Source organism: bacterium, from assembly GCA_026708055.1.
Taxonomy (GTDB): Bacteria; Actinomycetota; Acidimicrobiia; order Acidimicrobiales; family CATQHL01; genus VXNF01.
This window is the reverse complement of sequence record JAPOVS010000040.1, coordinates 79,650-137,320: the sequence shown is the minus strand read 5'-3', so window position 1 is coordinate 137,320 and position 57,671 is coordinate 79,650. Positions and strand designations below refer to the sequence as shown.

General features: G+C 70.4%; 47 protein-coding genes (2 of these 47 cut by a window edge). 25 read left to right on the top strand and 22 right to left on the bottom strand.

All coding sequences use genetic code 11. From position 1 onward, the window contains the following. A protein-coding gene (locus OXG55_08605; GenBank protein MCY4103304.1) for a class I SAM-dependent DNA methyltransferase crosses the window boundary here: on the bottom strand, positions 1-1,518 show its 5' portion. Its footprint begins 57 nt before the window's first position; the window shows 1,518 of its 1,575 coding nt (coding positions 1-1,518); its start codon is at positions 1,516-1,518; its stop codon lies beyond the left edge, outside the window. 198 nt (positions 1,519-1,716) lie between these two features. Between OXG55_08605 and OXG55_08600 the strand changes: the two genes are divergently transcribed. Continuing rightward, positions 1,717-2,031: a helix-turn-helix domain-containing protein gene (locus OXG55_08600; GenBank protein ID MCY4103303.1), complete on the top strand. Its 315-nt coding sequence runs from the start codon at positions 1,717-1,719 to the stop codon at positions 2,029-2,031. Here OXG55_08600 and OXG55_08595 read toward each other — a convergent pair. Beyond that, complete coding sequence (locus OXG55_08595) at positions 2,024-2,374, bottom strand: hypothetical protein (protein MCY4103302.1); 351 nt, start codon at positions 2,372-2,374, stop codon at positions 2,024-2,026. The genes OXG55_08600 and OXG55_08595 overlap by 8 nt on opposite strands. 80 nt (positions 2,375-2,454) lie before the next feature. After that, complete coding sequence (locus OXG55_08590; GenBank protein MCY4103301.1) at positions 2,455-3,021, bottom strand: hypothetical protein; 567 nt, start codon at positions 3,019-3,021, stop codon at positions 2,455-2,457. A 187-nt stretch (positions 3,022-3,208) separates the two neighbouring features. Between OXG55_08590 and OXG55_08585 the strand changes: the two genes are divergently transcribed. The 9 genes from OXG55_08585 (at position 3,209) to OXG55_08545 (ending at position 15,606) form a co-directional block, all read left to right on the top strand. Next, complete coding sequence (locus tag OXG55_08585; GenBank protein MCY4103300.1) at positions 3,209-4,018, top strand: SURF1 family protein; 810 nt, start codon at positions 3,209-3,211, stop codon at positions 4,016-4,018. A gap of 477 nt (positions 4,019-4,495) precedes the next feature. Beyond that, the gene (locus OXG55_08580) at positions 4,496-5,881 is read left to right on the top strand and encodes an HNH endonuclease (GenBank protein MCY4103299.1); all 1,386 of its coding nucleotides are present in this window, start codon (positions 4,496-4,498) and stop codon (positions 5,879-5,881) included. A gap of 66 nt (positions 5,882-5,947) precedes the next feature. Further along, positions 5,948-6,187, top strand: a complete 240-nt coding sequence (locus tag OXG55_08575) for a ribbon-helix-helix protein, CopG family (GenBank protein MCY4103298.1) — start codon at positions 5,948-5,950, stop codon at positions 6,185-6,187. Beyond that, positions 6,181-6,492: a type II toxin-antitoxin system PemK/MazF family toxin gene (locus OXG55_08570; protein MCY4103297.1), complete on the top strand. Its 312-nt coding sequence runs from the start codon at positions 6,181-6,183 to the stop codon at positions 6,490-6,492. Before OXG55_08575 ends, OXG55_08570 begins: the two co-directional genes overlap by 7 nt. 269 nt (positions 6,493-6,761) lie before the next feature. After that, on the top strand, positions 6,762-7,631 hold the full coding sequence (locus OXG55_08565; GenBank protein MCY4103296.1) for a hypothetical protein: 870 nt from the start codon (positions 6,762-6,764) through the stop codon (positions 7,629-7,631). A 127-nt stretch (positions 7,632-7,758) separates the two neighbouring features. Beyond that, on the top strand, positions 7,759-9,351 hold the full coding sequence (locus OXG55_08560; protein ID MCY4103295.1) for a DNA polymerase Y family protein: 1,593 nt from the start codon (positions 7,759-7,761) through the stop codon (positions 9,349-9,351). 194 nt (positions 9,352-9,545) lie between these two features. After that, on the top strand, positions 9,546-12,968 hold the full coding sequence (locus tag OXG55_08555; GenBank protein MCY4103294.1) for an error-prone DNA polymerase: 3,423 nt from the start codon (positions 9,546-9,548) through the stop codon (positions 12,966-12,968). A gap of 51 nt (positions 12,969-13,019) precedes the next feature. Then, positions 13,020-13,943 carry a 4-hydroxy-tetrahydrodipicolinate synthase gene (gene dapA / locus OXG55_08550; GenBank protein MCY4103293.1) on the top strand — a complete coding sequence of 308 codons (924 nt, stop codon included), beginning with the start codon at positions 13,020-13,022 and terminating at the stop codon, positions 13,941-13,943. Further along, entirely contained in the window at positions 13,936-15,606 is a 1,671-nt protein-coding gene (locus tag OXG55_08545; protein ID MCY4103292.1) for a ribonuclease J, read from the top strand. The genes dapA and OXG55_08545 overlap by 8 nt, the downstream gene beginning before the upstream one ends. 16 nt (positions 15,607-15,622) lie before the next feature. On the opposite strand, the gene OXG55_08540 is transcribed toward OXG55_08545, so the two are convergent. From OXG55_08540 to OXG55_08505, 8 genes are all read right to left on the bottom strand, one after another. Then, positions 15,623-16,453, bottom strand: coding sequence for an SDR family NAD(P)-dependent oxidoreductase (locus tag OXG55_08540; GenBank protein MCY4103291.1), 831 nt, complete (start codon positions 16,451-16,453; stop codon positions 15,623-15,625). A 9-nt stretch (positions 16,454-16,462) separates the two neighbouring features. After that, complete coding sequence (locus OXG55_08535) at positions 16,463-17,662, bottom strand: MFS transporter (GenBank protein ID MCY4103290.1); 1,200 nt, start codon at positions 17,660-17,662, stop codon at positions 16,463-16,465. Between the two features lie 26 nt (positions 17,663-17,688). Then, on the bottom strand, positions 17,689-18,747 hold the full coding sequence (locus tag OXG55_08530) for an ATP-binding cassette domain-containing protein (GenBank protein ID MCY4103289.1): 1,059 nt from the start codon (positions 18,745-18,747) through the stop codon (positions 17,689-17,691). Next, positions 18,747-19,823, bottom strand: coding sequence for an ABC transporter ATP-binding protein (locus OXG55_08525; GenBank protein ID MCY4103288.1), 1,077 nt, complete (start codon positions 19,821-19,823; stop codon positions 18,747-18,749). Before OXG55_08525 ends, OXG55_08530 begins: the two co-directional genes overlap by 1 nt. Positions 19,824-19,881: 58 nt before the next feature. Continuing rightward, on the bottom strand, positions 19,882-20,169 hold the full coding sequence (locus OXG55_08520; GenBank protein ID MCY4103287.1) for an arsenate reductase: 288 nt from the start codon (positions 20,167-20,169) through the stop codon (positions 19,882-19,884). Between the two features lie 114 nt (positions 20,170-20,283). Continuing rightward, positions 20,284-21,876 carry a DUF459 domain-containing protein gene (locus OXG55_08515; protein ID MCY4103286.1) on the bottom strand — a complete coding sequence of 531 codons (1,593 nt, stop codon included), beginning with the start codon at positions 21,874-21,876 and terminating at the stop codon, positions 20,284-20,286. A gap of 3 nt (positions 21,877-21,879) precedes the next feature. Then, a complete protein-coding gene (locus OXG55_08510) occupies positions 21,880-23,268 on the bottom strand; it encodes an MBOAT family protein (GenBank protein ID MCY4103285.1) in 1,389 nt (462 codons plus the stop codon). A 128-nt stretch (positions 23,269-23,396) separates the two neighbouring features. Next, positions 23,397-24,332, bottom strand: coding sequence for a TIGR03560 family F420-dependent LLM class oxidoreductase (locus tag OXG55_08505; protein MCY4103284.1), 936 nt, complete (start codon positions 24,330-24,332; stop codon positions 23,397-23,399). Positions 24,333-24,394: 62 nt separating this feature from the next. Here OXG55_08505 and OXG55_08500 point away from each other — a divergent pair, with 62 nt between their 5' ends. Then, positions 24,395-24,880: a nuclear transport factor 2 family protein gene (locus tag OXG55_08500; GenBank protein ID MCY4103283.1), complete on the top strand. Its 486-nt coding sequence runs from the start codon at positions 24,395-24,397 to the stop codon at positions 24,878-24,880. 6 nt (positions 24,881-24,886) lie between these two features. Here the strand turns inward: OXG55_08500 and OXG55_08495 are convergent, their stop codons facing one another. The 3 genes from OXG55_08495 to OXG55_08485 all read right to left on the bottom strand — a co-directional run bounded on the left by OXG55_08495 (position 24,887) and on the right by OXG55_08485 (position 27,010). After that, on the bottom strand, positions 24,887-25,285 hold the full coding sequence (locus OXG55_08495; GenBank protein MCY4103282.1) for a type II toxin-antitoxin system VapC family toxin: 399 nt from the start codon (positions 25,283-25,285) through the stop codon (positions 24,887-24,889). Continuing rightward, entirely contained in the window at positions 25,282-25,512 is a 231-nt protein-coding gene (locus tag OXG55_08490) for a hypothetical protein (GenBank protein ID MCY4103281.1), read from the bottom strand. Before OXG55_08490 ends, OXG55_08495 begins: the two co-directional genes overlap by 4 nt. A 436-nt stretch (positions 25,513-25,948) precedes the next feature. Then, on the bottom strand, positions 25,949-27,010 hold the full coding sequence (locus OXG55_08485) for an SNF2-related protein (protein MCY4103280.1): 1,062 nt from the start codon (positions 27,008-27,010) through the stop codon (positions 25,949-25,951). Between the two features lie 473 nt (positions 27,011-27,483). Between OXG55_08485 and OXG55_08480 the strand changes: the two genes are divergently transcribed. The 3 genes from OXG55_08480 to OXG55_08470 all read left to right on the top strand — a co-directional run bounded on the left by OXG55_08480 (position 27,484) and on the right by OXG55_08470 (position 29,951). Then, positions 27,484-27,720, top strand: a complete 237-nt coding sequence (locus OXG55_08480; protein ID MCY4103279.1) for a type II toxin-antitoxin system HicB family antitoxin — start codon at positions 27,484-27,486, stop codon at positions 27,718-27,720. Then, positions 27,717-27,926, top strand: a complete 210-nt coding sequence (locus tag OXG55_08475) for a type II toxin-antitoxin system HicA family toxin (protein ID MCY4103278.1) — start codon at positions 27,717-27,719, stop codon at positions 27,924-27,926. The genes OXG55_08480 and OXG55_08475 overlap by 4 nt, the downstream gene beginning before the upstream one ends. A gap of 255 nt (positions 27,927-28,181) precedes the next feature. Beyond that, positions 28,182-29,951, top strand: a complete 1,770-nt coding sequence (locus tag OXG55_08470; GenBank protein MCY4103277.1) for a hypothetical protein — start codon at positions 28,182-28,184, stop codon at positions 29,949-29,951. A gap of 65 nt (positions 29,952-30,016) precedes the next feature. Here the strand turns inward: OXG55_08470 and OXG55_08465 are convergent, their stop codons facing one another. Then, a complete protein-coding gene (locus OXG55_08465; protein MCY4103276.1) occupies positions 30,017-30,874 on the bottom strand; it encodes an MBL fold metallo-hydrolase in 858 nt (285 codons plus the stop codon). 176 nt (positions 30,875-31,050) lie between these two features. Here OXG55_08465 and OXG55_08460 point away from each other — a divergent pair, with 176 nt between their 5' ends. Further along, on the top strand, positions 31,051-31,845 hold the full coding sequence (locus OXG55_08460; GenBank protein MCY4103275.1) for a fumarylacetoacetate hydrolase family protein: 795 nt from the start codon (positions 31,051-31,053) through the stop codon (positions 31,843-31,845). 77 nt (positions 31,846-31,922) lie between these two features. On the opposite strand, the gene OXG55_08455 is transcribed toward OXG55_08460, so the two are convergent. Continuing rightward, positions 31,923-33,269 (bottom strand): FGGY-family carbohydrate kinase, encoded by a 1,347-nt coding sequence (locus OXG55_08455; protein ID MCY4103274.1) that lies wholly within the window; start codon positions 33,267-33,269, stop codon positions 31,923-31,925. 112 nt (positions 33,270-33,381) lie between these two features. Further along, entirely contained in the window at positions 33,382-37,731 is a 4,350-nt protein-coding gene (locus tag OXG55_08450; GenBank protein MCY4103273.1) for a DEAD/DEAH box helicase, read from the bottom strand. Between the two features lie 208 nt (positions 37,732-37,939). Between OXG55_08450 and OXG55_08445 the strand changes: the two genes are divergently transcribed. The 5 genes from OXG55_08445 to OXG55_08425 all read left to right on the top strand — a co-directional run bounded on the left by OXG55_08445 (position 37,940) and on the right by OXG55_08425 (position 43,411). Next, positions 37,940-38,692: an ABC transporter ATP-binding protein gene (locus OXG55_08445; GenBank protein MCY4103272.1), complete on the top strand. Its 753-nt coding sequence runs from the start codon at positions 37,940-37,942 to the stop codon at positions 38,690-38,692. An 88-nt stretch (positions 38,693-38,780) separates the two neighbouring features. After that, the gene (locus OXG55_08440) at positions 38,781-39,563 is read left to right on the top strand and encodes an ABC transporter ATP-binding protein (GenBank protein MCY4103271.1); all 783 of its coding nucleotides are present in this window, start codon (positions 38,781-38,783) and stop codon (positions 39,561-39,563) included. Further along, positions 39,563-40,456, top strand: coding sequence for a branched-chain amino acid ABC transporter permease (locus OXG55_08435; GenBank protein ID MCY4103270.1), 894 nt, complete (start codon positions 39,563-39,565; stop codon positions 40,454-40,456). The genes OXG55_08440 and OXG55_08435 overlap by 1 nt, the downstream gene beginning before the upstream one ends. Next, complete coding sequence (locus OXG55_08430) at positions 40,453-41,652, top strand: branched-chain amino acid ABC transporter permease (GenBank protein MCY4103269.1); 1,200 nt, start codon at positions 40,453-40,455, stop codon at positions 41,650-41,652. Before OXG55_08435 ends, OXG55_08430 begins: the two co-directional genes overlap by 4 nt. 178 nt (positions 41,653-41,830) lie before the next feature. Beyond that, complete coding sequence (locus OXG55_08425; GenBank protein MCY4103268.1) at positions 41,831-43,411, top strand: ABC transporter substrate-binding protein; 1,581 nt, start codon at positions 41,831-41,833, stop codon at positions 43,409-43,411. A gap of 198 nt (positions 43,412-43,609) precedes the next feature. Here the strand turns inward: OXG55_08425 and OXG55_08420 are convergent, their stop codons facing one another. The 4 genes from OXG55_08420 to OXG55_08405 are packed head-to-tail and all read right to left on the bottom strand — an operon-like array spanning position 43,610 to position 48,966. Continuing rightward, a complete protein-coding gene (locus OXG55_08420; GenBank protein MCY4103267.1) occupies positions 43,610-45,703 on the bottom strand; it encodes a DEAD/DEAH box helicase in 2,094 nt (697 codons plus the stop codon). 8 nt (positions 45,704-45,711) lie between these two features. Continuing rightward, positions 45,712-47,190 (bottom strand): DUF2791 family P-loop domain-containing protein, encoded by a 1,479-nt coding sequence (locus OXG55_08415; protein ID MCY4103266.1) that lies wholly within the window; start codon positions 47,188-47,190, stop codon positions 45,712-45,714. Continuing rightward, complete coding sequence (locus OXG55_08410) at positions 47,180-48,157, bottom strand: DUF2791 family P-loop domain-containing protein (GenBank protein ID MCY4103265.1); 978 nt, start codon at positions 48,155-48,157, stop codon at positions 47,180-47,182. The genes OXG55_08415 and OXG55_08410 overlap by 11 nt, the downstream gene beginning before the upstream one ends. After that, on the bottom strand, positions 48,157-48,966 hold the full coding sequence (locus OXG55_08405; protein MCY4103264.1) for a hypothetical protein: 810 nt from the start codon (positions 48,964-48,966) through the stop codon (positions 48,157-48,159). The genes OXG55_08410 and OXG55_08405 overlap by 1 nt, the downstream gene beginning before the upstream one ends. A 356-nt stretch (positions 48,967-49,322) precedes the next feature. Here OXG55_08405 and OXG55_08400 point away from each other — a divergent pair, with 356 nt between their 5' ends. Beyond that, on the top strand, positions 49,323-50,924 hold the full coding sequence (locus OXG55_08400; protein ID MCY4103263.1) for a putative DNA binding domain-containing protein: 1,602 nt from the start codon (positions 49,323-49,325) through the stop codon (positions 50,922-50,924). A 107-nt stretch (positions 50,925-51,031) separates the two neighbouring features. Here the strand turns inward: OXG55_08400 and OXG55_08395 are convergent, their stop codons facing one another. Beyond that, entirely contained in the window at positions 51,032-52,504 is a 1,473-nt protein-coding gene (locus tag OXG55_08395) for an XRE family transcriptional regulator (protein ID MCY4103262.1), read from the bottom strand. Positions 52,505-52,748: 244 nt separating this feature from the next. On the opposite strand from OXG55_08395, the gene OXG55_08390 reads away from it, so the two are divergent. The 4 genes in view from OXG55_08390 to OXG55_08375 are tightly spaced (at most 31 nt apart) and all read left to right on the top strand, a layout consistent with a single transcriptional unit that may run on beyond the window. After that, entirely contained in the window at positions 52,749-53,528 is a 780-nt protein-coding gene (locus OXG55_08390) for an SDR family NAD(P)-dependent oxidoreductase (GenBank protein ID MCY4103261.1), read from the top strand. Positions 53,529-53,559: 31 nt separating this feature from the next. Continuing rightward, positions 53,560-55,680, top strand: a complete 2,121-nt coding sequence (locus tag OXG55_08385) for a hydantoinase/oxoprolinase family protein (protein MCY4103260.1) — start codon at positions 53,560-53,562, stop codon at positions 55,678-55,680. After that, positions 55,677-57,497 carry a hydantoinase B/oxoprolinase family protein gene (locus tag OXG55_08380; GenBank protein ID MCY4103259.1) on the top strand — a complete coding sequence of 607 codons (1,821 nt, stop codon included), beginning with the start codon at positions 55,677-55,679 and terminating at the stop codon, positions 57,495-57,497. Before OXG55_08385 ends, OXG55_08380 begins: the two co-directional genes overlap by 4 nt. After that, on the top strand, positions 57,484-57,671 hold the 5' portion of the coding sequence (locus tag OXG55_08375; GenBank protein MCY4103258.1) for a hypothetical protein. It continues 10 nt past the right edge of the window; only the first 188 of its 198 coding nucleotides appear in the window; its start codon is at positions 57,484-57,486; its stop codon lies beyond the right edge, outside the window. Before OXG55_08380 ends, OXG55_08375 begins: the two co-directional genes overlap by 14 nt.

Sequence of the window (57,671 nt, the reverse complement as noted above, 5' to 3'; positions counted from 1 at the left end):
GGCTGTGTCGAGGCGGGCGGCCTCGGCCTGTTGTTCGCGCCATTGGGCGCTGAGGCGGGCCATTTTCTCCTCGAAGGGTTCGCTGTCGTCGGGAGTGGGTTCGGCGCCGACGTAGCGGCCGGGGGTGAGCACGTGGCCGTGGTGGCGTACCTCCTCGAGGTCCGCCGACTTGCAGAAGCCCGGAACGTCGCTGTAGGCGTCGGACCCATCCTCGCTACGCCAGGCGTGGTAGGTGTCGGCGATGCGGGCGATGTCCTCGTCGGTCAGTTCGCGGTGTGTGCGGTCGACCATGCGTCCTAGCTGGCGGGCGTCGATGAACAGCACTTCGCCTCGGCGGTCGCGGAAGGCGCCGTCGCGGCGGTCGCGGGCGAGGAACCACAGGCAGGCCGGGATCTGCGTGGAGTAGAAGAGCTGCCCCGGCAGGGCGACCATGCAATCGACCAGTTCCGCCTCCACGAGGCGCTCGCGGATCTCGCCCTCGCTCGAGCGGGTGGAGGACATGGAGCCGTTGGCCAGCACGAACCCGGCTATTCCCGTCGGGGCGAGGTGGTGGACGATGTGCTGCACCCAGGCGAAGTTGGCGTTGCCCGGCGGCGGGGCGCCGTACTGCCAGCGCTGGTCGTCGGCGAGTCGCTCGCCGCCCCAGTCCGAGACGTTGAACGGCGGGTTGGCGAGGATGTAGTCGGCCCGTAGGTCGGGATGCCGGTCGTTGTGGAAGCTGTCGCCGTGGGCGATCTGGCCCTCGATGCCCCGGATCGCCAGGTTCATCCTCGCCAGCCGCCAAGTGGTGTAGTTGGACTCCTGGCCCCAGATCGAGATCGGGGCGGCGGCCCGCCCGCCGTTGCCGTTGCCCGAGGTGTGGGCACGAATGAACTCGAGGGACTGCACGAACATCCCCGAAGAGCCGCAGCACGGGTCGTAGACGCGCCCCTCGTAGGGCTCCAACATCTCCACCAGCAGTCGCACCACGCAGCGCGGCGTGTAGAACTCGCCGCCGCGCTTGCCCTCGGCGCCGGCGAAGCCGGAGAGGAAGTACTCGTAGACCCGCCCGAGTACGTCCCGCGAGCGGGCCTCGGCGTCGCCGACGGTGATGTTGCCGATGACGTCGATCAGCCGGCCCAGCCGCTGCTTGTCGAGAGCCGGCAGCCCGTAGATCTTCGGCAGCACGTCGTCGAGCGCGGGGTTCGCCTCCTCGACGGCCTCCATGGCGTCGTCGGTGGCTTGGCCGATGGTCGGTTGGCGGGCTTGCGCCTGCAGCCGTTCCCAGCGCGCCTCGCGCGGCACCCAGAGGACGTTCCTGGCGCGGTACTCGTCGGGCTGTTCGGGGTCGGCGCCCTCGTCGATCTCGGCGGTGAGTTGGGCGCGGGTCTCCTCGAAGGCGTCCGAGACGTACTTCAAGAAGATGAGGCCGAGCACGACGTGCTTGTACTCGGCGGCGTCCATGTTGCCGCGCAGCGCGTCGGCCATCTCCCAAAGCTCGGCCTCATATCCGGTGGTAGCGCTGTTGGTGGTGCTCATCGACGCGTCCGCCTCAGACCGTTGCCCACTCCGCCATCCGCGCAGGCTAGCCCCGCAGCCTCCGCCGATGGTCCACCGCCCCGACCTCGCGCCCCGGATTGGAGATACTCAGACAGGTTGCGCCGGGGACGCGGGACGGCGCTACGAGGTCGCGTATCGGTACAGGCCGTAACTCTTATGTCACGCTATCCTGAAGCAATGTCCGAACTCACCGGGGCTGAGCGATACCTCAGGGACCGACGAGCGGATCCGGCCTACGACCGCGCGTATACGGCGGCCCGACGAAACATCGACCAGATCGATGCCATCATTCGCGCGCTGGACCAGCGTCGATGCAACTTGAAGCTGAGTAAGGCGGAACTCGCTCGTCGGGCAGATCTTCGCCCGGAGGTGATTCGGCGGCTGTTCTCCGCGGAAACCCCCAATCCGACCTTGTCGACCGTTGTTGCCCTTGCCGGGGCATTGGAACTTGAACTGACAGCCGAGCCATTTGAGGACAGCCGCGCTAGCTGAGGACCTCGCGGTGCCTCTCGAACTCTTCGCGGTACATCTTGATTCTTCTGCAGTCCCGCGGGTTTGCCCGTTCTCCGCGTGGCTTGGACAGCCCGCCCAGGCAGACGATCGAGGAACCGCCCAAGTCCTCGGCGTGACGGATCAACAGGCAGAAGAGGCGATGGTTCATTCCGCCGCCTCGGACCCGCACCTCGTAGAAGCCAGCCATTTCGCCGTGCATGGCCTCCCACTTCCCACCGCCAGCGAACGCCGGTGGCGGCGCGTCGGCGACTGCGTCGAGGACAGCGTGGATCTCGGCGGCGACCTTGGGGGGTAGCCCGTCCAAGAATTGGACAGTCGGCACCGATTCGCTTGCATCGTCGGCGGAGGCGCGCCTGAAGAAGTGGATGAGCCACGGACGGCGAGTAGGCGAAGTAGCCACGGCTACGATTCACCGCCCCCCTCAGCGGCTTCTGAGCCTTCAGGCCGGCTCAGAGACGAAGATAATTCCTCGAGCTTCATCACCACCTCGCCGATGGCGACGAAGACCGTCGCGGGTAGGGCCTCCTCGGACCGGACCTCCAGAATGATCTCACCTCCGGCTATCGGCCACGACTGCCGAATCGTTGGACGCAGCGCACTGGGTGGCTCGCGGTCGATCGGACGCCCCGTCTGTGTGGGCGGAGCGTCGTCTGCCTCCGCGATGATCGGCACTTGGTGTGGCAGATCACCATCCTCAGGTTGCGCGTCGTTGCCAGCCCCCAGGAGAATCAACCTTCCCTCATCATCAGTCTTGGCCAACTGCGCAGCGATGGCGCTCGCCGCGAAGGATCGGGCGAACAGCCTTGCTCTGTTCGGAGCAACGCCGAACCCGTGCACCGCCTGATTTCCAATACGGACATGGTCGAGGGGTTGATCCTTCGCCATCTGGTCGTGCAACTCAGCGAAGGCCTCGCAGTTCCCGAATGCCTGTCGAAGTGCTTCGCGTTCCGTGACTTCATCGGGTGGCATCGCGACAACAATCTTCGGCTACCCGTTACTGCCCTACGGATTCCGGTATGAAATCCGGCCTCAAGGCGGCACACCGCGCTAGGTGGGGGGTCCGGCGCTGGTCGAGGCGGACATTGCGGCGGCGGGTGACGACTGCGGTCATCAACTTGACCGGAGTGACGTCGGACGCTCCGGCATACTGGCGGGCATGCGGCGGTTTCTTCGGCCCTGGTGGGTTGTGTCGCATGTGCTGGTGCTGGCGTTGATCGTGGTGATGCTCAACCTGGGGTTCTGGCAGTTGCGGCGGTTGGAGGAGCGGCGTGATCTGAACACCCTTCAGGCCGAGCGCACGGCTGCGGCGGCGGTGGTGGCCGGTGCGCTGAGTTCTGAGGTCGCTGCCGGCGGCGTGGAGGCTGTCGAGTACCGGGTGGTGGAAGTGACCGGGCGTTACCGCGCCGCCGACGAGGTGGCGGTGCGCAACCGCACCCTGGGTGGTCTCCCCGGTGTTTGGTTGCTGACCCCTTTGGTGCCCGCCGAGGGTCCCGCCGTCGTCGTCAACCGGGGGTGGGTTCCGCAGTCCTCCAGCGATCCGGCAGCGCGCCCACCCGCGCCCGTGCCCGACGGTGAGGTGACCGTTCGGGGACATGTGCGCCTCAGCGAGCGGCGGGCGGGCCTGGGTGTGGCCGATCCGGCCGAGGGGCGCCTGGCGAGCCTGGCGCGGCCCGACATCGAGCGGTACGCCGCCCAACTGGACTACGCCGTGCACCCCTTCTACGTGCAGATGACCAGCCAGGATCCGCCGCCGGGCGACTATCCGGTGATGGTGGCGCTGCCGGCTCCCGGCGACGGCCCGCATCTGGGCTACGCGGTGCAGTGGTTCATCTTCACCGCCATTGCCGTGGTGGGCTACCCGCTGGTGCTGCGGCACGTCTCCCGCCGCCCCGACCGTGCCGCCCTCCCCGACGACGAGACCGCGCTCGAGGGCGACGCCGACCCGGTGCCCGGCGAGGCCTCCTGAGAAGCAGCCGCTGACGGGCACCGCTGCGCTCCAGGGGCCGCCCTCCTCGTCGACGAGACCGCCCTTGAGGGGGAGGTGGACCCGGTCTCCGGCGAGATTCCCTGAGGAGCAGCCGCCGTCGCTCGCCGCTCCAACCGCGCCGGATTGAGCCCGTCTCGCCGCCGAGTCGCCCGGCGTAGTACGTCGTTCCTGCGCAGAGCCGGTCCCCAACTCGATCGCGGGCAGGAATCCAGAGCCGGCACGGTAGCCCGGCCGTCGCCCCGGCGGCTGCCGACTATTGCCGGGTCCCGAACCCGTCACCGGTATCGGGGGGGGGGGGGTCACGCGGGCGGGTCTCTGGAGAATTCCGAATATTCGGGCACACAAATGTTTGCTTTTGCTGAGAATATCCGTATAATAGAGACCATGAAGTCCGGGATCGAAACATCCGTCCGAGACCACGAAGTCCTGCAAGCTCCTGTCGAGGGACCTGGGGTCGTGAAGCCTCCGGTTGGGGAGAATCGGGTTGTTGATCCGGCGGCTCTGGAGTTGCAGCAGCGAGCCCGGGCTGTGGCGGTGGTGGATCCCCAGACCCGGACGGTGGCGGAGTCGGCGGCGTGCGGCGAGTTGGGCATCGTGGGCTCGTCTGCGTCGGTGGGCGACAGCGGCTATGTGGGCTGCGGCGATTGTGGCTGCGGCCTCCCGGTGTGTGTCGGGTCCCTGGACGTGGGCTCGGTGCGGGTGGGGGAGTTGCTGGACCTGATGGTGGATTTGGGCGAGGCGCGTGCCCGCCTCGAGGGCATGTTGATGACCGTGGCGGCGGAGGTGGGGCGGCGCAATGGCTGGGAGGCCGCTGCTTGGTTGATGCGTGAGTACAACCGTGTGCCGGCGATTCAGGCACGCGCCGAGGCGGGCATGGCGTACACGCTGGTCGCCGAGGGGCGTGATGAGACGCTGGCGGCACTGTCGGCGGGAGAGATCACCCTGTCCCACGCCCGTGTGGTTGCCCGCGCCGCGTACAAGGAGCACGCCCGCTCGGAAGCGGATCTGCTGGAGTTGGGCCGGGTGTACCCCTCCGACGTGGTGGCGCGCCACATGGTGATCCACGACAGGCCGGCGACGGGTTCCGCGGAAGGCTCGGAAGGCGAGGACGACCGCTACGGCACCGGCCCGGTGGCCGAGGAACTACGCGCCCAGCGTGACGAGCGGCGGGCACGCATGTTCCAGGGCGAGGACGGCATGTGGCACCTGTCGGCGCAGTTCGACTCGATCACCGGCAAGCGTCTGCACCAGATCTACCAGTCCGCCATGCGCGCTATGCGCAACCGCCCCGGCTCCGCCGAGCACAGCTACCCCCAGCGGGCAGCCGACGTGGTCGCTGAACTCTTCGGCACTCACAGCGACTGCAACCGCCAGCAGACCAGCCTGCTGGTGCTCACCGACTACGACCACGCCAGCGGCCACTTGCTCAACCCGCGGCTCGACGACGGCACCCCGATCCCTGTCGAGGTGGCCGCAGAGTTGGCGGTGAACGCCAGGGTGATGCCGGTGCTGTTCGACGCCAACTGGCAGAACATCGCCATCGGCACCAGCCGCAATCCCAACGAGGCCCAACGCATGCTGCTGGCGGCCCGCGACGGCGGTTGCATCGGCTGCCGGGCGACGGTGGAGGAATCCGAGGGGCATCACATCAAGTTCTGGCGTAACGGCGGCCTCACCCTCGTCCCCAACCTGGCCTTGTTGTGCTACTCCTGCCACGACCTCGTGCACGAACACGACTACGAGGTCCACACACCGGCCGCCGGGCGACCCGAACTCCGACCTCCTGAGCACCTCCGCCGGGCCCACCCCCCGCCGTCCACCAACCCCATCCAACGGAACTGAGACGTGGCGTTGACATGATTCTGGAGAGTCCGGCCATGTCCGTATACTGTTTGTATAACAACTGCGGTGCCGACACGATTCAGTTCCCGGCAGATCGAGACCATCGACCGTCTCGTCGCTGCGGGCGTCGGCGACACGCGCTCGGCGGTGATCCGCCGGGCGGTCGAGCATCTCGCCGAGTCGGTCGAGCGAGCGCGCATCGGCAAGGCCATCGCCGACTCGTACCGGGCGCAGCCGCAAACAGTCGATGACGACGCCCAGGCGATGGCCAACGCGATCGCCATGACCGAAGCCGAGCCGTGGTAGCCCAAGGCGAACTGTGGCTCATGGAGCCACCCAACCAGAAGCGTCGCCCGGCGTTGGTCGTCTCACGTGACGAGGCGATCCCCGTGCTCAAAAACGTGGTCGTGGCGCCGGTGACGAGCACGATTCGCTCGATTCCGACCTGTGTCCCCGTCGGACCGGACGAGGGAATCGACCGCGACAGCGTCGTATCGTTCGACAATCTCGCCGCGGTGCCGAAGTCGGTGCTCACGCTGCGGCTCGGACAACTGGATGGGGTCGGGCACCTCCGGATGTGCCATGCGCTCCGGGCAATGGCCAACTGCTGAGTTCCATCTACCGGCGCGGGAAACCGCCGGATCTCACCAACATTGATTCCGGCCTGCGCCGGGATGACCGGGCGAGGGTGGGGGATGCCGGAGTCGAAGTCCGGATCGATTACGTAGGAGCAAGCCTGACCGACACCGGCGTCCCCCCGCCCGGACAGCCACCGAATTGATTCCGGCCTCCGCCGGAATGACGTGGGGCGGGATGGCCGGAGTGACCCCGAGGCCGTGGGGGAGAGCGATGCGGGTCTGGATTTGCCAGAGACGAACACATGTTCGATACTGGTCGGATGCCCGGACCGGAGAACATCCCGGAGAACCTCGCCGTTGGGAGCCCGGCTCGCAGTGGGCGGGATCATCTGCGGCTGCTCGGTGAGAGGGTCGCCCCGATCGCCGGTGCCCGCGAGCGGACCCTGCCGGTGCTGGGTCCGCTGCGGGATCTGTTCGGTGGTGGAGCCCTGCAGAGAGGGTGGGTGATCGCCACCGGCGGCGAGGGCGCCACCTCTCTGGCTCTCGCCGTTGCCGCGGGTCCGTCCGCAGCCGGCTCGTGGACTGCGGTGGTGGGGGATCCCGGCCTCGGTCTCGCCGCCGCGGTCGAGGCCGGGGTGATGCTCGAACGGCTCCTGATGGTCGACGCTCCCGAACCCCGTGCCGCCCTCGAGGCCGTTGCCGCGCTGGTGGGTGCGGTGGACATCGTGCTGCTGGGCTCGGAGACCAGGCTCGGAGCGGCCGATCACCGCCGGCTGGCGGCCCGGCTGCGGGAGCGGGGATCGGTGCTGATCCGCCTCGCTGAGGGCAGGGGACATGGCGCAGACGTGTGGACGGGCGGGGCGAGATCGCCGGGTAGGAGGGTTGGCGGGCCGCCCAACGCGGACGTGCGCCTGCAGGTCATGTCGTCGCGCTGGTGCGGCCTGGAGGACGGCTGGGGTCTGCTGCGTTCCCGTCACGTATCGGTGCAGGTTCAGGGTCGTGGCGCGGCGGGCCGGCCACGTTCGGTCGACCTGCTGCTGCCGGGCCCGGACGGTGCGCCGGTCCTGCTGGGCCCTGTTGCGAGGGATGCGACCGCCCCACTGCGGTCCGCCGATGAGGGGCCGGCCGACCTGGGGTATTCGGGTGTCGGGGGATCGGCGGTGGTTGCATGATCGATCCTGACGGTTCGCCGGCCCTGTGGGAGCCCGCCGCGGCGGATACCGCCGTCCCGTTGCACTCCACCGGTCTGCACCCGGCCGACCCGGGGCATCCGGACGCCGGAGCCTCGGCGATCGTCGCGTGACCGCCCCGGTCCGCACACTCGTCGCCCGCTGTGCCCACTGGCCGGTGGTGGCTCTCGGATACCCGCTCACCGAGCCGATGGTGGTGGTGGCGGCGGGCCGCGTCGTGGCGGCCTCGGTGGAGGCTCGCAGCCGCGGTGTGGTCCCGGGGCTCCGGTTGCGGACCGCGGCGGCCCGGTGCGTCGATCTGGTGGTGCGCGAGCGCGACCTCGACGCCGAGGCCCGCGCCTTCGAGCCGGTCGTCGCGGCCCTCGACGACGTCACCCCGGCCCTGGAGGTGTCGTGCCCCGGTATGTGTTCCTTCGCCGCCCGGGGGCCGTCCCGCTATTTCGGCGGTGACGGGATCCTCGCCGGGAAGGTCCTCGAAAGGGTGACGCAGGCCCTCGGGGGGCGCGCCGAGGTGCGGGTCGGCATCGCCGACGGTCCCTTCACCGCGGCGGTGGCCGCGGAAGTGGCGGATCCGACCTGCATCGTCGAGCTGGCAGGGAGCGCCGCGTTCCTGGCACCCCTGCCGGTGCGGCTGCTGGGCAACCCCCAACTGACCGACGTGCTGGTCCGCCTGGGCATCGGCACCCTCGGTGCCTTCGCCGGCCTGCCTGCGGCTGACGTCCTGGCCCGCTTCGGCACCGAGGGCCGGCATGCCCAGTGCCTTGCCGCCGGGAGCGACGAGCGGCCTCTCGCCCTCCGGGCGCCTCCCCCCGACTGGTCGGTGAGCACCGAGTTCGACCCGCCCGCCGACCGCCTGGACCAACTGGCCTTCTGCGCCCGCGCCCTGGCCGGGCAACTGCGGCGGCGCCTCGAGAAGGCGGGGATGTCGTGTGTGCGGATCGCCGTCGAGGTCGAGACCAGTGAGGGTGAGAGCCTCGTGCGGCTCTGGCGTCACGAAGGGGGCCTGTCGGCGACCGACATCGCCGACCGGGTGCGCTGGTTCCTCGACGGTTCCCGGCTCGGCTCCGACAGTCGCCCCACCGGCTCCGACGGCCCGGCTGTTTCCGGTGGCTCCCGGCAGGGCGGCGGGATCGTCCGGCTGGCGCTCACCGGCGACGAGGTCACCCCGGCCCGGAGTCGCCAGATGGGTTTCTGGGGCGGCGAGGCCGAGGCCGATGAGCGGGCGGTCCGGGTCGCCGCCCACCTCTGCGGTCGCCTCGGCCCCGAAGCGGTCCGGGTTCCGGACCGGCGCGGCGGCCGTCACCCTGACGAGCAATTCGCCCTGGTGCCGGCGGTCACCGTCGATCTCCGTGACCGCCGGCTCGCCGATGACGACCGCCCCTGGCCCGGCCGGCTGCCGGCCCCGTCGCCGGCGCGCCTGCTGCCGGTCCCGTGGGCCGCCGAACTCCACGATGCGGCGGATGCCCCGGTGCGGGTCACCGGTCGGGGATCGCTCTCGGCGGCGCCGTCCCGGCTGGTGATCGACGGCCGGACTCCGACGGCGGTGGTCGCCTGGGCCGGTCCCTGGCCCAGCAACGAGCGTTGGTGGGACGGCGCCCGGCATCGCCGCCGTGCCCGCCTCCAGATCCTCACCGGCGACGGTTCGGCCTGCCTCGTGACCCTCGAGCGGGGTCACTGGGGGGTGACCGCCGTGTGGGACTGACCGGCCCGGCGGCGGACCGGATCCGCCATCGCCCCGGCACAGCAGCCACGGTGACCGCAGGCCGGTGCGCGCGGTCGTCGCCCGTGGCCACGTCTCTGCTTGTGACCGCCGCCCGTGGCCACGTCGTCACCCGATGTCGCCAGCGGCGCTGCACCCGCTTGGTATACGAACATGTATTCGTATACGGTACAGGGATGGATTGGAACAATCCCCGTGTGCCCTGGAGCGGCATCGAGCGCCTACTCTCGGACCGGCCCTTCTCGGACCGGACACCCGCCGGCCGCCCCGCCGACACTTGGGCGGGCGACGGGAACGACAGCCCGGCATGGTCACGCAAGCGGCGGGCGTACCTGCCGCCGGCCGATCTCCAGCGATGCCGGGGCCCGGTCCGCTACGCGGAACTGCACTGCCACTCCAACTTCTCCTTCCTCGACGGGGCCTCCCACCCCGAGGAACTAGCCGCCGAGGCGGTCCGGCTCGGGCTCGAGGCACTCGCCATCTGCGATCACAACGGCTTCTACGGCATCGTCCGTTTCGCCGAGGCGGCCGGAGCGCTCGGGCTCCCGACGGTCTTCGGCGCCGAACTCACGCTGGCCCTGGAGGCACCCCCTTCGCAGGCGGCCATCCCGCAGGCGCTCCGGTCGCAGGGGGCCTCCTCGCAGGCGGCCTCTCCGGCACGGCGCCGCCGGAAGGATCCCGAGCGCGCCGGGGTGCCCGACCCCGACGGCGTCCACCTGCTGGTGCTGGCCCGCGATCCCCGCGGCTACGCGCTGCTGGCGCGAGCCATCAGCGAGGGCCAGCTGGCAGGGGCCAAGAATGCGCCCCGGATCGACTACCAGCGCCTCGTCACCCTCGGCGGAGCGGGCACCGGCGACCACTGGCTGATCCTCACCGGCTGCCGCAAGGGGTCGGTGCCGCGGGCCCTGGCGGACGGGGGCATGCCCGCAGCCCGCCGGGCACTGGATCGGCTCACCGCAGACTTCGGTCCGGACAACGTGGCCGTCGAGCTGTGGGATCACGGTCTGCCCGGCGATTCGGTGCGCAACGACGCTCTTGCCGCTCTGGCCGCCAGGGCCAACCTCTCCCTCGTCGCCACCGGCAACGTGCACCACCACTCGGTGGACCGGCAGCGGCTCGCCGCCGCGCTGGCCGCGCTGCGGGCCCGTCGCAGCCTCGACGAGATCGACGGCTGGCTCCCCCCGGCCGGTCGGCATCTGCGCTCCGGCGCCGAGCAGGCGGCACGCTTCGCCCGCTGGCCGGGAGCCGTCGAGACGGCCGCGGAACTGGGGCGCCAGTGTGCCTTCGATCTGCAGCTCGTCGCCCCCGATCTGCCGCCCTATCCCTGCCCCGAGGGCCTCGACGAGATGGTCTACCTGCGCCGTCTGGTCGCCGAGGGGGGCGCACGCCACTACGGGGCGCGCACCGCCGAGCGGGTGGGGGGCGCCTGGGCGCAACTCGACCGGGAACTCGATGTCATCGAGGCGCTCGGGTTCCCCGGCTACTTCCTGGTGGTGTGGGACATCGTGGAGTTCTGCCGGCGGTCCGGGATCCTCTGCCAGGGGCGCGGCTCGGCCGCCAACTCGGCGGTGTGTTACGCCCTCGGCATCACCAACGTGGACGCCGTCTCGCTGGACCTGCTGTTCGAGCGGTTCCTGTCCTCCGAGCGCGACGAGCCGCCCGACATCGACATCGACATCGAGAGCGACCGCCGCGAGGAGGTCATCCAGTACGTCTACGACCGCTACGGGCGCCACAACTGCGCCCAGGTGGCCAACGTCATCACCTACCGTCCTCGCTCGGCGGTCCGTGATGCGGCCCGGGCCCTGGGCCACGGGGCAGGGCACCAGGATTCCCTCTCCAAGCTGATCGACCATCGGCGAGGTCTCGCCGCCGAGGCGGCTGATCCCGAGAGCCCCGTCCCCGCGCCGGTGCTCGAACTGGCCACCGAGATCGAGCACTTCCCCCGCCATCTGGGGATCCACTCCGGCGGAATGGTGATCTGTGACCGGCCCGTCATCGAGGTGTGTCCCGTGGAGTGGGCGCGCAAGCAGGACCGCAGCGTCCTGCAGTGGGACAAGGACGACTGCGCCGCGGTGGGGCTGGTGAAATTCGACCTGCTGGGGCTCGGGATGCTGTCGGCGCTGCGGTACGCCATCGACCTCGTCGCCGCTTCCGATGGCATCGAGGTCGATCTCGCCGCCCTGCCCCAGGAGCCCGAGGTCTACGAGATGCTCTGCGCCGCCGACACCATCGGTGTGTTTCAGGTGGAGTCGCGCGCCCAGATGGCCACGCTGCCCCGGTTGAAGCCCCGCTGCTTCTACGACCTCGTCGTCGAGGTGGCCCTCATCCGGCCCGGCCCCATCCAGGGCGGCTCGGTCCACCCCTACATCCGGCGCCGCAACGGCGCCGAGGCGGTCACCTACCCGCATCCGCTGCTGGAGGGGGCGCTCGCCAAGACCCTCGGGGTGCCGCTCTTCCAAGAGCAGCTCATGCAGATCGCCATCGACGTGGCGGGCTTCAGCGCAGCCGAGGCCGACCGGCTCCGCCAGGCGATCGGCTCGAAGCGCAGCCACCAGCGTCTGGAGCAACTGAAGGGCCGGTTCTTCGAGGGCATGGCGGCCAATGGCATCGACGACGAGGTCGGCGAGCAGATCTGGCGGAAGCTGGACGCCTTCGCCAACTACGGCTTCCCCGAGAGCCACGCCGTGTCGTTCTCGTACCTCGTCTACGCCTCGTCGTGGATCAAGTACCACTACCCGGCGGCCTTCTGCGCCGCCCTGCTGCGGGCACAGCCCATGGGGTTCTGGTCGCCCCACACCCTGGTCGGCGACGCCCGCCGCCACGGGGTCGTGGTGCGCACCCCCGATCTCAACGCCTCGGCGGCGACCGCCGGCCTGGAGCGGGAGGAGGACTCCACCGGCGGCTGGGCGGTGCGGCTGGGTCTCGACTATGTGCGGGGGGTCGGCGAGGAGCTGGCCGCGGAGATCGACGCTGGCCGGCCCTATGACTCGGTGGCGGACCTGCGCCGCCGGGTGCCGACCATCTCGGCCGCAGCGCTGGAGGGGCTCGCGATCTCGGGGACCTTCGGCTGCTTCGGCATCGATCGCCGCTCGGGGTTGTGGACGGCGGGGGCCTTGGCCCAGGAGACGGCCGACCAGTTGCCCGGGGTCGTCGGCGGCACCGAGGCGCCCCCGCTGCCGGCGATGTCACCGGCGGAGGTTGCCCGGGCCGATCTCTGGGCCACCGGCGTGGCGCCCGACGGCCACCCCACCCGCTTCATCCGGGACCGGCTCGCCGACGCCGGCGTGGTGACGGCGGCGGACCTGAGGAGCCGCGGCGACGGCGAGCGGGTGCTCGTGGGGGGAGTGGTGACGCATCGCCAGCGTCCCGCCACGGCCGGGGGCGTCACCTTCCTGAGCCTCGAGGACGAGACCGGGCTGATCAACGTGGTCGTTTCCCGGGGCTGCTGGCAGCACCACCGCAAGGTGGCCACCGGAGCCCCGGCGATGCTTATCCGGGGACGCCTCGAGCACTCCGAGGGGGTGCTGAACGTCGTCGCCGAGAGGCTCGAAGCGCTCCCGGTCAGCCGGGCTCCGGCCTCCCGGGACTTCCGCTGAGCCTCGCGGCCCCGAACGCACCTGCCGCCGGCGACAGGTAGCCTCGGCGCCATGGCACACCACGGCCATCCCTCGCCGCGCTTCGGTCGCGTCATCTGCGCCATGGTCACCCCGTTCAGCGACGCCGGCGACCTGGATCTCGACGGCGCCGCCGAGCTGGCTCGCTGGTTGGTGGCCTGCGGCAACGAGGGGCTGGTCGTGGCGGGCACCACCGGCGAGTCGCCCACCCTCAGCCACGACGAGCAGATCGACCTGATCGCGGCGGTCACCGACGCCGTCGACGTGCCGGTCCTGGCCGGCGCCGGCAGCAACGACACGGCCGCCGCCGTCGAGTTGACCGAGCGGGCCACCGCGGTGGGCGCCGCCGGCATCCTGTCGGTCGCCCCGTACTACAACCGCCCTCCGCAGGCCGGCCTGTACGACCACTTCCGGACCATCATCGAATCCACCCACCTGCCTGTGATCATCTACGACATCCCCGTGCGCACCGGCCGCAAGGTGGACACCGCCACGCTGCTGTCGCTGGCGCACGACACCGAGAACATGGCCGGCATCAAGGACGCCGCCGGCGACCCCGCCGAGACCGGGCGTCTCATCGCCGCGGCCCCGGAGGGTTTCGAGGTCTACAGCGGCGACGACGCCCTCACCCTGCCGTTGCTGGCGGTCGGGGCGGTCGGTGTGATCGGCGTGGCCACGCACTGGACCGCAGCCGAGCACCTGGACATGTTCGCGGCGTGGGAGCGCGGCGACACCGCAGCCGCCCGGGAGATCAACGCTTCGATGGGCCCGTCGTTCGACTACGAGACCGGTCTCGCCGCTCCCAACCCCATCCCCACCAAGGCGCTCCTGCGGGTGCTGGGCCGCCCGGCCGGACCGTGCCGTCCCCCGATGGCTGCCGAGCCGGCGGGCCTGGCCGACGACGCCAGGGCCACGCTGGCGACCACTCGCCTGGGCCGGGAACTCGGCTTTGGCTGAAGAGGTACGGGTCACCTTCCTCGGCGGCCTGGGCGACATCGGCCGCAACTGCGCGGCCATCGAAACCGGCGAAGCCCTGCTGCTGCTGGACTGCGGGCAGATGTTCGCGGGCGAGGATCGGCCCGGTGTGGACTCGGTCCTGCCCGATCTCTCCTACGTGTTCGAGCGGTCCGAGCGGATCGTGGGCTGCATCGCCACCCACGGCCACGAGGACCACGTGGGGGCGCTGAGCCACCTGTTCGACCGGCTGTCCTGCGACGTCTACGGCACGCCCTTCACCCTGGGGCTGGCCCGCCGGCGGATCGTCGAGGCCGGCTACGGCGACCGGGCGCGCCTGATCCCCGTCGCCGACGGGGAGAGGCGGCGAATCGGGCCGTTCGACTGCGAGTTCGTGCCGGTCACCCACTCGGTGCCCGGGGGCGTGATCACCGCCATCGGCACGCCGCAGGGGGTGCTGCTGCACTCCTGTGACTTCAAGCTGGACTTCTTCCCCGTCGACGGGCGTCGCACCGACCTCGCCCGCATCGGCGCCATCTCCCAGGACCCGGGGGTGCGCCTGCTGCTGGCCGACTCCACCAACGCCGAGCAGCCCGGCAGTTCACGCTCCGAGAGCGACATCGGCCCGGTGCTGGCGGGAGTCTTCGCCGCCAACGCAGGGCGCCGCATCCTGACGGCGTGCTTCTCCAGCCACCTGCACCGCGTGCAGCAGATCGTCAGCGCCGCGATTGCCGACGGCCGGCGCGTGGCCACGTTGGGGCTGTCGATGAAGAAGAACGTGGCGTTGGGCCGGGAGTTGGGGCTGCTGCGGGGACCCGACAGCGCCTTCGTGGACATCGCCGAGACCGCCGGCATGGCATCCGGCGAGTTGTGCGTCATCTCCACGGGGTCGCAGGCCGAGGAGCGCTCCTCGCTGGCGTCGGCAGCCGCCGGCGACAGCCGCTGGATCCGGATCGGACCCGCCGACACCGTCGTGTTGAGTTCCAACCCCATCCCGGGCAACGAGGTCCGGGTCAGCCGCATGATCAACGACCTCATCGAGCGCGGGGCCCGGGTGGTGCACTCCGGGGAGATCGAGATCCACACCTCCGGCCACGGTCGCCAGGACGAGCTGGCGGCGCTGCACCAGGCGGCGTCGCCGGAGTGGTTCGTCCCCGTGCACGGCGAGCTGCGCCACCTGCGGGCGCACGCCGCCCTGGCGCGCCGGCTGGGCATGCCCGCCGAGCGGGTGCTCGTGGCGCTCGACGGCGACCAGTTGGTCCTCAGCGACGCCGGCCTGCGGGTGGAGGCCGGCGTGAGCGCAGGCGACCACGTGCTGGTGCACGGGCCGTTCAGCGGGCCCGACCGCGGCGTGCTGGGGGAGCGGCGCATTCTGGGCAACCAGGGTGTCGTGGTCGCCACGGTGGTGGTGGACTTCGAGGCGGCTGCCCTCCTCGGCGCGCCGCGGGTCACCAGCCGGGGCTGGCTCGACGAAGCCGACGCCGACCCCTTGGAGGTGGAGATGGAGGGCGAGCTGGCCGAGACGGTGGGGGACTTCCTGCGCGCCGAGCCGGACGCCGCCGCCGCGGAGGTGCGTCGCGTGGTGCGCCGCACCGCCGGAACCCTCGTGGCCAACCGCTCCCAGCGCCGCCCCATGATCGTGCCGGTGGTGGTGCCGGCGGACTAGCGGTCCCCGGGCCGGCTCAGGGGTCGAGCGCCTCCCCGAGAGCCCCCGCCATCGTCCAGCGCCCGGTGGGGGTGAACGGATCCTGGCCCAGGCGGGCGATGGAGGGCACCACGTCGGCCAGCGCCAGCATCGGCACGACCCGTCCCGTCCAGTCGGTGGGCTGCGACAGCATCCAGACCGCCCCGTCGGCAGCGGTGGCGACCTCGGCCCAGGTCGAGTGGTCGGCGTCGGGCGCGTTCATGACGTACCCCTCCGAGGCCACCTGGACGTCGATCCGGTAGCAGTTGACGGCGATGCCGTCGGGTGCCAGCACCGCCGCGGAGGTGACGGTGAGGTGCTCGAGCGCCGCCTTGGACATGCCGTAGGTGAGCATGGTGGGGAAGTACCCGGTGGCCGTCACCGAGCCCACGTTGAGGATGCGCCCGCCGCCGGGCGCAGCCGCCAGGTACGGGCGGGCCAGGCGGGTGGCAAGCAGCGGCGCCCGCACGTTGATCCGCATGAGCACCTCGAAGCGTCGCAGCGGGATGTCCAGGTCGCCGCCGAAGCTGACTGCGGCGTTGTTGACCAGCATGTCCAACCGTCCGAAGCGTTCGGTGGTGACGGTGATGAGGCGCTCGATGTCGTCGTCGCTGCTCAGGTCGCACGGCACCGCCAGCCCCACACCGCCGGCCTCGTCGACCGCCCGGGCCGTCTCGTCGACCGTGCCGGGCAGCCGCAGCGGGTTGGCGGCGCTGGCACGGGCGGCGCAAACCACGTTGGCGCCCCTGCGTCCCAACTCGGTGGCGATGGCGGCACCGATGCCGCGGCTCGCCCCGGTAACGATGACGGACCTGCCCGAGAAATCCATGCGCGCACGCTAACCGGCTCGGTGCGCCGGCGCGACCTGCCGGCCGGCCCAGAAGATGCACGCACCGGCGAGCGCTCCGTAGCAGAGATACCCCAACGACAGTGGCGTCACCGATCCCGCGATGAGGTTGTTGGTGATCGACGAGAGCAGGGAGGCGACGACGAGGGAGACGGCACCGATGACCGCCGAGGCGGTCCCGGCGATCTCGCCCATTGGGGCCATGGCCAGGGAGTTGCAGATGGGAGTGATCACGACGTGGAGAGCGTTCAATCCGGTCAGCACGACGTACCAGAGCCAGAACGATGGGGCGCCTCCTCCGGCCAGGGAGATTGCCACCAGCGCCGACCCCCCGACCGCATGGGCGACGATCGCCATCCGCAACACTGTCTGCGAGCCCACGGCGGCGATGGTGCGGGCGCCGCCCAGCGCGGTCATCGCCATGACGGCCGCGCTGGCGCCGAACAGCAGGGCGAACTGCCCGCTGCGGTCGTACACGTCGTCGAGTAGCAACTCGAAACTGGCCAGGAAGGCCGTGAACGCGCTCAACTCGAACGTGAGGGCCAAGCCGTAGCCCAGCGTGACGCGGGTCCCGACGATGGTACGGAAAGCCCCCCGGAGGCGCTCGAGGTCGAGGGGCAGCCGGTGGGCGGGGTCGAGAGTCTCGTCGAGGCGGAACAGCCAGAGGCTCAGCGTCACCGCAGTCACGACGGAGAAGCCGAACACCCACCGCCACGTCCCGCTCAGCAGCAGCAACTCTCCCATCGCCGGCCCGAGGATCGGGGCGATCAGGAACACTGCGATGATCAGCGACATCACCCGTGCCATGCGGTCGCCCACATACCGGTCACGGGTGATCGTCAGAGCCATGACCCGCGGGGAGGCGGCGCCGAAGCCCCAGACGAGGCGGCTCGCCAGCAGGAACCCCAGCGAGGGCGCCAGGGCGGCACCGGCCGCTCCCGCCACGTACAGGGCCAGCCCGGCATACAGCGTCGGCTTGCGGCCGAACCGGTCGGCGAGAGGTCCGAACACGAGTTGGGCGAAGCCCAAGCCCAGCAGGTAGAGGCTCACCGTCCAGGAGAGGGTCGTGGAGTCCGCCGGCAGCCCGAAGGCATCGCGGATCTCGCCGAGTGCGGGCAGCATCACGTCAACGCCCAGGGCGGTGCTGGCGGTGAGTGCGGCCATGAGCGCGATGAACTCGCGCTCGCCCATCCGCCGAATCTTCATTCCGTTGTCGGCTATGGGGAAGCGGGGGTGATGGAGTGTCCGACGGCTGCGTCGTCGTCAGCCGGGTGGTCCGCGGGGGCCGGTTCGCCGGTCAGCGGGAAATGGCAGGCCACGAACTGTCCCGACGGTGCCCGGCGCAGCTCGGGAACCTGCTCGGCGCAGAGGTCGGTGGCCCGGTCGCAGCGGGTGCGGAAGCGGCAACCCGAGGGCGCCTCGAAGGGAGACGGGGGGTCGCCGCGCAGCGCGCCCCCCTCGGCCGCTGCGGAATCCAACTGCGGTATCGACGCCAGCAGAGCCTCCGTGTAGGGATGGGCAGGGCGGTCGAAGATGGCGTCGGTCGGGCCGATCTCGCAGATCCGGCCCAGGTACATCACGCAGACCCGGTCGCTGATGCTCTTCACCACGGCCAGATCGTGGGCGATGAACAGCATCGTCAGGCCGTACAACTCCTTCAGGTCCTCCAGGAGATTCAGGATCTGCGCCTGGATCGACACGTCGAGGGCAGACACCGGCTCGTCGCAGATCAGCACGCGGGGCTCCAGCGCCAGCGCCCGGGCGATGCAGATCCGCTGGCACTGCCCGCCGGAGAACTCGTGCGGGCGGCGGTTGCCGGCCTCCTCGAAGTCCATGCCGACGTCGGACAGGGCGGTGCGCACCCGCTCGGCGGCCTGCTCGGAGGCCTCGGGCCAGATGTCCAGGCCCTCCCGCACGATGTCGGCGACGCGGCGGCGCGGGTTCAGCGAGGCGATCGGATCCTGGAAGATCATCTGCAGGCCGGTGCGTACCCGGCGGAGATCCTCACCCCGCAACGTCGTGAGTTCCGCCCCGTCGAAGACGACGCTGCCCGACGTGGGGCGGGGAAGTTGCAGAATGGCGCGAGCCGTCGAGGACTTGCCGCAACCCGACTCGCCGACGAGCCCCAGCGTCTCGCCGGTGGCCACGTCGAAGCTCACGCCGCTGACGGCGTGCACCCGGTGACCCCGGCCTGCCGGAAAGTCCACTTCGAGTTCGGTGACCTGCAGCAGCACGTCGGCGGGCGGCCGCAGGTGGTCCGTGCCGACGCCGGCCATCAGCCGGCTCCCGCCGGCACGGGGCCCGGCTCGGTCAGCTGCAGGCCCGCGGCGGTCCGCCCGGCGGCTTGGTTGGCGGCCGAGGCGGCCTCGCCGTCGCTGGTTCCGGACGGGTAGAAGCAGGCGAAGCGGTGCTCGTCGTCGCCGGCGCCGGAGAGGGCGGGCGATTCGCTGAGGCAGCGGGCCTGGGCATGCCTGCAGCGCGGGGCGAACGCGCAGCCGGGCGGCAGGGCGGCCAGGTCGGGTGGGCGCCCACCGATGACCCGCAGGCGTGTGTGGCTGGGGCTGGCGATCTTGGGGATCGACTCGAACAGGGCCTTCGTGTAGGGATGGCGCATCGCCGTGAAGAGCCGCAGCGTGGGCGCCTTCTCCACGATCCGCCCGGCGTACATCACGGCGACCTCGTCGGCCCGCCCCGCCACCACGCCGAGGTCGTGGGTGATGAGGATCATCGCCATGCTGTGCTCCAGCCGCAGGCGGTCCAGCAGGTCCAGGATCTGCTTCTGCACCGTCACGTCGAGCGCTGTGGTGGGCTCATCCGCGATCAGCAGCTTCGGCTCGCAGGCCAGGGCCATGGCGATCATGACACGCTGGCGCATCCCGCCGGAGAGCTGGTGGGGATACTCCCGCAGCCGCCGGTCCGGATCGGCGATGCCGACCTGCTCCAGCAGCTCCCGGGCCCTGCGCATGGCCGCCTCGCGCGGGAGCCTTCGGTGGTAACGGAGCCCCTCGCCGATCTGCCGGCCCACCTGCATCACCGGGTTCAGCGAGTTCATGGGGTCCTGGAAGATCATGGCGGCCTCGGTGCCCCAGACGCGCCGCGCCTCGGCGCGGGGCAGGTCGCGCACATCGCGCCCGCCCAGCAGGATCCGCCCGGTGCTCGTCGAGGTGCCCGGTGGCAGGAGGTTCATGATCGAGCGCGCGGTGGCCGACTTTCCGGAGCCGGACTCGCCCACGACGCCCAGCGTCCGGCCTTGCGGCACGCTGAACGAGACGCCGTCGACCGCCTTCAGACCACCCCGGTCGGTGGCGAACGAGGTGTGCAGATCCTCGACGACCAGTGTGGGGAGAGTCACCCGCGTAACCGCCGGGCCCGCATTCTGGGCGGTTCGAGGGCGCCGACGGGCGGGGCCTTCAGAGCAGCTCGAGGACGGTGCTCGGGGGCCGGCTGATGATCGCCCGCCCGCCGCGCACCACGACCGGGCGCTGCATGAGCCGGGGGTGCGCCACCAGCAGTTCCACCACTTGGGTGGCGTCGCCGGCGTCCTCGTCGCTCAGGCCCAGGTCGCTGAAGTACTTGTCCCGCCGCACCAACTCGGTCGGCTCGTTCTCGAGGATCGCCAGCAGGGACTCCAGGCCGGCACGGTCGAGGGGATTCTTGAGGTATTGAACGACGTCGAACTCGACGTCCCGCTCCCGCAAAAGCTCGAGAGTGGTGCGGGAGGAGCCTCAACCGGGGTTGTGGTACACGAGAGTGTCGGCCATGGCCGAACCTTAGCTGACCCCCTCGTCTGCTTCGCCGAACGGCTCCGGCTCTCAGCCGAGCCCCCAGGCGGGCGCGATCATGTCCCACACCGCCTCGGCCAGACGATTCCCGCCTTCGACGGTGAGGTGGACGCCGTCCTCGCGCCGCAGCCGGGTGCCGTCGATCTCGTCGACATAGCCGCCTTCGTCGTTGCTGAAGAGCGCCCACGTATCGAGGTACGTGACCTGGGGGTGCAGAGCGGCCACCTCGGTGTAGACCGTGTTGAGACGCTCCAGGCCGCCGGACAGCCGAGTCTCGCGGACCGGCGGCTGGCCGACCCAGATCGTCTGGGTGTCGGGCTGGCTCAACAGGATCATGATGCGGTCGACGCGCTGGCGGTAGAGGTCCAGCCACTCGTCGCCGAACCGGTCCAGGATCTGACCCTCGTGCTCCACGTTCTGGAAGTCGTTGGCTCCGAAGAGCACCACGATCACATCCGGTCGGCTCTCGGTGAGCACGCCGGCCAGATGCTGGGACCAGTCGAAGAAGTCCGGGCGCGACAGCCCGGTTGCCGGTCGCGGATCCAGATCGATCCGCACGACGCTTGCAGGTGTGACCCGGGCCAGCCCCTCGCCCAGGTCGCGGCTGATGGAGTCGCCGCCCACGTACATCTCCAGGGGGTCCTCCTCGCCGGGGATGCGGGGGGCGTCGAACGCAACCTCCGCCGGCGCCTCCTCCCCGGGGTCGGCGTCCGCGCCGGCTCCGTCTTGCGCCGCCCCGGCGGTCTCCGCGGCGAGGGGTGTCCCGTCGGGGCCGGCGGCGACGTAGCCGGGCGGGCATTCCACCCGATCGGCGGATCCCGCGCCGTCCTCGCCGGCCGCCGGATCGGCCGCGGCGGCCGGATCCGCGGGCGCAGGCGGGACCTCGGTGGCTGCGCCCGGCGCCGCGTTCGCGTCGGAGGGTTCGATGCCGTCGCCGGATCCGTCTGCGCCCGCGCCCTCGCCGGGACCGGCGCCGTCGCTCGGATCGGGCGGGACGCAGTCCAGCCCCTCGATCGGCGCGATGATCCCGTCAGCGGGCGGACCCTCGTCGGGGTCGGGTTCGGTGGCCGCCGCCGGGTCCCGGTCGGGGATCTGTTCCGGCTCGGCGGGTGGAGGTGTCGGCTCGTCGACCTCCGGGTCCTCGGCGACCGGTTGCGGGGGCTCGGTGGTGGTCGGCGTGGTCGCCCGGGCGCGTGCGATCAGCGCCTCGACGTCGTACACCTGCTCCTCGCCGTCGAGCGCCTCGGCGAGCCGCTCGGCGGGACGGTTGAGCGAGAGGCCGTGGGCCAGGCGGTCGACGACCTTGGCGGTACCCAGGGCGACGTCGCGTTGGGTGCCGAGGGGTTGGCGCTCGGCGAGCCCCACGAGGGCGCCGGATCCCAGCAGCGCCCCGACCCCCAGCGCCACCAGCACCGCCACGATGATCTGGCGGGGACGCAGCGGCCGGCGGCGGTCGGGCCGCGGCCCGTCCCCGGCCAGGGGCCGGATGGGCGGCCAGGGGGGCCGGTCCTCGGGGGGAGCCCCCTGCGGCGTCAGCGGGCTCCGGGGCGCCCGACGCCGGCCCGCCTGCGGTGGCCCTTGCGGGGGCGGTGGGGTCGAGTCGGGGGGTGGACGGCGTGCCATGGCTCAGAACTGGAAGTAGATGAAGGGCGCCACGCCCTCGGGGCCGAACTGTTCGAGCACGACGAGCCAGAAGGCGAAGGCCAGCGCCACGACGAGTACTGGCAGGTGGCTGGCCGCCCGGAGCGCGGGCCCGGTGGCGGTCCTCGGCCAGAACTGGGTCGCCAGCGCGGCGGCGATCAGCGCCGGGACGACCCACGCGAGTCGGCTCGGCTCGACCGCCCAGGCGCTGAACAGCCGGGCCAGCACGCCCCCGGCTGCGCCCAGCGACTCGGCCCGGAAGAGGATCCAGCCGAAGCAGACGAAGTGGAACGTGATCAGCCGGGCCACGATCCCGGGCAGGCGCAGCCCCAGACGCCGCTCGACGAGCAGGCCGAGACCGTGGAACACCCCCCACAGCACGAACGTCCAGGCGGCGCCATGCCACAGACCCCCGAGCAGCATAGTCAGCAGCAGGTTGCGGTCCCGGCGCCACTCGCCGCCCCGGTTGCCGCCGAGGGGGATGTACAGGTAGTCCCGCAGCCAGCGGGACAGCGACATGTGCCAGCGCCGCCAGAAGTCCTGGATCGACGCCGCCCGGTAGGGCTGGTTGAAGTTGTCGGGCAGCCGGATGCCCAGCAGCAGCGCCACGCCGATGGCGATGTCGGTGTAGCCGCTGAAGTCGGCGTAGATCTGGATGGCGTAGCCGTAGACCCCAAGCAGCACCTCCACGGAGCTGAAGCGCTCGGGAAAGGCGAACACGTCGTCCACCAACGCCTCGGCGAGATAGGTCGCCACCACCATCTTCTTGAACAGGCCCGCGGCGATGAGGACGGTGGCCCGCGTGAAGTCGGTGTGGCGGAGGATCCTCGGCTCGTCCAGTTGGGGGATCAACTCGTGGGCGCGCACGATCGGTCCGGCCACGAGTTGGGGGAAGAAGGCCAGGTAGACGGCGAAGTCCAGTGGTCTGGCCGGCTCGGCGTCGCCCCGGTAGACGTCGAGGGTGTAGCTGATGGCCTGGAAGGTGAAGAACGAGATCCCCACCGGCAGGATGATGTTCAGCAGCGGCAGGTCGGCGGCGATCCCGAGGCCCTCCAGGGCGCTCTCGGCGCTGTCCACGAAGAAGCCGGCGTACTTGAAGAACCCCAGCGAGGCCAGGTTCGCCCCCACCGCCACGCTCACGACGGCGCGCCGGGCGCCGGGGTGCTGCAGGCGGGCCAGCCACACCGCGGCCGTCTGGTTCAGCACCGTGGAGGCCGCGATGAGACCCACGAAGCGGGCGTCCCAGTAGGCGTAGAAGAAGTAGCTGGCGGCCAGCATGAACAGCTTCCACCAGGCGCGCCGCCCCGGCACGAACCATCCCACCGTCAGCACCACGACGAAGAAGAGGGCGAAGGTGAAGGTGGGGAACAGCATGCGGGGTCGGGTTCGTTACGGGTGAGCGGCGCCTCCGGCGGCGGTTCACACCACCGGAGGGCACGGTACTACCGGCGGTTGCGCGCCCCGCGGACTGGGCCCCTTCGCTCTTCGGCGATGGATGAGGGTCAGCGGAAGTTGGGGATGACTTCGGTCGCGATTTGCTGCAGGCGGTCGGGGGTCTCCTCCGCGGTCCAGTTGAAGTCGGGGATGATGACCTCGTCGACGCCGGCGGCCTGGTACTCCGCGAACGTCTCGGTGATCTGCTCGGTGGTCCCGATCACGTGGGGATGTGGCCTGGCGAGCCCCGCAACGCGCTCGGCGCCGTCGGCGGGAGCGCCGCGCACGTCCACCAGCAGGGCGGCCGAGCGTTGCACAGCGGCCGGGTCGCGGCCGATCGCCTCACAGGCGCGGTCCAGCACGGCCATCTTCTGGATCAGCCGCTCGGGGCCGCCCCAGGTATTCCACTCGTCGGCGAAACGGGCCGTCGTGGGGATCGTTCGCTGCTCCCCGGCACCGCCGATCATGAGCGGGAGCCTTCCCACCGGCTTGGGCGCCAGCGGCGCACCGTCGAGTTGGTAGTAGCGGCCGGCGAAGTCGGTCCGCTTGTTGGTGATCATGCCCTTGATGATCTCGCAGGCCTCTTCGAAACGGTCCGACCGCTCGCCCACGGTGCCGTAGCGAATGCCGTAGCGGCGGTGCTCGTTCTCCTGCCAGGCGGCGCCGAGGCCCAACACGAAGCGCCCGCCGGATATCCCGTCGATGGTGGCGGCCATCTTGGCCGTGACCGCGGGGTGGCGGTAAGTGTTGCCCGACACCAGATGCCCCAGACGGACCCGGGGCACGGTGGCGGCCAGAGCGGCGAGCAGCACCCAGGACTCGTTCACATCGGCCAACTCGGGTTGGCCGTCGGGATATCCGGTCTTCATGGGGTACCCCTCGGGCGGCGGCATGAAGTGGTCGGGAGCCCAGATGCCGTCCCAACCGGCCGCCTCGGCGACCCCGCAGACGTGCTGCATGTGTTCGAAGGAATTGGAGGTGTCGAGCCAGAATCCGAATCGCATGGCTGCATTATGGCCTGCGCCCACCGGTCCGGCTTCCGGCTCTCGGCCTAAGCTTCGGCTCCGTGACAGAGATTCCTGCCGGTGGCGATCCCGGGGCGCCCCTCGGTGCCGACGACCGCGCCGCGATCGCCGACCTGCTGTACGCCTACGCCTGGCACCTCGACCGCAACGAGCCCGAGGAGGTGGGCGACGTGTTCTGTGAGGACGCCTCGCTCGACTACGGGCCGGAGTTCCCCACCATCGTGGGGCGCCGGGAGATCGTCGAGGCCGTCGCTCGCGGGCAGCGGGAGATCTTCAGCGGCTGCTCCCATCACATCTCCAACGTCCGGATCAGCCCCGACGGGGCGGGCGAGGCCGCGGTCACGGCCTACGTCTACTCCTGGACCAGCTATCGCAGCGGCGCGCCCGACGGTGACATGTGGGGGCAGTACCACTGCCGGGTCCGGCGCACCGCCGCCCGCTGGCGCATCGCCGAGATGGTGCTGCGCGTGGCGGGCATGAAGAACTTCCACCGGGGGTCGATGCACCCCATCGGCCGCCGGCCCTGAGGCTGTTCAGGGCGTCACAACGCGGATCTCGCACTGCGGGCCGGATGCGCCGGCAAGACGCCTGTCATTGGTCAGGAGCGGGCAGTCGAGCGATTCTGCTAGCGCGACGTAGGCAGCGTCGTATGGTGTCACGTTGGCCCGCAGTTCATAGATCCTGTGCAGCAGTGGGACCATGGAATGTCGTGCGACGCTCAGGTTGACGAGGGCCTCGACAGCGTCCGCGAAGCGCTCGTCAGTGAGATCACCGGCAAGCCAGCGCTTCCGGAGCACGGAGACGACCTCGATATCTGCCAGGAAGGGAACGGCGGCGTCGCGGGCGCGGCGCAGTTCGCGCCGGGCATCGCTGCCGTCGCCGCCGTCGTCACCCACCGCATTGGCCAGCACGGAGGCGTCGACGACGATCAACGCCGCTGCCGGTCCTCGGCCAAGTCCGCTACCGCCTGCCTCGCGCCCACACGGCCTCCGGAGCGGGTCTCCACCCAATCGAGGACATCGTCGATCGTGGGGTGCTCCACAAGCCGCTTCAACTCACCGACGAGGTACTGCTGGAGCGACTTGCCCTCGCGCTCGGCCCGGCGGCGCAACTCGGCATGCGTCTCCTCCGGCAGGTCCCGTATCAGTACGTTCACCATGCTTTCATTATGCTATCAGATTCGCGGTACCGGCAACTCCTCGTTTGAGCCGCGGTCAATCGTTGTCATTTCTGTGCGGCTACTGCTTGACTTCATGGTCGATGCCGAGTTGGCGTAGGCCTTCCTTGACGACGAGGTCGAGTCTGTCCTGGGGGATGCCTTCGGCGTGCGCGGCGTTGATTTCGAGGGTGACGGTGACGTCGGCCCCGGTTGCGACAAGGGGAGTGACTGCGACCTTTACGACGTCGCGGACCTTGTCGGCGGGGATGCGGGTGGCGGTGACGACGACGGTTCTGGTGTCGGGGCTTGGTGGGTCTGCGGGTTCGCCGGTCGGTCAGCTGCTCCCGCTGCTCCTTGTTGAAGCGCTTGAGCCGCGCTTCGTCACGGGTGATGTCCTGCATGGCGGCAACGGTGCGCGCCGTTTGGCGGGCACGAGTTATGCCCGCCCCGTCAGCAGCGATGATGACGACGGCGTTCTTGTTGACGCGGTTGGATCCGCCGCGGTTGTTGAGGATCGTCTCAGCGGGCGCACCACGTCGAGTTCGGCCCGCAACTCGGCCACCGTGGTGGGGAGCCACTCGTCGAGTGCTCGCTCCTCCAGTCCCCACCGGTCCTCCTCGGCGAGGTCGGCGCCCGCCTCGGGATCGTCGGGATTGATCAGCGAAGCGAAGTCGCGTCGGCTCTTCAGGTACGCCGCGGGATCCTCCAGTGCCTGTTCGAGTCGGGCGATCCGGCGCTCCAAGGTCCGCTTGATCGCCCGTACCGACGACGCCAGGCGGCGCTGCATCACCGTGAGCGCGAACCCGGCGGCGCCCGTCGCCCCGTCGCGGCGGATCCGGGCCAGCTCGGTCGACACGAACCGGGTGACCGCCTCATACAGGTCCAACTCGGCGCCCGCCAACTCGTAGCCCACCGTGTGGGGATGACGAGGCTTGAACAGGTTGTTGCCCGCCATGTCGACCATCCGCTCCTTGGGCACCTTGCGATAGTGCTGCGGACTCAAGTCGATCCGCCCGGTCGGGCACACGTCGCCGTAGGCATCCCGGTCCACGAGGCGCAGCAGACCCCACAGCGACGAGTTGCGACCCGAATGCGGCGTGGCCGTCAGACAGATCAGCCGGTGCGCCCGCTCCGCCACCGACTCCGCCGCCCGGTAGCGCTCGCTGCGCTTGCTGACCCGGCCTGCGGCATCGACCTGCAGCGTGTAGCCGTGGGCCTCATCGAGAATCGCCAGATCCCACCGCTTGTCAGCCGCCTCGAACGCACCGAGCACGTCCTCGCGCTTCAGCCAGTCTCGCGACACGATCACACAGTCGTGCAGATCCCAGGGGTTCTGCGTCGGGCTCACTTCGAACGTCGATGCGTCGAACTGCAGACAGTGGATGTCGAAGCGCTCCGCCAACTCGCGCTGCCACTGAGGGCGCAGATTCGCAGGCACCACGATCAGGACCCGATCCGCCGCCCGACATCCGCGACACCGCCAACCCGGGCATGTCATGGCGAAACGCGTTCTCGATCCGCAACGCCTCCACACCGAGACGGAAGGAGCGCGGGTCACCGTCGAAGAACGGCGTGCTGGAGGACGAGACGATCTCGATTCCGGGAATCTCGTCCTCGATCAGGGTCGCCTCGTCCAGAGCGCCGAGCCCATCGCGGAACACGAACTCCCAGAACGGCCCCTCCCGGACCTGGACGAGCGTCACTGCCTCCCCGTCACCCGGCAACCGCACCTGAGCACCCGGCACCAGCCCCGACGGATCGAACATCCCGCCTGTCTGACACCCCCGCCGCCATCGCCGCGCGCTCCGGCACCAGCCCGGACTACGTGGGCCGCGTCCGCCGAGCCGACAGCGCTTCGTCACGCAAGGCAGAACAGCATGAGTAGAGAGCCTGAGACGGCGTTCGAGGAGTGCCTCGTGTGAACGACCGGTATCGTTGCCGTGACGACCGCCGATGCCGACGGGACGTGAGATGCCGGAGCAATACAGGCTGCCGTACACGCTGCGGGGGCCGTGTACCGACACCGAGAACATGTTCTTGGCGGAGGTGCCGGTGCTGCCGGGATGCCGGGCGTGGGGCGCCACACCCGAGGAGGCCCTGCACAACCTCGACGGGGTGGCATCGGAGTTCGTCGCCTCCTACAAGCACCACGGGGACGAACTCCCCGGAGGCATCGTGAGCGCCGGCGAACTCGTGATTGCGGTGTGACCCACCGGGAACTGACGGGGAAACTCCGGCGGCTCGGGTGCGAGTTCGACCGCCAGGCGCGAGGCTCCCACGAGGTCTGGCGCAACCCCGCCACAGGCGGTCGCACGACCATCCCGAACTGGGGTGGTAGAGACCTGCGAGCCGGCACTATCAGAGTCATCCTGCGAGATCTCGGACTCGACAGGGCCACGTTCGAACGAATCTGACCCCGACACCTGGCAACGCGCAGGAGGGGAGGGCGACGCCCATGACCGCCGTGCCCGTGACCGGCGCTGACGTCGATAGCGCTGAAAGTCCTTCGGCTGTGACAGGTGTCGGGATGACGGCATGATCGGAGCACTTCGGGTGCACGCCGGTCGATGGCTCCGGGGGGTCGGCCGCCGGCCCTGAGGCGCCTTGGGGTGCCAGTCGAGTGCCGCTCGGCGGCCCGTCGCAGGATTCCGGGCGTCTAGTTTTCGGCTATGGCTCAGCGCGTGCCCTCTCCCGACGGCAGGTACGAGCCGCACGAGACACCGCCGGCGCGGCGGGCGCTGGCGACCGCGACGCAACTGGCGCTGATGCTGGTGCCCCGGATGATTCTGCTGCCGCTGCTGGTGGTGACGGTGGCCGGCGGGCGCAGCGCGCTCGAATCCCGTGTCGTGCTGGCCTCCCTCGTGGTGTGCAGCCTGCTGATGCTGGTCACGACCGTCGGCTTCGGGCGGCTCAGGACCGAGAACCTCTACGTCGCCGCCGTCGACCCGATCAGCGTGCCGTTCTGCATCCTGGCGCTGCGCGGCGGGGGGACGGCCACGCTCGCCGCATTGGTTCTCGTGACCGGGCTGTTCCAGGTCGTGGTCGGCATGCGCCTGTCGCTGCTGCGAAGGCTCATCACCCCAACCGTGAGCAGCACGCTGGTCGTGCTCTCGGTCATGTCGTTGATCCCGGTGCTCGCGAGCACCGTCGGCGCGGGGCAGGCGCGGAGCGGGCGCCTCGGCATTCTCCTCTGCATGGTCATCGCCCTGGTGGTCATGATCGGTGTGAACGCAAAGGGTCGCGATGCCCTGAAGCTCTGGGCCGCGCCGATCGGCATGGTGGCGGGACTCGTCGTGGCGATCGGTTTCGGGCTCTACGACTTCGACAGGGTGCGGGAGGCCGCCTGGTTCGGACTCCCCGAGGGCGGCTGGGGGTTGTTCGGCCCCCAGGGCGACGAGGGCCCCTTCGGCGCCACGTTCTTCACGCTCCTCCCGTCCTTCCTGATCCTGGGCCTGGTCGTGCTCATCCGGACCCACGGCGCGTCGATCATCACGCAGCTCGTGTCGTGGCGCCGGCTGCTGTCGATCGACTTCCGGGAGGTTCAACGCGCCAACACCCGGCTCGGGCTGGGAACCATCGCCTCCGGGTTGGCGGGTTCGATACCCGTCAGCGCCGCGCCCATGGGCATCCGGTTCATCTCCCAGACGAAATGCGCCTCCCGCCGCGTGGGAGCCGTGGTCGCCGTGCCGTTCCTGGTCATGGCCATGCTGCCGAAGGTGTGGACGGCCGTCATCGCCATGCCGCGCGCGCTCGTGGTCGTCTACTTCGCGTTCATCCTGGCTCCACTGGTCTACCGCATCGCCAAGTCGCAGAGGCAGTCCTTCGAGCAGGTGCGGAACATCATCCTGATAGGTCTTCCCGTCCTGGCCGGGTTGATCATCGAGATCGGTTTCGTGGACTTCGGCGACAACGCCTTCTGGGAGGCCGTGACGCGGCACGGACTGCTGGCCGGGAGCCTGCTTCTCGTCGTCCTGGCGCTGGCGTTCAACGCGGCGGAGTACCGCCGTCATCTGGAGACGAAGCTGAGCGTGACCAGTCTCGGCGTGATCAGGGAGTTCATGCGCGACTTCGCCGCACGGAGGTCATGGAACGAAGCAACCGAGGCACGGCTCGACGCCGTCGCTGAGGAGGCGCTCCTGGTCCTGACCGAGCGGATCGCCGGCACCGGCGACGAGGACTACCGGCGCCTGCGCGTCACCGCCACCGCCCGCGGCTCGGCGGTGGAGTTGGAGTTCGCCAGCGGTCCCACCGAGGCGGAGAACCTCGAGGATCGGATCGCGCTCCTCTCCGGGCCCGAGTCCGACATGTCCGAACTGGAGATCGAGCGCGACGTCTCGCTCCGGCTGCTCCACCACTACGCCACATCGGTGAACCACCGCCAGTACCACGAAGCCGAGATCATCACCGCGGTGGTGGCCACGGAGACCGGCGACGACTAGCTGCGACAACCTGAGAGGTTGTCGCAGCTAGCGACGGCGTGCCGGGCCGAGCGCCGCCAGCGGCGTCATACGGCGGCGGTGTACAGGTCGGATGCCGCGGCGATGTCGCCCTCGAACCCGCCCGAGCGGACATCCGCGACCAGCGCGGCCGCGTCGTCGTCGCCCCGTGGCGCCGGCATGAGGTGGGTGAGCACGAGTTGCGCCACACCGGCACGCCGCGCCAGTGCGCCCACCGTCGGCGCCTCCGCGTGATAGCCGGCGAGCCGCTCGACACGGCGTTGTGAGAGCCCCTCTTCGAGGAGGCGCCGGCTGCTCAGGACCTCGTGCACCAGGATGTCGGCGCCGTCGGCCAGGCTCTCGACGGCGTCGCAGGCACGCGTGTCGCCGGAGACCACCACCACGCCGTCGGGCGTCGTGAACCGGTAGGCGACGGCGGGGTGGATCTCGCCGTGATCCACGAGCACCGACTCGATGAGCACCTCGCCGACGGTCGCCACCGCAGCCGGTGCGGGCCCCGGTTCGAAGGGCCGGACGGCGGGTTCTGGCCGGTCCGGGAACCCGGCGAGGGCGATGCGCGCGGCGATGTCCGGCTCCAGGTTGTCCAGCAGCGACTCCAGGTAGCCGACGGCGGGGCCGGCGGGGCAGTGGATCGGCAGGGCCTCACAGGGGCGCACCCCGTTGCGGATCCAGCGGGTGAGCACCAACTCGGGGATCCCCATGAGGTGGTCGCTGTGGTGGTGGGTGATGGCCATCGCCGCCAGCCGCGTGATGTCCACGCCGGCCTCGGTGAGGCGAAACAGCGTCGCCGGGCCCGCGTCGACCTGGACGAGCGTGTCGTCGTGGCGCACCAGCGCGCCCGCTCCGGCGCGGCCGGGCGACGGCATCGGTATCCCGCTGCCGGTGATCATCACGGAGGTCGCCATCACCGCAGACTAGAAGCGCGCAGCCGGCTGCTGGCAATTGCGGCACTCCGGCGCCGGTAACGACATCCGCACCGGCGCGCAGGAACTCCGTGTATCGCTCGGACCTGGGGACGATGCAATGCGAGGCGCGCGCTCAGCTACTTTGTGACGGGTTCGTCGACCAGGAAGGGGCGGGGATGCTGCAATCGTCGATCGCCGTGGCCGCGCGGCGGCTTCGTGAGGCGGCCGAGTCGGGGCGGCAGTGCGAGCCCGTGCGTCACCTGCTCGGCAGCGACTCCGACGTGAGCGCCGCCTACGCCGTTCAGCAGGTGAACACGGATCTGGCCGTCTCCGAGGGTCGCCGGATCACCGGCCGCAAGATCGGACTCACCTCCGAGGCGGTGCAGCAGCAGCTCGGCTTCGGTCAGCCTGTGAGCGGCGTCCTCTTCGCCGACCGGTGCGTCGCGGACGGGATCGATGTCGCCGCGGGGACCCTCATGCAGCCGCGCGCCGAGGCCGAGATCGCCGTCGTGCTCGGCGACGACCTCGACAAGGGCACTCACACCGTCGTCGACATCATCAGTGCGATCGCCTATGTCCTGCCGGCGATCGAGATCGTCGACAGCCGCATCGCCGACTGGGACCTGACCGTCGTGGACATGGTCGCCGACAACGCCTGCAGCGGGTTCTACGTGGTCGGCAGCACGCCGATGTCGCTCTCGGACCTCAGAATCCGGAAAGGCGAGGTGCGCATGAATCTGCGGCTGAACGGGAAGCGGGCCTGGCCCGATGAGGGGCCTGAGTGGGCGGCGCTCGGTGGCCACCCGTTGCACGCCCTGGTCTGGCTGGCCGACGCGATGTGCGACCGCGGCACGCCGCTGGCGGCGGGGGAGTGCGTCATGACCGGCTCGCTCGGTCCCATGGTCCCGCTCTCGCCCGGCGACGAGATAGATGTCGGCGGGGTTGCGACGAGGCTGGCGACGGACGGCTGAGGGTCCATCGCCGTCGACCTCGAGAGCGCCGACCTCACCGAGTTGTGACGAGCCGGCGACGGACGGCTGAGGGTCCGTCAGGCCTGTTCCGCCAGGGTCACGAACCGCTGGTAGCGCGCCTCGGCCGGGGCGACCCAGCGGGAATCAGGCTCGACGGTGCGCGCCGTGGCGGCCCAGCGCGCGCCGCCGGCGAGGTCGGTCTCCAGACCGGCCACCAGCCGGGCGGCGAAGGCGGCGCCGAGGGCGGCGCTCTCGGGGACGGCGCCGACGTGGACCGGACGGCCGGTGCAGTCGGCCAGAGCCTGCGTCAATGGCCTGACGACCGTGCCACCGCCGGTCGCCACGATGCGCCGGGGAGCGACCCCGGCGACATCGAGGTGGCGGCGCACGACGAACCCGGCGGTCTCGAGCGCCGCCCGGTAGAGGTGTGCGCGCCGGTGCGTGGCCTCGAGGCCCAGCAGTGACGCCGTGCGGGCACCGCCGGCCACAGGCGTGCGCTCGGGGTGGATCGACGGCAACCACAGGGGCAGGTCGCCGGGATCCAGGTCCGCCAGCAAGGCGTCGAAACCCTCACCGGCGGGCGGATCTCCGAGCACCGCGCGCACACGGTCCCAGAACAGCCCCCCGGCGTTGCTGGGGCCACCGACCAGGCAGCGATCGGGTACCACGTGCGGGATGGTCCAGAGTCCGTCGACCTCCTGCCAGCCGTCGAGGACGATCCAGCACAGCAGCGTGCTGCCGAGCGTGACGATGACGTCGCCCGCGTCGGCGGCCCCGGCAGTGGCCAATTCGGCGAGGCCGTCGGGGATGCCGGCGCCGAGCGGGACGCCGTCCACGTCACCCGCCGGTTCCCATCCGGCCACGAGTCGCGGGAGTTGCTCGGGTCGTACGCCGATCTCGTTGCACAGCGCCTCTTCCCAGCCCGCGCTGGCGAGAAGCGGCACCGCCGCCATAGCGGTGGCGGTGTCCAGGGCCGCCACGCCGGCCAGCGCGTGGTTGGCGACGGTCTGCGCCGGCCAGAACCCCGCCGCGCCGGGACACAGCCCGGCCAGGTGACGCAGGAATCCCAGCCACTCCTCGTTGCCCACGGGTGGCAGGCCGGCGATCGCCCCGCCGCGGGCGTCGCCGTACAGGAGGCCGGGACCGAATGGCACGCCCCGATCGTCCACCGCCGTGAGTGACGGCAGCATGGCGGCCACGCAGGCGGCCTGGGGGTCTCCGCAGTCCCCGACGTCCCTCCACGCCTGCAAGGGCCCGAGGCGCCAGGCGGCCGCGGCGTCAACTTCGAGCAGTCCCGGCACCGGGGCGCGCAATTCGTGGGGACGGCGAGTCCGGGCCATGATCGTTCCGTCCTCGTCGACGGCGAGGGCCTTGGTCGCCGTGGTTCCGACGTCGATGCCGATCGTGACCGGTACCCCGCTCATCGCTCCGATCCTCGTCCCCGCGACCCCGTCTCCGGCTCGATGGCGTGGGCGAGCGGCTGCGAGCTTGCGATGGACCGGCGTGACCCGCCCGCCCCGTGCCGTTCGCCGTCGCTCACGGCCGCGACGCGACGGCCGGTGGTCCCGGTTCCTTCGCGCCGATGTGGGTGCCCTGCCCGCGGTGCGTGTCGGAGGCTGGCGGGATGCCCGCGGCGCGGTCGGGGAGCCCATCGATGTAGGTGACCGTGCGGCTTGCGATCGCCGCCACCCGCGGGCCGGGCGTGACGATGCCGGTGAGGTTCAGCGGATCGGTCGCCGGGATCTCCAGGCGCTCGCCGTTCCGCTCGCTGCGCCGCACCCGGCGGAGCTCGTCGACGGCGGCCGGCAGCGCGAACTGCTCACCCGTGAACCCGGTGACGAAGCGTCCCCCGCGGACGACGCCGCGCGCCTCGAGACGGCGCAGCGCCCAGAGCACTTCCCGCCAGGGCACCGCCAGCGTCTCCATCGCCCGGAGGTCGCGGAATACCACCCCCCAGCGCGCCAGGAGCTGCTCGGCGGTCGCCTCGGCCAGCTCGTCGGGATCGAAGCGGTCCTCGGGAGCGGCGAGCAGCGACCAGCGACCCACGGGCCCGGCGAGGCCCTGCGCCCCGCGTCGCAGCCCTCGCCGCGGCTGGAGGCGGGCGCCGGGGGAACCTCGGCGCGGTCCGCCGAGCAGGGAGCGGAGCGCGCCGAAGCTGTCGGCGGTGAGCAGGCCGCGGGCCACGCCATCGGTCAGTCCCGACTCGATGTCGGTCAACAGCCGCCCGCAGTCGGCTGTCAGTTCGTTGGCGAACCGGGGGCCGTGGCGTTCGAGGGACTCGACGATCTCCGCCAGCGCGCCCGCTGCGGGCGCCGTGGGCACCTCGGTGCCGCGGGCCGCCGCCGTCAGCCAGTCGAAGTCGCCGCGCAGCCCGAGCGTGACCGGGGTGGCGCGTGAGGTGGCGGCGCCGGGGCGTCCCTCGTCGCCGCGGCGCAGTCCCAGGCGCCCCCAGGCCAGCTCGCCGGACAGGCAGAGGTCGTCGAGCCAGACGGGCAGGTAGCCGTCGATGCGACGTGCGAGGAGTTGCCGCTCCCAGGTGCCGGCCGCGGCCTCGAAGCCCTGCAACTGCTCGATGACGGCTGTGAGCCCGGCGCGGCCCCGGACCTGCGTGCCGGGCGCCACGTGCTGCCAGCGGAACAGGAAGCGCATGAAGTCCTGCGCGGTGACCGGCTGGATGTCCCGGCGCCGCCGGCGCTGCGAGTAGACGTGGATCCGCGCCAGCAGGCGGCGGCTGCACCACTCGAGTTCGTCGCCGTCAGCCGCCGTCGCCTCGGAGGGGCGGAACCGGCCCGAGAGGGCGAAGCCCTCCGCCTGCAACGCCGCCAGGGCGATCTCGGTGGTCCCGCGGCCCAGCGACGTGGCTGCCGCCAACTCGGCGACGGTCACCGGTCCCATGACCTCGAGGTGGCCGCGTATCGCCTCGATGGTCACATCCGCGGGGTCGCCGATGTCGGTGGGTTCGTCATCAGCGTCGTCCCCCGGCGTGTCCTCGCCCAGCAGGGCGCGCACGGCCGGCTGCAACTCGGTCGTGCACCAGAAGCCGCCGGCGGTGACCGCCCGTCCGGCTTCCGCCAACTGTGCGTAGAGGTCCGCCCAGTCGGAGCGCGGCCGGCAGAGCACCATCTGCGACAGCAGGTCGTGCAACTCGTCGGGGTCGCGCACCTCCGGCGCCACCTCGGCGCAGGTGCGGGCGATGGCGTCCGGATGCAGGGCGCCGATCTCGCTCAGGTCGACCGGAAGGCCGCGTGGCAGGCGCACAGCCCGCGTGCGCCGCTCCTCCAACGGCGCCTCGTCGAGGAACGTAAAGGGCCGGCCACCCAGGATCTCGTGCGACAGGGGTGACGGCTCGGGAGTGTCGCGGAACTCGATGGCCACGTCCCCGGCGCGCAGTGCCTCCAGGAGTGCCACGAGCCCGTCGATGTCGGTGGCCTCGTGCAGGGCGTCGTGCAGCGTCTGGCGCACCAGCAGGTGGTCGGGGATCGGGACCGGACCGGGATTGTTGTCCTGGCAGGCGGCCAGGCCCGGGAAGGTGGCGGCCATCACGTCGTCGGCCTCCATCCGCTGGATCGGCGGCGGGTTGCGCTTGCCGCCCTTGAAGCGCAGCACGGTCAGCGCCCGGTTCAGGTTCCAGCGCCAGCGGACCCCGAACAGCGGCGAGACGATGATGGCCTGCGTGAGAACGTCGGTGACGGTCCCGGGATCCAGCATCCGCGGCACGTCGCTGAGGGGGAAGCTGTGCTGGGGGCCGAGCGACAGCACCACGGCGTCGTCGTTCGCCGCGGCCTGCAGCTCGAAGTCGAAGGTGCGGCAGAAGCGCTTGCGCAGTGCCAGCCCCAGTCCCCGGTTCAGTCGCCCGCCGTGGGGGCTGTGGATCACGAGCTGCATGCCCCCGGCCTCGTCGAAGAAGCGTTCGATGATGAGCCTGCTCTGCGTGGGGAGGGATCCCAGGGAGGCCCGCGCCGCAGCCAGGTACGACACGACGGCCTCGGCGGCGACGTCACCGAGGCCGCACCGCTCGGCAATCGCAGTGCGGGCGCCGTCGGGGTCGCCGGCGTCCAGGAACCCCTCCACCAGGGCCCGCAGATCGCTCACCTCGGTGCTCAACTCGGTGGTCCGCGACGGCGCCTCGCCCAGCCAGAACGGCACCGTGGGGGGCGCCCCCTCGGCGTCGACCACACGGACCACGCCCGACTCGACGCGCCGGATCCGCCAGCTGTGCGAGCCCAGCAGGAACACGTCTCCGGCCATCGACTCGATGGCCCAGTCCTCGTCGACCGTGCCGAGGAACGTGTCGTCGGGGTCCAGCAGCACGCGGTAGTCGGCCACGTCGGGGATCGCCCCGCCCGAGGTCAGCGCGGCCAGACGGGCACCGCGGCGTCCCGCCGCCTCGCCCGCCACCGAGTCGACGTGCACGTAGTCGCCGCGCCGTCCCCGTCCCGTCACCACGCCGGTGTTGGTGAACCGCAGCGTCTCGTCGAAGTCCTCCCGGGACAGGTCCGCGTACGGCGCGGCCCGGCACACCAGCCCGAACAGGTCATCGACCTTCCAGCGCTCCGCCGCACACTCGGCGGTGATTTGCTGCGCCAGCACGTCGAGAGGCGCCTCCGGTGGCGTCACGGCGTCCAGGCGACCGGCTCGCACCCCCGCCAGCAGAGCGGCGCACTCCACCAGTTGGTCGCGGGTGGTGGGGAACAGGCGGCCCTTCGGTACCGCCCCGACCGAGTGGCCCGAGCGCCCCACCCGCTGGAGGAACGTGGCCATGCTGCGCGGGCTACCGATCTGGCAGGCCAGATCCACGGGACCGATGTCGATGCCCAGTTCCAGCGAGGCGGTCGCCACCAGAGCCCGCAGGTCACCGGCACGGAGCCGGGTCTCGATTCGCAGGCGCCGCTCCTTCGACAGCGAGCCGTGATGTGAGGCCACCGCGCTGTCGCCCAGCCGCTCGGCCAGCAGGTGGGCGATGCGTTCGGCCTCCCGGCGGGTGTTGACGAATATCAGCGTCGTCCGGTGCTCGGTGATCAGCTCGGCGATGCGGTCGAGGATCTCGGCGGTCTGTGTGGCGGGCGCCACGGCCTCCAAATCGCTGGGCGGCATTTCGAGGGCGAGGTCCAGGTGCCTGCGGTGGCCGACGTCGATCACCGCCGGCGCGGGGCGGCCGGCCGGGGATTCGGGGGTGCCGGCGCCCAGGAGCAGCCGCTGGATGACGCTGATGGGGCGCTGCGTGGCCGACAGCCCGATCCGCAGGGGCCGCTGCTCGCACACGTGCGCCAGCCGCTCCAGGCTCAGCGCCAGGTGCGAGCCGCGCTTGTCGCGGGCCACCGCGTGGATCTCGTCGACGATCACCCAGCGGGCGGTGCGCAGCATCTCCCGGCTGCGTTCGGCGGTCAGCAGCAGGTACAGCGACTCCGGGGTGGTGATGACGAAGTTGGGCGGATTGCGCAGCATCGCGGCCCGGGCCGACTGCGTGGTGTCGCCGGAGCGGACGGCGACGCGCAGCGGCGGGGGCTCGAAGCCCATGTCCCGGCCGATCCGTTCGATCTCAGCGAGCGGTCCCGTGAGGTTCTCGGCGATGTCGGTGGCCAGGGCCTTCAGGGGCGAGACATAGACCACCTGGGCCTGCCCGGCGACCGGCTCGCCCCGCTCGTGCGCTTGCCAAAGGGCGTCGATGGCCACGAGGAACGCCGCCAGAGTCTTGCCTGAGCCGGTCGGTGCGCTCACCAGCGTGTCGGCGCCGGCACGGATGGCCGGCCAGGCGCCCACCTGAGCCGCCGTCGGGCCGCCGGGGAAGCGCCCGCAGAACCAGGCCCGGACAGCGGGGTGGAAGCCGTCCATCACACCGGCGGGAGCGGCGCCGGGATCGGGCGTGTCGGTGTTGACGGCGGTCACGTCGAGTCGGTGGCTCCTCGGGATCCGGCGGCGGCATCCGGCCGGGCGAGGTCCCGGCAGAATGCTCCAAGGTCAGAACGGTAAGGTCAGAACGGTTGTTCGTATCAGGCTAGCGTGGCGCGCCCACCTGCGGGGTGAACGATAGGCGCGTGCCCCGCTGCACGGTGGTGCCCGGCCGCCGGGGCGCGCGCTGGTACGGTGCCCTGCGATGGTGGGGGACCGATCAGCGACGCCGGTGCTGGAGGTTCGCGGCCTCAGCGTGCGCTACGGCCCCGCCCTGACGGTCCTCCACGGCGTGGACATCGAGGTTCCGGCCGGTGCGGTCGTGGCCCTGCTGGGACCCAACGGCGCCGGGAAGACGACCCTGCTGCGCGCGCTCACCGGGCTGCTGCCGTTCCACCACGGCCGTGTGACCGGCGGCGAGGTACTGCTCGAGGGGAAGCCGGTGGGGCGCGCCAACGCGACCGCCCTGGTGCGGCGCGGGATGGCGCAGGTGATGGAGGGGCGGCGGATCTTCGCCGAGTTGACCGTGGAGGAGAACCTGCGGGCGGGTGCGGTCACGGTACGAGACCGCCGGCAAGTGGCGGCGGTGACCCGGGAGATCTTCGAGGCGTTCCCGCAACTGGCCCGCCGGCGCGGCTACCAGGCCGGCTACCTGTCGGGCGGTGAGCAGCAGATGCTGGCCATCGGGCGGGCATTGATGAGCTCACCGAACCTGCTGTTGCTGGACGAGCCGTCGCTCGGCCTGGCGCCGCGCATCACCGAACAGATCGCGGCGCGGATCAGCGCGGTGGGTGCGGCCGGGACCACCGTCCTGCTGGTGGAGCAGAACGCCGCGATGGCGCTGTCGATCTCCGAGTTCGCCTACGTACTGCAGGCCGGGCGGGTGGCGATGGGCGGGCCGGCCGCAGTGCTGCGCGACGACCCCGAAGTGCAGAAGCTCTACCTGGGTGATGGCTGAGGCCACCGCAGCCGACGGAGACGCGGCGCCACCGGGAGGGGAGCGGCGAGGACCGGCCGAGGTGACCCCGCCCGCCCTCGTCACGCCGATGCTGCGCGTCGACGGCGTGAGCCTTTCCTTCGGGGGGCTCCGGGCGCTGGATGACGTGTCGTTCAGCGTGCGCCCCGGCGAGCTCGTGGCGCTGATCGGCCCCAACGGGGCCGGCAAGACCTCGCTGTTCAACTGCATCAGCGGTGTGTACCGACCCGAGCAGGGCGCCTTGCTCTTCGAGGGGGCCGACCTGGTCGGCATGCGTCCCTCTCGCATCGCCGCGGGAGGCGTCGCCCGCACCTTCCAGAACCTGGCGCTGTTCGAGAACCTCGACATCGTCGACAACCTCATGCTCGGTCGCCACACGCTCATGCGAACGGGTCTGCTGGCGGGTGCGGTGTGGCTCGGCCGGGCGCGCCGCGAGGAGATCCGGCACCGCAAGCACTGTGCCGAACTGGTGGACTTCCTCGGCCTCGGCCCCTATGTGGGTCGCCCGGTGGGTCTGCTGCCCTACGGCGTGCAGAAGCGCGTCGAGATCGGCCGTGCCCTGGCCGCAGAGCCGCGGCTGTTGATGCTCGACGAGCCGGTGGCGGGCATGACCCGGGCCGAACGCAGCGAGGCCGGCGCGCTGCTGAGCGGCATCCGGGCCGAGATGGGACTCACCATGCTGCTGGTGGAGCACCACATGCACCTGGTGCTGGAGGTGGCCGACCGGGTAGTGGCCATGAACTTCGGCGCCGTGATCGCCTCCGGCGCCCCCACCGAGGTGGCGAACCATCCCGCGGTGGTGGAGGCCTACCTCGGCGCCGCCGGTACGAACGGGACCGGTGGGGAGCGTTGATGGACAAGTTCCTGCAGCTGCTGCTCTCCGGCGTCGCTCTCGGCGGCATCTACGCCCTGGTGGCGCTGGGTTTCGTCGTGATCTACAAGGCGAGCGGCGCCTTCAACTTCGCCCAGGGAGGCTTCGTAACCCTCGGCGCCTACATGGTGTACCAGTTCGGCACCGACTGGGGTCTGCCATTCTGGCTGGCGCTGGTGCTGGTCATGATCGCCATGGCCGCCGTCGGGATGTTCCTGGAGCGGCTGGTGATCCGGCCCATGGTGGGCAAGCCCACCTTCACCGTGGTGCTGATCACCCTGGGTCTCCTGCTGATCATCGAGCAGGTTGTGCGCTCTGTCTGGACCAGCCCGGGGCTGGTGCTGGAGGTCCCGTGGGGCAATGGGCGCAGCCAGCTCGGCAACGTCACGCTCCGGCACGCCGATCTCTGGACCATGGTGTCGGGCGCGGTGCTGCTGTTGGCGTTCTTCGTGTTCTTCCGGTACTCCCGTACCGGCCTCGGTATGCGTGCCACCGCCCTGGACCAGGAGGCGGCCGCGGCGCAGGGCATCTCGGTGGCGCGCTCGTTCGCGGTCTCGTGGGCCGTCGCCGCGGCGGTGGCGCCGGTGGCCGGCGTCATGCTGGTCAGCCGCGGCGGCGGCGCCCTCTCGCCGGCCATCGGCTTCGTCGCTCTGGCCGCGTTCCCCGCCATGATCCTGGGCGGGCTGGACTCCGCGGGCGGTGCCGTGCTCGGCGGCGTGCTGATCGGCCTGGCCGAGATCATGTCCCAGGGTTACCTGGACGTCTCCTGGCTGGGGTCGAACGTGGAGGTGGTCGTTCCCTACGTGCTGATGGTTCTGGTGCTGCTGTGGCGCCCCGAGGGACTGCTGGGAACCCGGCGGGTGGAGCGGGTATGAGCGCGGGATTCCTGCGTCGCATGCTGCCGCCGGTGGATCCGGCGCGCCCAGCGGTCGCGTCGGCGACCGCGGTCAACCCGCTGCTGCCCGGCGCGGGGTCCAAGCTGCTGGCGGCGGCGATCGTGGCGGGGGTGGTGATCTGCCCGCTGGTGCTCGACGACCCGTTCTGGATCACGGTGCTGGGCAACGCCGGCACCTTCGCGGTGGCTGCGCTGGGGCTCAGCCTGCTGACCGGCTTCTGCGGCCAGGTGTCGCTGGGCCATGCGGCGTTCCTGACGGTGGGCGGCTACCTGGTGGCCTTCTTCGGCGCCGGCTGGGGCTGGCCGCTTCCTGCCTGGCTGGCCCTGGCGGCCGCCACCGGGGCCGTCATCGGGGCGCTGGTGGGCCCGTTCGCCCTGCGATTCAAGGGCAACTACCTCGTGGTCGTGACGCTGGCGCTGATCTTCGTCGTGACTCACGTCGCCCGCAACTGGGAAGGCTTCACGGGCGGCTTCGACGGGATCTCCACCAACAAGGCGCCGCTGGCGCTCGGCGGCCTGGACTTCGGGGACATGAGCGCTTTCGGCCAGCGGCTGGACCGCCAACAGGGGCTGTTCTACCTGTCGTGGATCCTGGTGGGGATCAGCGCTCTGGTGGTGCGGAATCTGGTCCGCAGCCGCCCAGGCCGGGCCATGCAGGCCATCCGGGACCGCGACCTGGCCGCCGAGGTGATCGGGGTCAGCAACGCCCGCTACAAGATCGCCGCCTTCGCTATCTCCAGCGCCTTGGCCTCGGTGGCCGGCGCCGTCTACGCGGTGGGCCTGCGCTTCATCACCCCCAACGAGCCTCTGGCCGAACTCTTCCTGTCGATCCGCTTCGTGGCCATCATCATCGTCGGCGGCATGGGCACCGTCTACGGGGCCGTCGTGGGCGCGCTGCTGCTGGGGCCGCTGCCGGAGTTGGTGAAGGAGTTCGTGAGCTACCTGGATGTGACCGTCCCTGGCCTCGGTCGGCCGCTCGTGTCCGACACCGTGGCGGCCGAGCCGCTGTTCAGCACCTCGTCGTTCAGCGAAGCGCTGTTCGGCCTGCTGCTGGTGCTGACCCTGCTGTTCCAGCCCCGGGGCATCGCCGGCGTCGTGCGGTCGCTGCGGATCCGCCGCGCCGGGCGGTCGCGGGTTGCCGTGCTGCCGCAGCGGGCTGATGAGGAGAGTCACTGAGTCGAGCGGATGCGCCGCTGCGGGGAGCGGCTCCGCGCCGCGGCAGTGCGCTGCCCGGAGGCACTGCCGGACGCTGGATAGGATGGCCGGCAATCGGGGGTCGGGTTGCTGCCGCCGCCGGGCAGCGCACAGCGATGTCGGGGCCGCGCATCCGCCGGGGAGCCACGAGGAGATGGCCATGAAGCAGGCTCGCACCGTACGCAGGCTCGAATTGAGGCGGCGGTTGACCTCGAGGTCCCGCTGGGTGGCGCTCATCGCGGTCATCCTGCTGCTGGCCGCCGCATGCGGCGGTGAGGACGGCACAACAGCCGTGCCGCCACCGCCCGAACCCGCTCCGGCGCCGTCCGAATCGCCGCCACCGCCCGAACCCGCTCCGGCGCCTGCCGGTGAGGATCCCCCGCCGCCGCCTCCGGAGCCTGCACCCGCCCCGGCAGCTGACGACGCGGCTGCCCCGCCGCCACCGCCCGAACCCGCTCCGGCGCCTGCCGGTGAGGATCCCCCGCCGCCGCCTCCGGAGCCTGCACCCGCCCCGGCAGCTGACGATGCGGCCCCGGCTCCCGAGCCCCCACCGCCCCCGCCCGAGGCGCCGCCGGCACCCCCGCCGGTGCCGCAGCCGACGGCCGGCTTCGACGGCGAGACTCTCACGCTCGGCTACCTGGTCGACCAATCCGGGCCGCTGGCCATCATCGGCGGCCCATTGCTGGCCGGCTCACAGCTCTACTGGGACTGGGTGAACGACGAGCTGGGCGGCATTGCCGGCAAGTACCGGGTGGAGCTGGCCGTCGGCGACACCAAGGACTCCGAGGGCCAGACGGTGCAGGAGTACCAGCGGCTCAAGGACGACGTGGTGATGTTCGCCGAGGTGCTCTCCACGCCGCCGGTTCAGGCGCTGCTGGAGTTCCTGAGCGAGGACGGCATCGTGGCCGTGCCGGGCTCCCTGGCGGGTGCCTGGGCGCGCGAGCCGCTGCTGATGCCCAGCGGCGCCGCCTACGAGTACGAGGCCATCAACCTGGCCGACTGGTACGTCAACCACTCGGGTCTGGCGAGCCCGTCGGACGTGTACTGCGCGGTCTACGTCAACGACAAGTACGGTAGGGACTCCCTGCGGGGCGTGGAGTTCGCCGCCGACCGCCTGGGGTTCTCCCTGGCCGAGACCCAGACCATCAACAGGGGCGACCGGGCGTTCACGGCGCAGGTGGCGGCGTTCGCCGACGCCGGCTGCACGGTGATCTTCGCCATCACCGTCCCCACCGAGCAGCACGCCATGTTGGCCGAGGCCGCCAGCCAGGGGCTCGACCCGGTCTGGCTGGGCCTGCTGCCGACGTACCTCAACCTCTTCGCAGCCGGCGCCCCTGATCTGTACGCCAAGTACTACGTCGCACTCGACTCACCCGAGTACACCGACACGTCGGTTCCGGGTATCGCCAAGTTCCACGAGCGGTTCGAGCGCTACGGGAGCGGCAGCATCAGCACGTTCATACTCTCGGGCTACTTCCTGCAGATCTCCGTGCACGCCCTGCTGGAGAAAGCCGCCGAGCTGGGCGACTTCAGCCGGGAGGGCATCCGCAACGCCCTGGCGCAGCTCGGGGAGGTGGATCTCGACGGCCTCGCCGCGGAGAACTACGTCTACGGCACGCCCGAGAACCGCCGCCCCACCAGCGCGGTGCGGATCAAGGTCTTCGACCCCACTCGGCCGCCGGTGTTCCTGCGCGACGTCATGATCGTGGACTCGCCACTCAACGACGAGTTCGATCTGTGACGCACGGGCGGGCAATCCACCGCAGACGCGGATCAACCAGCTGAAGGGTGGATTCCGGCCTCTGCCGGGATGGCGACGGAGCCGGTACGCCGCACTGCTCGGCCGCCGCCTGGAGCGGGCCGTGCCGTTGCGCGCGGCCTCGACGGCACTGCCGATCAACCGATATCACGCTTGGGCACTCGGTCTGCCTGCTCCGTGCTACAGGTCGAACAGTCCGAAGAGCTCCCCCGAGGTCATCCGGGTCGACAAGTCCAGCGACACGTCGTCGACCAGCTGTGCGAACAGTTCCTGCTTGGACTCCAGGATCCGGTCGATGCGCTCCTCGATCGTGCCGGCGCAGGAGTATTTGATCACGTTCACCTTGACCGTTTGGCCCAAGCGGTGCGCCCGGTCCTCGGCCTGACGCTCAGTCGCGGGATTCCACCAGCGGTCCAGGTGGAAGACGTATGAGGCATTCTGCAGGTTGAGGCCGAGGCCCCCCACTCGTAGCGACAGGATCAGCACCTTGTGCTCGGGGCGGGTCCTGAACCGTTCGATGACGCCGGCCCGGTCTTCCGGCGCCACCTCCCCGGAGATGACCAACGGTGCGAAGCCGCGCAGATACTTTGTCGCCAACGCCACACCGAAGCCCTCGCCGGTGTACTGGGAGAAGACCAGGGCCTTGTGGCCTTGGGCGACCAGCTGATCCAATCGATCCCTGATGTCGGCGAGCTTGCTCGACTCGCCGGTCCGGGGATCGGCGTTGCAGATCTGCTTGAGGCGCGTGATGAGTTCGAGTACATGCTGGACGCCCACCTCGGTGCCGAGGGACTTCAGGTAGACGATTCCCTCCTGCTCGGCCACCTCGTAGCTCCGGCGCTGCGCGGCGTTCAGTTCGATGGGAACCTTCGCCACCAGTTTCGGCGGCAGATCCTCCAGGACGTCATCCTTCTTGCGGCGGAGTTGCAGTTCCCTGTGGCGCTCCCGCAACTCGTGGCCGGGCCGGTACTGCCTGCGGTCGCCTTGCTCGTCGTGGTCGACGAACTCCAGGATCGAAGCCAGCTCCTCTTCGTCGTTCTCGATCGGCGTGCCGGTCAGGGCCCAGGAGCGGCGTCGTGGCAACTGTTTGAGGATGTCACTGGTTTCGTTCCGGTTCTTGACGCGCTGGGCTTCGTCCGCGACGACAAGACCCCAGACCCGTCGGCTCAGTTGGCCGTCGAAGTCGGCTCGCAGGCTCTCATACCCGACGAGGGTCACGTCGGGTCGTGCGGCCCATTGCCACTCCCGGTCGGCAGCCGAGCCCCGGATGATGATGGCGGAGAGTTCGGGCGCCCAGCGGGAGATCTCCCGACGCCACTGATCCAGAACACTGGCTGGCGCGACGACCAGGCAGGGGCCCAGTTCGCGGCGGGCGCGCAGGATCCGAATCGCGGCGATGGCTTGCACCGTCTTGCCGAGCCCCATGTCGTCGGCCAGCAGCAGGCGGCTGTTCGCCATGAGCGCGCCCACCCCGTCCCGCTGGAAAGGCATCAAGTCGCCGCTCCAATCCAGATGCTCAGGGTGACCCCTATGTGCCGCAGGTGCCCGCAGGATGCCCCACAGGCGGTCCGCCAGCGCCGGCGGTGCCCCCGTGATCGGATCGACCCGAGCCGGTTCGCCGTCGCGGCGTTCACGATCGTGAGGCAGTGGCCGCCCGGCGTCGAGCCCTGGCCACGAGCGGGTTTGGTGGCCTTCGGCGTCCGGGAGGAGGCTGACCACGGCGGCAAGTCCAGGCAATGCCGCCAAAGCGCGAACCTGGGGGTCGTCGAACGCCTCGCTCAGACCCTTGGCGGCCCGCTCGAGCGGCTCAGTCGGGTCGGCTGGCGCCAGGACCGTCTCAAGCAGCCGTCTTGCGCCGGCTTCGCCCGACGGCGGCGCCCCTACCCAGATCCCGGCACCGTCGGCTGCGACGTCGTCGGGGGCGTGTCGGCGGTCGGTCGATCCCAACAGGCAGAACGGGACGCGGATCCGTGCAACCGAGTCAAGGAGGGCTGTCGGGACTTCGTCGGCCCGTCCAAGGAGAAGCGCCGGTGAGGTCGCCGCGGATCGCAGCAGAATCTTGAGGGCCGAGGGGACTGCGTCAGAGTCTACGGTCCCGTGGCGCTCGCCGCCGAGGCCGACGCCTGTGAAACAGAAGCCCAACGGCTCACCCTCGACCGAGGTCGCGAACAGCGCGGCGAGCACTCCGCCGCCGGGTTCCTCAATGACACGGATCCAGGCGATGACATCGGCGGGCGCGGGGACCTCGCCGGGATTGTCGAAGGGGATCGGCAAGGCCGAGATCAGGCGGGAGCGATCGCTGCGCCGGGGGGTGCAGGCGGGCCGGCGGTTGAGTCACCGGCCACGGGGGCGTCGGCTTCGGAAAGCGACTCCCGCCCGGGCTCGATGCTCTCCCCGTGACCCGCCCTGTCCGTGGTGTCGCCCTCCTCGACCTCCGGCGACTCGCGGCCCGGGTCGACGGTATCCTCGTCATCGGCGGTTCTCGTCGGATCGCCCTCCTCGCCCGCCGGCGATTCCCGTTGCAGGTCCGGATCCTCCTCGTAACTGTGCCGGAACTCCTCCTCCACGATCTCCGGCTTGTACTCGGGGTAGAGCCGACGGAGATCCCATTCGCTGATCGCGGCCCGCACCCGGTAGCGCATGCGGTTCTGCTCGCCGGCGCCGCGGCGCGCCGGCGGCAGGTCGGACGCGTTCCAGCCGTACGCCCTGCTGTAGAGCCGCCGCAGGGTCTCGAGTGTCGCGGCAACGTCGTCATCGCTCGGTTCGGTCAGAGGCACGGCTCCACGTTCGAGCGTGTCCATGCCGGTCTCGGCCGGGCCGGTCAGGTGCTGGTACCGGCTCGCCAGCCTCGCTGCGACGTAGTCACGGTCCTTCTTGGTGCCGTCGGGGCTGATGATCTTCAGCGCGAAGTCATCGGTGACCGTCGCCACGACCGCGAGTCCCGGGTGTGACTGGCCCGCCACGCGTCCGAACCAGCGGGCCAACTCGGAATACGATCTTGCCCGCTGCAGGATCGAATACTGGCCGACCAGTTCGATCTCGTCGAGCAGAACCACCCAGCCCTTGTGGCCCGTGGCCCTGATGAGCTGCGCCAAGAACTGCAGTCGCTGCGGGGGTAGTTCCGCTGCCTTCGCTGCTCGGAAGGAATAGTTCGCGAGTTGGCCGATCTCTCTGAGGCCGGCATTGACTCTTGACTTGAGGAGTCGATCCCCGGCCCAGAAGTCCTCGATCTCCCTACTCAGCTCGGGGTCATCCGAGCGTTCGTACACGAGGAGGCTGGCCGGGAATATCGGGTTGAGACCGCTTGCGGCGCTGTCCGACCAGCGGAAGAAGTCGGAATACCGCTCGGATCGCGTGTCGAGCGCCTGCCCCAGTTCCTCGATCAATCGCCCGCGGCGTTCGGGCATGCGGCTGTTCTCGACCGCCGACTTGAACACCTTGTCCAGGTTGTAGAGGGGGGTCTCCTTGCTGACCGCCACGGTGCTGCAGACGAACCCCTGAGCCAGCGCCTCGTGCTCGAGGTGGGCGAGCAGGTGGGACTTTCCCGCACCGAAGTCGCCGGAGACCAGCATCCCCCCGCCGTTGCCGCCGGAGTCGCCCGTGCTGGCCGCGGCGGTGAGCATCTCATCGAAGCGGCGTTGGATCGCGGGCTGGTGACATCCCAGGATCGCCACGGCGTTCCTGTTCGGCACGCCGCTGCGGAGAGCCTCGAGGGCGCGGCGGCATTCGAGCGGATCGTAATCGGCGGCGTCAGGAGTCATGGTCGATCTCCTCTGACAGCTCGACCAGCGACGCCACCGGATTCGCTCTTTTCGAGTCACGCACGTCGTCCATGACGCGGGTTCGGAGTGCCTGATAGATCCCGTAGCCGCGCGATCGGCGTTCCTCGGATGGGTTGAGAAACTCCTTGCTTGTCACGACCAGCATGAGAGCGCCGCTCAGACGGTCCACGCCGTCGACGAACTCCCTCAGCAACTCGTAATGATCAAGAGCCATCGCTCTCGTGTAGTACCGGTTCCCGTCCTTGGGGTTGCGGGAGAGCGTGACCCGGCGATTGTCGAACAGGACCACCGTGCCTGCGAATCCCGCTTTGCGGATCCAATGCAGGGACGACTCGATGAAATAGCGGGCGGTGGTGCGGTTGATTCCTCCGGCGATGGAGAAATCTTTGACCGCACTGATGCGTAGGTTCTCACCGGTCAACCAGTCCAACAACGGCTGTGCGGTGTACTCGTGGCGGACGAACTCCCGCAGACAGAGATGGCTCATGCACACGCGGAAGTCCTTGGCCATGGCGGCGTCGAAGCGGATGTGGCGCTGTAGCTCGGGCCGGAGATCCTGGCGCACCGAGCCGGGTGAGTGATTGTTGGCTTCCGCTATCGCCTCGTAAACCCCAGATGCTTTCGGGTCGATTCCCTCCACCGCATATCCCTCTTGGGAGGCCAGTACAAGAATCGAACGCCGTGCCAGCGTCCGCCAGTCGAGCTGGCGCGCCATCTCGAAGAAGAGATCCTGCGGCATGTGGGCGCGCATGGTCCGCGCGTCCAAGCGCACGACGAGATGGTCCAGTGCCGCGCAGCGGGCCTCGATCGTCCCATAGAGGGCAGGGTCCAAGTGCTCCGGTGTGACGGCGAACTTGACCGAGGCGCCGCCTTGGGGGATGAACGTCGACAGGTACTCAGTGTCGATGACCTCGAACCACTGCCGGAGGCCGATCGTGTTCTCCATCAGTCGGCCTGCGTGGCGAAGCGGATGGCGTAGTACTTCACTTCACGGCCGTCCGGGCCGACGAACGTGAACAGGCCCTTGGGGCCGCGGGTGCCGGTGGAGGCGGGGAACGAGACCCTTGCCCCCGACTTCGTCGCGGTGACGCCGGCGGTTTCGAGCTGATAGATGTCCCGAGCGAAATCGGTGCGCGTGTAGTCGCGCCGGCTGCCCGGCAGCGAGACAAGGAGTTTGTAGATCCGCTCGAGAGGGATCACGGGGCCGGCTGCGGGGGCGGCCGCACCGCGGGGCGGCTTGGGTGTCAACTCGGTGTACACATCGTGGAGTGCTTTCAGGAACGGCTCGGGGCGGGAGCGGGCGGGCCTCTTCTGGTTCTCCCGGAGCAGCGCGACCAAGTGAGACGGCCTGATCGTCGAGACCTTCTTCCTGTCGATGCGGACGGCTCGCTCACCTGGGAGGATTCGCACCGTCGAGGGATGACAGATCAGCTGCGCGTCGCCCTCGTGGATGGTGAGGTCGTGCTCGGCGGCCACACGCCGCAACTCGGCCGCGTAGCCCTGCCTGAGATACTCGACGTCCTCCTCGCCGCCGAACGGCCAGGAGTCGGCCGCGCCCGCGATAGCGCCGGTCAGTTCGGTCGCCGCATCGAGGAGCCCGCCCTGCGCTCGCTTCAGTGCGGCCACGTTCCCCTCCCGGGAACTCTTGTGGAGTTGTCGGAGCAGGCTCTGCAGCTTCTTGGTGCAGTCGAGAGCCGCGGTGGCTTCTCGCTCCACCTCGGCGAAGGCCTGCTCGAGGTTGTCGGGTCGTGTCATCTGACGGGGGTCGGGGTCGTGATCATGTGGTCGCCGTGGATCGGCTGATGCCTTGGCCGGCTTGCGGCGCTGCGGCACTGGCAAGGCGCCGACGGTTCGACGGAGCGGGAGCAAGCCTAACCCGCGTGTCGGGCTCGCGTCCCGGCATCGGCTTGACTCTTGGACCGGCTTGGGGAGACCTCGAGCCTGTCTGCGGCAGGCGACCGTGCTGCAATTGCCGGCGTTGAGCCGTGCAGATGAGCGACCAGCGGGGCAGTGACCGGCTTATGACCCGGTTTTGAGTCTCACAACCGATAGTTGTGAGACTTACAACTGAGTTTCAAGTCTCACAACCCGCTAACGTTGTGCCCGTGGGAATGACACCTTTGAGGGCGTTCGGCGACGGTCCGCCCGTCGAACTCCAGGGTTGGGTTGACGAAGCGGTGCAGCGCGCTCGCGGGGCGGGCACCGACCTGCGCGGCGTTGAGATCAAGGCGGCGGCAGGCGGACTGCCGCGTTCGGTCCGCAACTCCGTGTGTGCCTTCGCCAACACGCAGGGTGGTGTGGTGATCCTGGGGTTGAGCGACGGTGACTTCCGCCCGGTGCCCGTGGATGCCGCCAGGTTGGCCGATGACCTCGCCTCGACCTGCGCCGAAGACCTCGAGCCGCCGATTCGCTCCGACATCGACATGGCGCAGGTCGACGGCAGTCCGGTGGTGGCAGCGCTGGTGGACGAGCTGCCCGCGGGTCGCAAACCCTGCTACGTCAAGAACCGCGGCCTTGAGGGTGGAACGTACACCCGAACCCACGACGGCGACCGCCGGCTGAGTACCTATGAATTCCATGTGCTGATGACGGGGCGCGGGCAGCCGCTGGACGATGTCGCAGTCGTCGACGGTGCGCGACGTTCGGATTTGGATCACGATCTGCTCGCCTCGCTGCTCACTCGCATGCGCAGGCGACGGGGACGCGCACTGAGAGACGCTGACGACGAAGAGATCCTTCGCATGCTCCGCATCCTCGTGGGCGACGGCCCCGAGCCTTCCGTCACCTTGGCCGGCCTGATGTCGCTCGGGCGCTACCCGCAGCAGTTCCTGCCGCAACTGAACGTCACGTACGTTGCGTTCCCGACGATCAACGGCGACCCATTCGGCGACGGCACCCGGTTCCTCGACAACGAATCGATCGACGGCCCGATCCCTGTAATGGTCGCCGCGGTGCAGGCCGCAGTGCGACGGAACAGCACGCGACGGGCAGTCGTCTCCGGTGAAGGCCGTCAGGACGTCTGGGAGTATCCGGACGAGGTGGTGCGGGAAATCGTCGTCAACGCCCTGCTCCACCGCGACTACCACCCTCTCGCCCACGGATCCCAGGTACGCATCGAGGCCTACCCCGACCGTCTCGAGGTCACCAACCCCGGCGGTTTCCACGGCGACGTCAACCGTGCGCGCCTGTTCGCCGAGCCGCAGAGCTCGTCACGCAACTCGTATCTGGCGAAACTCCTCGAGGACGTCGAGATCCCTCGCACGAACCGCACGGTCTGTGAGAACCGCGGGTCGGGGCTTGTGGCCATCGCTCGCGAACTCCGCGCCGCCGGCACCGGGGCCCCCGAACTGGCCGACCGAATCAGTGAGACGACGATGACCATCCGGTCTGCGGGCTACGCGGACCCGCATTTTCCGCAGCCCGAACCCGACGGCGACGAGACCGAGCCCTGGCGCCGCGCGCAGATGTCGGCGACCGGCAGAATGCCGCCCCCTCCTTCAAGTGGCGAAGCGGCGACCGACCCGTGTGACCGTATCCGGGACTTGTTGACCGGCGGTCCGCTTCCAACGAGGACGCTCGCTGAGGCTCTCGCCATGACCCCGCAGGGAGCGCTCAAACACCTGCGCCGGCTCGAGAAGGCCGGAGAGATCGAACAGACCGAGCCGTCCCGTAGAAGTCCGCTCAACCGCTGGCGTCTGGCGGGGGCGCCCTGATCTGTCCGCGCTGTCGGTGCGGGGCACGCCCCGAACGCGCAAGGCGGCCCGTCGGCCCGCTGCGCGCCCCGGTCCGTGCGGGGCGAGCGGAGAACCTGACCGGAGGGCTACCTGTCGTCGCCGCGGTGGCGATCCAGGAAGGCGTGGACCTCGCTCATGGAGACGCCCGGCGAGGGCGCCAGGGCGCCGTCGGGCGAGGTCAGCGGGCCCAGAACGAACTCGCGGTCGCGAGCCGAGGCCCACACCCTGCGATCGCTCGGGGGCCCGTCGCCGGCGCCGGGGCCGGGGGTGCGGGTCGCCTGCGGAGAGACGATGCGGCGCGCGGTGCCGCTGCCCCGGAAGCGCCCGGCATGGGCTGCGGTCGTGCCGACGGTCACGGTGTGGCCGTGATCGCGGGTGGTGTCCACCTGGGTGACGCAGAAGTAGTCGCCGGCGTCCGTCTCGGTGTACTGGGCGTACGTGGCGTAGGTGTCGGCGGAGTGGAACACCTGGCGCGGCGCCCACGAGGTCGGGACACGCACACCCTCGAGGCTCCCGTCCGGCGCGGTCGGGAACGGCACGTTGTCGTTCTCGTAGGCCTTGGAGATGAGCCCCTCCTCATCGGCCCGCATGAAGTGCATCGGGATTCCGAGATGCTCGGTGGCGAGGTTCGTGAGCCGGTGGGCGGCCATCTCGTAGGACACGTAGAAGACGTCCTTGAGGTCCTGGGTGGCGATGTCGCCCTCGCCGGCGGCCTCCTGAAGCAGTGACACCGCCGGGCTCTGGGGCGCCAGCACCGCACCGGCGAAGTAGTTGGACTCCACCCGCTGGCGCAGGTAGTCCTCGATGGTCTCGGGGTCGGAGTGGTCGAGCGCGAAATGGCCGAGGGTGGACAGCACCACCGACCGGGCGGCGCGCGTCGGCAACTCGTCGCGCTGGGGGATGTAGATCACCCGGCGGCGCAGGTCGGTGACCGACCTGGTCGAGCGGGGGATGTCGCGCACCCGGTCGATCCGGTAGCCCAGGTGATCGGCGAGGTCCAGCAGGATGCGCTCGGACACCGGGCCGGCACCGGGGTAGGAGGCGGCCCTGAGGACTGCGTTCGCAACCTCTTCGATCTCCCCGTAGTAGTTGTCGCGGGCACGCATCTGCGCCCGCAGCACGATGTTCGCCCGCCGCACCGGATCCACCGCGGGGCCTCCGGTGGCGGCGGAGCGGCCCTCTGAGCCGTCACGCCAGGCGTCGTGCAGTGCCAGGAGATGCTCGAGGGCGGCGTCGGGGAGCCGGGCCGTGGCCTTCAACTCGGGCAGCCTCAGCGATCGGTAGGCGTCGGTCTGCTGGATGCGGGCGAGCCGGACCTCCAAGTCGGCTCGTCGGGTCGGCGCCTCGCCGTTCAGCAGGTCGCCCGCGCTGCACCCCAGGGCCTCGGCCAGGTCACCCAGCAGCGACAGGCGCGGCTCGATCCGGCCGTTCTCGAGTTGCGAGAGATAGGGAGCGGGGCGGCCCACGAGTTCGCCCAGCGCCGCGAGAGTCAGCCCTTTCCGGCGCCGCTCGTACCGGATCCGCTGTCCGAGCACGAGAGTGTCGAGCGACTCGGGCACGGGCGGAAGATTATCGATTTTTTCCGCGGCGCAACGGCTGACTGGTTTCGCATCCGATACAGAACCGCAGATTGTCCACCACTTGTTCCCAACTTGGGGACAATTTCCACAGGGCGCGCAACACGTGCCGTCCCGGACGTGGTATTGCGGCCGCGGTGGCTTGTTGGTTCGCCCACTTCGGCGCACCAGCGGCCTGCCGCTACGATCTTCGCGGCCTGTGGGGTCGACTCGGGGGAGGGAAGCGGTGCAAAGCGATCAACGCTGGGCCGTCGTGACGGGGGCGAGCCGGGGGATCGGCGCCGCCGTCGCCCGCCGTCTGGCATCAGACGGGTTCGGTGTCTCACTGTTGGCGACGAAGGCGGACCTGCTCGGTGGCATTCGCGACGAGATCCGTGCCGGGGGCGGGGAGGCGGAGGTCGTCGTCTGCGACCTCACGGATCGTGAGCAGCTGGCGGCGGTCTGTGAGGACTTGGCCGCGGCCCACCCGGCGATACACGCGCTGGTCAACAACGCCGGCATCGTGCGCGTCGGCGACATCGCCGACTTCGGCGGCGCTGACTGGGACGACGTCATGGAGATCAACGTGCGCGCCGCCTTCGAGCTGGTGCGCGCCCTCGAGCCGGCGCTCCGGGCGGCGGCCGGCGGCCCCGGTGGCGACGCCTCGGTGGTCAACGTCAGTTCGGTCATGGGGCTCGTCGCCTGCAAGACGATCATCAGCTACCTGGCCGCCAAGGGCGCGCTCAACCATCTCACCCGCGGGCTGGCCCTCGAGTTGGGCTCGGCGGGGGTTCGGGTCAACGCGATCGCGCCGGGCTACATCCGCACCGACATGTTCGAGACGTCGCACCCGCCCGAGCGCCAGGTGCTGCTCGGGCTCTCGCACGCCCTCGAGCGGGTCGGGACGCCCGAGGAGGTCGCCGGGGTGGTCTCCTTCCTCTGCTCGCGCGACTCCACGTTCGTGAGCGGCACGGTCATCTCGGTGGACGGCGGGCTGCACGCTCGGGCCGCCATTCCGGAGCACTAGGGCGAATGAGCGCCGCTGGCCGAGGGCGGGCGTGACCGGGGGCCCGAACGGCGCCTGGCGGATCGGCGTCGACACCGGCGGGACGTTCACGGACCTGGTCGCCGTCGGGCCGGGCGGTGAGGTGCGCCTCCAGAAGGTCGCCTCCACGCCGGCCGAGCCGGCAAGGGCCACCTTCGACGCCCTGAAGCGGTCCGGGGTGGATCCGCGGGGCGAGGTCGACTCCTTCATCATGGGGACGACCATCGCCACGAACGCCCTCATCCAGCGGCGCGGCGCGCCGACGGTGCTCATCACGACCGCCGGATTCGAGGACGTCCTCTACATCCAGCGCATCGACCGGCAGGGCCTGTACGACCTGCAGTGGATCAAGGCCGAGCCCTATGTGCCGCGCGACCGGGTCGTCGGCGTCAACGAGCGGATCCTCGCCGACGGTTCGGTGCGCACGGCGCTCGCCGGCGCGGAGTTGGACCGCGTCATCGACGAGGTGCGCCGGATCACCGCAGATGACCACAAGCCGGCGGTGGCGGTGTCCCTGCTCTTCTCCTACGTGAACCCCACGCACGAGCAGGAGTTGGCAGCGGCCCTGCAAGAAGCGCTGGGGGGATTGCCCGTCTCGATCTCGAGCGAAGTGGCGCCCATCTGGCGCGAGTACGAGCGGTCCAACACGACCGCCATGGACGCCTATGTCAAGCCGATCGTCGCCAACTTCGCCGGCGACCTCCTCCGGGAACTGCAAGCCCTCGAGATGGGCGGTTGGCACGGCCTGTTGCGGTCCAACGGCGGCCACGTGGCGATTCCCGACGCCACCGCCAAGCCCGTGGAGATCGTGCTCTCGGGTCTCGCCGCGGGGATGATCGCCGGCGCCCACTTCGCCCGCGCGGTGGACACCGCCAAGGCGGTCACGCTGGACATGGGCGGCACCAGCGCCGACGTGGGCGTCATCGTGGACGGCGAGTTGCAGTTCTCCGGATTGTTCGAGGTGGAGTTCGGGCTGCCGCTGGCGCTGCCGATCCTCGACGTGACGGCGATCGGCGCCGGCGGGGGGTCGATCGCCTCCATCGACTCCGGCGGCCTGCTGAAGGTCGGCCCCGAGAGCGCCGGAGCCGAGCCCGGCCCGGCGTGCTACGGCCTCGGCGGCGAGGCGCCGACGGTGACCGACGCCAACGTCGTGATGGGGCGCCTGAACCCCGGCTACTTCCTCGGTGGGCGCATGAACCTCGACGCCGATCGGGCCCGCAGCGCCATCGACCCCCTCGCGGATCGTCTCGGGCTGACGCCGGAGGACACCGCGGAGGCCATTGTGTCGGTCTCCATCGAGAACATGGACGGCGCCATGCGTCTCGTCACCGTGGACCGGGGGCTCGACTACCGGGAGTTCGACCTCGTGGCCTACGGCGGTGCCGGGCCGCTGCACGCCACCGAGATCGCTCGGCGGATGGGGATGAACCGCGTCATCGTGCCGCCGAATCCCGGACTCGTCTCCGCCTACGGCACCGTGATCGCCGACCAGCGCGTGGACCGGCGGATCACGCTCGTGCGCCGGTTGGACCACGCGGGGTCCGAGGATCTGCCGGGCGCCCTGGGCCGTCTCGCCGATGAGACCGTCGCGGAGTTGCGGTCGCAGCTGCGGCGGCCGGACGCGCCCGTCGACGTCACGACCTACGTGGCCTGCCGCTACCTCGGCCAGAACTACGAGCAGGAGATCCGCACCGAGTTCGGCCACGTGGACCGCAGCTTCGAACTCGCCGTTCCGATCGGCCCCGAGGCGGTTGATTTCGTGGCGCGACTCGCCGACGGCTACCACACCACCCACGAAGCCGCCTACGGCTACGAGATGCGCGACCAGCCCATCCAGTCGGTCTACCTGGGCGCCACTGCCCTCTCGGAGGCGCCGGAGGTGCTCATCCGCCCCTACGCCGGCGGTGGCGACGGCACGACGCCGGCGACCCGGCGCGTCCTGGCGGCGGCCGGGCAGTGGGTGGACGCGCTCATCGCCAATCGCGACACCCTGGAGGTGGGGGAGACGCTCGAGGGCCCCGCCGTCATCGAGGAGGCGGACTCCACGACCTGGGTGCCGCCCGGGTTCCGGGCCACGGTGCACGAGAGCCAGTGCCTGATCATCGCCCGCAGCGACGCCGAGGCCCGACCATGACCGGCACATCCATGACCGGCACGCCGCTGCCGGGCGCCGGCATCGACCGGGTGGGTCTCACGCTGCTCTACAAGCGGGTCCGGAACATCTGCGACGAGATGGCCTTCGCCATGATGCGCACCGCCTACTCGCCGATCTTCTCCGAGGGGCTCGACTTCTCGACCCTGGTGCTGGACCGGCGCGGCCGGCTCATCGCCACGGCGGGGATCAACCCGGCGATGCTGGGCGCCTCGCTGTACGCCGCCACCTGGATCATCCGCGAGGTGGGCCCGGAGAACTTCGCCGACGGCGACATCTTCGTGCACAACGACCCCTACCGGGGCGGCTCGCACCTGCCCGAACACATGATGGTCGCGCCCGTCTACCACGACGGCGAATTGGCGGCCTTCGTGGGCAACATCGCCCACCTCGCCGAGATCGGCGGGATGGCGCCGGGTTCCTTCGCCGCGACGGCCACCGACATCTTCCAGGAGGGCCTGCGCATCCCGCCGACCAAGCTCTTCGACCGCGGCGAGCCGGTGCAGGACATCTGGCGGATCATGCTCGCCAACCACCGCACGCCGGACAACTCCTGGGGCGACCTGCACGCCATGGTCGGCTCGCTGCGGGTGGGGGCGCGGCGGATCGGCGGCCTCATCGCCGAGCGGGGCACCGACGGGCTCAACGAGGCCTTCGAGCAGATCCTCGACTACGCCGAGGCGTACATGCGCTCGGAGATCGCCGGCCTCCCCGACGGCATCTACACCGGCGAGGACTGCATGGAGGACGACGGCATATCGGACCGCTCCTACTGGATCCGCTCGCGGATCATCGTGGAGGGCGACGAGTTGATCTTCGACTACTCGAAATCCGATGAGCAGGCCATCGGGCCCATCAACGCCCCCTACGTCGTGACCTTGTCGGCCTCGCTGAACGGCCTGCTGTACGTCCTGGCCCGCGACGTGCCGGTCAACGCCGGCATCGTGCGACCCGTCAAGGTGGTGGCCCCGGCGGGGACCATCACCTGCGTGCGCCTGCCCGGGCCGTGCGTCGGCGGCCAGACGGAGTTCCAGCCGCGCATCATGGAACTGGTGCTGGGTCAGATCCTCAGCCAGATCCTGCCCGAGAGGGCCGCCGCCGCCAGCGGCAACACGTCGCTGAACTTCCTGTTCGGCGGGGTCGACCCCCGCAACGGCGAGTACTACGCGCACTACCACTTCGAGGGGATGGGCTGGGGCGGGCGGGCCGGCAGCGACGGCAACAGCGCCCAGATCGTGCCGCACGCCAACTGCCGGAACACCCCGGTGGAGATCTTCGAGACCAAGTGGCCCTGGGTGCATGAGGAGTACTGCCTCAACGACGACACCGGCGGTGCCGGGCGGCACCGGGGCGGGCTCGGTGTGCGGCGCGTCATGGAAGTGGCGGGCGACGTGATCACCGTGAGCGCCCTCTCGGAGCGAATGAAGCGCTCCCCCTGGGGGCTGTTCGGAGGCCGTGACGGCAGCCGGACCGCCTTGGAGGTGGCTCCGGCGGGCAGCGACGGCTACGAGACCTTCCAGGACGCCTTCGGGCTGATCTCACCCTCGAAGTTCACCAACATCCGCCTGCGCCGGGGAGACCGGGTGCGCATCACGTCACCGTCGGGTGGTGGCTACGGCGACCCGCTGGAGCGCGACCCCGCGAAGGTCCTCGCCGACGTCGAGTTGGGGTTCGTGAGCCGCGTCTCCGCCGAATCGCTCTACGGCGTCGTTCTCGACGGCACTCCGGATGACGGCTTGGCCGTCGACGAGCCCGCCACCGTGGCGTTGCGAAGGAGCATGCGCGATGGCGTGGCATGAGTTGAACAAGAACTGGCACGACACCACCGTCGACTATTGCGACGTCTGCGGGAACCTCCTCATCGCCCGCTACTGGAGCTTCATCGAGCCCGACGGCGGGGAGACCCGGCGCTGTTGCGACGAGACCTGCGAGCGTCTCTTCGGTCGGCTGCGCCGCTTGGAGGAATCGGCCGC

Excerpts from the sequence above, each read along its gene's own strand:
- OXG55_08600 (MCY4103303.1), top strand. The coding sequence starts at position 1,717 with ATGTCCGAACTCACCGGGGCTGAGCGATACCTCAGGGACCGACGAGCG.
- OXG55_08590 (MCY4103301.1), bottom strand. The coding sequence starts at position 3,021 with ATGCCACCCGATGAAGTCACGGAACGCGAAGCACTTCGACAGGCATTC.
- OXG55_08585 (MCY4103300.1), top strand. The coding sequence starts at position 3,209 with ATGCGGCGGTTTCTTCGGCCCTGGTGGGTTGTGTCGCATGTGCTGGTG.
- OXG55_08565 (MCY4103296.1), top strand. The coding sequence starts at position 6,762 with ATGTTCGATACTGGTCGGATGCCCGGACCGGAGAACATCCCGGAGAAC.
- OXG55_08555 (MCY4103294.1), top strand. The coding sequence starts at position 9,546 with ATGGATTGGAACAATCCCCGTGTGCCCTGGAGCGGCATCGAGCGCCTA.
- dapA (MCY4103293.1), top strand. The coding sequence starts at position 13,020 with ATGGCACACCACGGCCATCCCTCGCCGCGCTTCGGTCGCGTCATCTGC.
- OXG55_08540 (MCY4103291.1), bottom strand. The coding sequence starts at position 16,453 with ATGGATTTCTCGGGCAGGTCCGTCATCGTTACCGGGGCGAGCCGCGGC.
- OXG55_08535 (MCY4103290.1), bottom strand. The coding sequence starts at position 17,662 with ATGGGCGAGCGCGAGTTCATCGCGCTCATGGCCGCACTCACCGCCAGC.
- OXG55_08530 (MCY4103289.1), bottom strand. The coding sequence starts at position 18,747 with ATGGCCGGCGTCGGCACGGACCACCTGCGGCCGCCCGCCGACGTGCTG.
- OXG55_08515 (MCY4103286.1), bottom strand. The coding sequence starts at position 21,876 with ATGGCACGCCGTCCACCCCCCGACTCGACCCCACCGCCCCCGCAAGGG.
- OXG55_08510 (MCY4103285.1), bottom strand. The coding sequence starts at position 23,268 with ATGCTGTTCCCCACCTTCACCTTCGCCCTCTTCTTCGTCGTGGTGCTG.
- OXG55_08505 (MCY4103284.1), bottom strand. The coding sequence starts at position 24,332 with ATGCGATTCGGATTCTGGCTCGACACCTCCAATTCCTTCGAACACATG.
- OXG55_08490 (MCY4103281.1), bottom strand. The coding sequence starts at position 25,512 with ATGGTGAACGTACTGATACGGGACCTGCCGGAGGAGACGCATGCCGAG.
- OXG55_08485 (MCY4103280.1), bottom strand. The coding sequence starts at position 27,010 with ATGACATGCCCGGGTTGGCGGTGTCGCGGATGTCGGGCGGCGGATCGG.
- OXG55_08480 (MCY4103279.1), top strand. The coding sequence starts at position 27,484 with ATGCCGGAGCAATACAGGCTGCCGTACACGCTGCGGGGGCCGTGTACC.
- OXG55_08470 (MCY4103277.1), top strand. The coding sequence starts at position 28,182 with ATGGCTCAGCGCGTGCCCTCTCCCGACGGCAGGTACGAGCCGCACGAG.
- OXG55_08465 (MCY4103276.1), bottom strand. The coding sequence starts at position 30,874 with ATGGCGACCTCCGTGATGATCACCGGCAGCGGGATACCGATGCCGTCG.
- OXG55_08460 (MCY4103275.1), top strand. The coding sequence starts at position 31,051 with ATGCTGCAATCGTCGATCGCCGTGGCCGCGCGGCGGCTTCGTGAGGCG.
- OXG55_08455 (MCY4103274.1), bottom strand. The coding sequence starts at position 33,269 with ATGAGCGGGGTACCGGTCACGATCGGCATCGACGTCGGAACCACGGCG.
- OXG55_08445 (MCY4103272.1), top strand. The coding sequence starts at position 37,940 with ATGGTGGGGGACCGATCAGCGACGCCGGTGCTGGAGGTTCGCGGCCTC.
- OXG55_08440 (MCY4103271.1), top strand. The coding sequence starts at position 38,781 with ATGCTGCGCGTCGACGGCGTGAGCCTTTCCTTCGGGGGGCTCCGGGCG.
- OXG55_08435 (MCY4103270.1), top strand. The coding sequence starts at position 39,563 with ATGGACAAGTTCCTGCAGCTGCTGCTCTCCGGCGTCGCTCTCGGCGGC.
- OXG55_08430 (MCY4103269.1), top strand. The coding sequence starts at position 40,453 with ATGAGCGCGGGATTCCTGCGTCGCATGCTGCCGCCGGTGGATCCGGCG.
- OXG55_08425 (MCY4103268.1), top strand. The coding sequence starts at position 41,831 with ATGAAGCAGGCTCGCACCGTACGCAGGCTCGAATTGAGGCGGCGGTTG.
- OXG55_08415 (MCY4103266.1), bottom strand. The coding sequence starts at position 47,190 with ATGACTCCTGACGCCGCCGATTACGATCCGCTCGAATGCCGCCGCGCC.
- OXG55_08410 (MCY4103265.1), bottom strand. The coding sequence starts at position 48,157 with ATGGAGAACACGATCGGCCTCCGGCAGTGGTTCGAGGTCATCGACACT.
- OXG55_08405 (MCY4103264.1), bottom strand. The coding sequence starts at position 48,966 with ATGACACGACCCGACAACCTCGAGCAGGCCTTCGCCGAGGTGGAGCGA.
- OXG55_08400 (MCY4103263.1), top strand. The coding sequence starts at position 49,323 with ATGACACCTTTGAGGGCGTTCGGCGACGGTCCGCCCGTCGAACTCCAG.
- OXG55_08380 (MCY4103259.1), top strand. The coding sequence starts at position 55,677 with ATGACCGGCACATCCATGACCGGCACGCCGCTGCCGGGCGCCGGCATC.